The following is a 54,003-nucleotide window of genomic DNA, read 5'->3' on the forward strand; positions in this document are numbered from 1 at the left end:
AGCTCAAGGCTGGCACTTCCCCCTTCCAAAAGGCATGGATTGACGACAACAACCCTGGCTTTTCTATCCCTTTAAACCCTACCACTGGTAAAAACTATCGTGGTCTCAATGCACTCTGGCTGGGGATGCAGCCATTTTCCGACCCTCGCTGGTTAACTCTCCGTCAGGCAAATATCAACAAATGGCAGGTTCAGAAGGGTGCGAAGGCTACCCTCATTAATTTTGTCCAGCACACGGATAAAAAAGCGGTACTAGATGAAAACGGTAAAGCCATTCGGGATGAGAATGGCAAAGTCCGGTACACGGAAACTCAACTGGAAAAACCGATCATCACCAATGCCTGGGTATTCAACGCAGAGCAAATTAGCGGTATCCCTGAGCTGGCTCTGGTAAATGCTGAAAAACTAGCCGCACAAAAATGGTCTCCAATCGAGCGGGCCGAAGCCATTTTAAATGCAACCAATCCCAGTTTCAAACATGGGGGCAATTATGCCTTTTACAATTATGTAACAGATCAAATCACCCTGCCTCATCGGCATCAATTTCCAAGCGCAACAGAATACTACGCAACAGCCCTGCACGAGCTAGGCCACTGGACTGGCCACAAATCCCGGCTCGATCGCGATATGATGAATGGTTTTGGCACGCCTGATTATGCCAGAGAGGAGCTTCGTGCCGAAATCGCATCGCTCATGGTTGGCTCTGAAATAGGTACCGGCCATTATTTTGAACAACATGCCGTCTATGTTGAAGACTGGATCAAAGTACTACAGGATGATCCATTCGAACTCCAAAAAGCAGCCGCAGATGCGCAAAAGATCTATGATTTCATATTGGATATCGAGCTCAAACTAAACCTAAAGCAGGAGGTAGAACGAAAGCCGGAATCTAAGTTCTTAATGAAAGGTGACGAGATCGTTCATAACGACACCACCTACAAGGTTACCGAAGTGCTGAAGGGCAAGCAGGTAAAAATTGAGGATATAGACTCTGGTGAACAGCTTAAGCTTTCTCATAGTGACGGACTTTACAAATCTCTCCTTGTTGCTAAAAACTATCCCATGCTAAATCCTGAAGTCAAAATGGATAATACCCGGGAATTGATACTCAATAACGAATCATCAGAAACCGCAATGAAAAGGAAGCGATAAACCTTTCCTTACTAAATACACCATGAACAGAAAGATTTTTAAAGAAGAAGAACTGCCAATTAAGGCGTTAGAAACCATAGGCCTGGCACAGAACGGACAATTATTGATGAGCGATGAAAACAAACTCGCACTCCTTTTTGGGCGACGCACTTCCTTGATCAGGCTCCAGAATCTTGAAGATAAAAACTTAAAAATTGGCGAGTTGGAGGCCAAAATTTCAGTCGAAAGGAATAGCAAAGGCGAGATTGAACTGAAGGCCCACCCCATCTATCATCAGCCTGTATTTCCTGTCGACTTAACTGATATTGAAGCAGAGCAACTAGAACAGGGCGAAACCGTCGCCATCTATAAAAAACTGAAGGACAAAGACGAAATCAAACGCGAATACCTGTTTGAGTACGATTCTGAAACCCGTGAATACATCAAAACAGACACAGAGAGAATCGAAGAACCACTGTTGGTTAACAGCGAAATCCTTACTGAAAGCCAGCGTGAAGCATTCCGCAAAGGCAAGGAGGTACAGCTTTCTGATGGCACCACATTTCGCTATTCCGGCATTGATACTGCACCATTTCGGGCAAATCGTATTGCACTGGCAGTCTCACTCCTGCTTGATGGCGGCTTATCCTATGTCATATACAAAGGAATTAAATCGCTAACCGGCAAGGAACACACTTCAGAAGCTCATGAACTAAGTAAGGGATTTCAGGAAAGTGTGGAGGATTTAAAAAAAGCGGCTGAATACTTCCGCTCCAGGATGAAACAGGAACCCGCTAATGAAGCAAAAGAAATTGACCTCGGCATCCACAACAACAGGCCTTTCAGATCCAGATGATGCCGCACACCCCTTAAGAATTCCTGCATTAAAGCAGGAATTCTCCACTAGCCGCTAGACTATTTGTAACGCTTCGCTTCAGCTTTTCTCCTTCTGTTATCCAAATTCCAGATAAACCAAACCCATACGCCAAAGCCAAGCAAATAACCCGACCAGATGTTAGCCGAATTCAAAGCTCCCATAAATGCCCCTGCCGAAATAAAACAGGTAAACACCAGATACGCAAATGTCCTCATCACAATAAAATTTAAGTAAAGATGTGATCAGGCCTGTGGAATATGGCTTCTTCGGTTCACATTAAACCCCGTTGATTGTACAATCAAATATACGAACTTGTTAATTATTCATCAACGCTTTCCCCCACGCAATCATCTTCCTTGCAGGATAACGGACCTGATTTCTCTTCCAAATACCCGCAATGCCGGGTATCTTTTCCGTTCACCAGGCGGTTCGCCTTCAGCTTATCACTGAACTGAAATCAATCTATCCGCTTGATGGCGGACATCATTCTTTTAGATCAAGGAAAAACACTTCAAACCCTTTAAAAACTCACCTAAAAGCGTTGTTTTTAACAGAAAAGCTGAGTTTATACTCAGTTATTGCAGAAACTAAAAAAGATTTTTTCTATGTTTATCGCCTGCTAAATACATTTAGAGGCAGATTTATATTAGTTAACTTTCAAAAAAAATGGAAAAATTTTCAAAACTTAAAGAATTGGTAGCTTCAGTTGAAACTGATGTAGAGAAATTTTATAATGCTGGTAACAGTGCAGCAGGGACAAGAGTCCGTAAAGCAATGCAGGATTTAAAAGTATTGGCACAGGAAATCCGTGCTGAAGTTACTGAGAAAAAAAACGCTAAGTAATTCTTTATTCAAAAAAATAATAAAGCCCGGTAGCCTAGAAGCCGGGCATTGTTATTTTTTTACCTACAATACCAGGAAGCGCTCCTCAGCTTCCGCCTCGATATGTGCTCTCGTTATATAAAGAGCCCTACTTTCATTCCTCATATTGAAGTTATGCAGATGCGGAGAAAGATTCAAATGGGTGATAACTACGTCTGGGTCATGCGGTAAACTGGCAGTTTGCCTTTAAAAAACCTAGATATTTCTATTTTACCTGACAGTTGAGACAGTACCCTGTTTACTACTTATTTAAAATCTTTTTGGTTACAAATTCGGTAAAAAAGAAATCCCTGTACATATTCCCAATTGGTATTTCATTTTTTCCAATATATACGGTATTGTTATCCACAGAGTCTATTCTATTTACATTGATGATGTAAGATTTACTGACTCTGACAAAAAAACTTTTCGGAAGCAAATCATGAATAGTTTTAATATTCATCAGTGTAATCACTTTTTGATTTACTATGTAAATAACCACATAATCCTTTAACCCCTCAATATAAAGTATATCAGTAAAATGTACTTTAAACATTCTGCGGTCTGCTCTTACGAAAATATAATCATCGGTTATGTTTTCTATATTACTGTTTATATTATCAGTGTGGAACAATTTGAAATACGTCTGTGCTTTTTCAACTGCTTTTTGAAAACGTTCTAATTTTACAGGTTTAATCAAATAGTCGATAGCGTCGACTTCATAACTCTCAGAAGCAAATTCATGAAAAGCAGTAGTAAATACCACTAAAGTTTTTTTAGGAATAGTTCTGGCAAATTCAATTCCATTCACTCCTGGCATTTGAATGTCAAGAAATATTAAATCAACGGCATTTTTTGCCAGAAACGCTCTTGTCGCATCTGCTCCGTTAAATGAAGCTATGGATTCTAAATTTTCCGTCTCATTAACCAGTTTCTGGATTGCTTTTCTTGCTAGTGGCTCATCATCTACTATTATGCAGTTCATTTTATAATTTTAAAGTTAAGGTAGCGCAGTACGTTTCCGAATTGTCTTCTATTTTCAAAACGTGTGAAGAAGGGAACAGGAGTTCTAATCTTCTTTTAATATTGGCCAGACCTAATCCTCCGGATTTATTAACGGCTTTTACAGCTGGTTTTGAGTTTACGCATTTGAAAAAAAGCTCAGTATGACGAACATCGAAAAACAAATTTACGTAGGATAATTTCGCTGAGTCATTATTGTGTTTTACAGCATTTTCGACAAATGAAACAAATAATAAGGGAGGAACCTGAACACCGCTCAATTCCCCTTCTTTGGATATTAAAAAACTAAAATTATCCCGTCTAACTTTTTCAAGGTTTAAAAAATCTTCTAAAAAATGGATTTCTGAAGTTAATAAAACTTTATCTCTCGAGCTGTCATAAAGCTGATAACGAAGTAGGTCACTTAGCTTCATCAAAACCTGAGAAGCTTTTTTAGGATCATCTTCAATTAAAACATTGGCATTATTGAGCATGTTAAAAAGGAAATGCGGATTGATCTGATTCTTGAGCTGTTCCAGTTCGGCATTAGTTTTTGCCAGGTCCAGATCATGAATCAGTTGAGCATCAGATATCCACTGCTGGAATAATTTAACTGCGGCCGATGCAATAATAAGCACCATGATCATAAAGGAAAAGGTAAAAAAATTAATACTGTCATCCTGGTAAGGCAGTAAATCAGGTTTAAAATAACTAGAAAAACCTTCATGAATGTAAAACGAAAGAATCATGCCTGAAAGCACAAAAAGACCATAACTCAGGTATTTTTTTTTAAACAAAAATCTAGGTACAAAAAAATACATATTGCTGTAGGCCAATAAAATTATCTGAAAAAAAATGACCGATCGATTATAGGTTTCGAAAGGTTCTACATAGTCCGGCGGACTGTAGTACAAAACAACAATACAAAATGCAATTAGTAACAAATGACGGTGAAATCGGTATTTCCCTGAAATGATCAACTCAAGCATGCAATTGGCATCGATAGTTTTGCCGGGTAAAATTTTATTCATAAGCCTATTTTTGATTTCGAGCAAATGTAGCAATATGCAAGAAGTATAAATTTTTACTATACCAAAGCACATGAATTATATACCAAAATAAGATTTAAACATAGTAAACCTTTTCTGGGAGTTTAAATAATACGCTCCTAGCCCAAAAAGTATATTTCAATGAGGATTCTTTTGTCTTGAAAATCCCGCTTCTTTCGCTGAAATCTTAGTCCGCAATTTATTTTACTGCTAGATGTAACAGTTGCTTTAGTATATAAAGTAAGTCATTTGGTATATATAAAATATGCGGATTCCACAAAAATATACTTTAGCCGAAAATTGCAACACTTAATTCAAAACTTCAATAATGAAAATCAGAATCCAATTCTTTCTCTTATTCTTTTTTGCCTTTGTATTTCATACCTATTCGCAGGAAAAAGTTACCCTTAGCGGTACAGTATCCAATAAGTCCAATACCGAAACACTCATTGGCGTAAACATTTACATTCCAGAAGTGAAGATAGGCATTACCACGAATTCGTACGGATATTATACCACAACAGTGCCAAAAGGGACTTACACCATTATCATAAGCTATGTGGGTTTTGATAATATAGAAGAAACCATCACGCTGATCGAAAACACCAAAAAGAACTTCGGGATGACAGAAAACAGTAAAACATTGGGTGAAGTTGTGATTAAAACCAATACCGCAAAAGAAAACATCCGGAAACCCGAAATGAGTACCAATAAACTGTCAATTGCCACGATAAAAAAGATGCCGGCTGTTATGGGTGAAGTGGATGTCTTAAAATCGATCTTACAACTTCCCGGGGTTACTAACGCACAGGAAGGCGCGTCGGGATTTAATGTCAGGGGAGGTTCTGTTGATGGAAATCTCGTACTGCTTGATGAAGCCGTTGTTTACAATACCTCTCATTTATTCGGATTCTTTTCTGTTTTTAACGCTGATGTAATCAAGGATTTAAAACTTTACAAAGGAGGGATTCCCGCCAATTTTGGTGGACGTATCTCATCAGTACTGGATATTTATCAAAAAGAAGGAAACAACAAGGAGTATCATGTTAACGGGGGGATCGGATTAGTCTCAAGCCGGTTGCTTGTTGAAGGTCCTATCGTTAAAGATAAAAGTTCTTTCGTGGTTGCAGGTAGAGGTTCTTACGCGCATCTTTTTTTGAAAATGGCGAATGAACCAAATTCAGCCTATTTCTATGACTTGAACACCAAGTTCAATTACAAATTCAACGATAAAAACAATGTTTTTGTATCGGGATACTTTGGCAACGACAACCTGAATTTTAACAACAGTTTTATAAACACCTATGGTAATAAACTTTTTAACCTCAGGTGGAACCATATCTTCTCAGACAAGGTTTTCTCCAATGCATCTGCCATTTACAGTGATTATGACTACCGTATTAAAGTAAAATCCGCCGGTCTTGACTGGAAAGCAGAGGTTAAAAATTACAATCTTAAATATGATTTTAAACATTATGTTTCAAATCACCTGACTTTAAATTATGGTGTAAATTCAATTTACTACAATTTTAATCCCGGAACGATCAGGCCGTTTAATGCGAGTTCAGCTGTCAATCCGGACCAGTTGGCCAAAAAATATGCCTTTGAAAATGCCATCTATATCAGTGCCGAACAAAACCTTTCCGAAAAATTATCACTGAATTATGGACTTCGCTACAGTAATTTTCAAAGATTAGGTGCGCAGCAAGTGTACACCTATGCCAATAATCAGCCAGTTGTTTACAATAAGGTGCTTCATATTTATGAAGAGGCTGAGCCAACAGGAACAATAAACTATCTGAAAAACAAAAAGATAGCCAGTTTTGGCAACCTGGAACCAAGACTTGCCGTAGCTTATTCGTTAAACAATGACCAGTCCATTAAGGCCAGTTACAATAGAATGAGCCAATATGTTCATCTGATTTCCAATACTGCTTCTGCAAGCCCGCTTGATATATGGGCGCCTTCTGACCAATACCTTAAACCGGAAATTTTAGATCAGGTAGCACTGGGGTACTTTCACAATTTTAAAGGCGGTAAATATTCTTTGGAAACTGAAACATTCTATAAAAAAGTGAAAAACAAGGCAGATTACATTGACGGCGCAGATTTATTGGGAATCGATGCTGTAGAAAGTGTGCTTTTAAACGGAGAAGGAAGGGCTTATGGTTTGGAAATGATGTTGAAAAAAAATACAGGAAAGCTGACGGGCTGGGTATCTTATACGCTTTCTAAAGCACAACAAAGGACACCAGGCAGAAATGCAGATGAACCGGGCATAAACAACGGAGAATGGTACAGGGCAAATTATGACAAATTGCATAATTTATCTGTTACGGGCGCTTATGCTGTAAGTCCGAAATGGTCATTTGGGGCTATTTTAACTTTCCAGAGCGGAAAAGCAGCGACATTTCCTAATGGAAAATACCTGTACCAGGGCGTTAATGTTGCGAGTTACGGAGTAAGAAATGAAAATTCTTTAGCCGCATACCACCGTATAGATGTATCTGCAACTTATACGCCTAAACCCAACAAGAAAAAAGGATGGCAGGGTGAATGGAATTTCAGCATCTACAATCTTTACAACAGAAACAATGCAGCATCGTACGCTTTTAGGCAGAATGAAGATACGGGAACAAGTGAAACAAGAAGAGTATCCATTTTTGGCATTGTCCCCAGTGTAACCTACAACGTAAAATTTTAAAAGCAACTCACTTATTTATAAAAAGATAAAAATGAAACTACTACAAAAAATTATAATTCTATCTGTTGCACTGTTTGTGACAGGATGCGAGAAAGCTGTTAATGTACCTCTTAAGACAGCATCGCCAAGATTGGTTATAGATGCGTCTATAGATTGGGTTAAAAATACAACGGGCAATGAACAAAAGATTGTATTGTCGACAACAACAGGTTATTACGGTTCCGAATTCCCAAGCGTTTCGGGAGCAGTAGTTACGGTAACAAATGCATCAAATACGGTCTTTAATTTTGTAGAAACTCCCGGAACTGGGCAATATGTTTGTCACAATTTCCTTCCCGTTATCGGCCAGGCTTATAATCTAAAAATTATATTAAACGGCGAAACCTATACCGCATCAGAAACATTTACCCCGGTTCCAAAAATTGAAGATCATATTGATCAGAACGACAAAGGAGGTGAAGTCGGTGATGAAATTGAAGTAACATTTTACTACAAGGATGATGCAAGTCAGGCAAATTCTTATCTAAACAGTATCAGGCAGCCGTATTCGCCGTTCCCTGAGCTTGAAGTTGAAGATGATGAACACACTAATGGTAATTTAATGCAGGAGTCGTATTCGCATGAAAAGTTAAAAGCTGGGGACCTGGTAGACTTTAAACTGTACGGGATTTCAAAAAGCTATTACAATTACATGTTCAAATTAATATTGGCTACTGGCAATGATGGCAACCCTTTTCCGACAACACCAAGTGCAGTCCGCGGTAATATTATTAATCAGACCAATAGCGATAATTACGCTTTTGGCTATTTCAGACTTGCAGAAGTAGACACAAAAAACTATAAGGTTAGGTAATTAACCTTTGCGCATTTAGTAAAAACCGGAATTATTATCTCCATGAAAAGTCCGGTTATTCAATAATCTTGGAGCAATTGAAGCGCTGCCATAAGGTATATAGAATCAACATACTTCGTGTGTAATTGAATAATATATAAATAAATGAATAATATAATAATTGTGCTTTTTCTATTTTTATCCGTTTTAAAAGTTAACGGACAAAGCGTTTCAATTGACTCAACAAAAAAAATTACAAACACCCAATCCAAATACAAATCGCTCATCATTCCGACTGTTTTAATCGGATATGGGATTGCTGGTCTTACAAGCCCCGCTTTAAAAGATATTAACATCAGTGTTAAAAATGAATTTAGGGAGCATGATGACAAGAAAGTAAACTGGGATGATTATGCTCAATACAGTCCGTTTTTATCAGTATATGCCTTAAATGCAATGGGCGTACATGGAAAAAATAATTTTAAAGACAGAACCATTGTTTTGGCAACGGCATATCTCATTATGGGCGGCTCTGTAAACATCATAAAAAAAACTTCAAAAGTTAAAAGACCAGATGGCTCAGATACCAACTCGTTTCCTTCGGGACATACCGCTACGGCTTTTATGGGTGCCGAGTTTTTATATCAGGAGTATAAAGATGTATCGGATTGGTATGGTATTACAGGCTATGCGGTTGCTGCCGGCACAGGTTTTTTTAGGATGTCCAACGAAAAGCATTGGCTTACCGATGTTGCCACAGGTGCAGGAATCGGAATTTTAAGCACCAAAATCGCATATTGGGTGCATCCGTTAATTAAGAAAACGATTTTCAAAGACAAAGATAAAGTAAATGGAACTGTGATGCCTTTTTATAATGGAAGACAATACGGGTTGGGATTGTCAATGACATTCTGAAAATGTGCACATAATCTTTTACTTTCCATAATTACCGTGATGCAAAACTTTGCAGGTCAATTTCAAAACGACAGCAATTCGGTTCCTTCTGATAATGAGCTGGCAAGTCTGCGGTGTCAGTCAATTTAACTATTCCTAAAAAATTAAATCCCGCCGAGGCATAATGCGCTATAAGTTTTGTGTTGTTACCCAGTGTGTCTAAACGTACAAATCTTTTGCCCAGTTGTCTTGCATACTCCTTGGACCATTCTACGATTTTCTCTATGTATCTGTTCCCGCGTAATGTCGGGTGTGTGCAGATCCGGTGGATGTAAATCGAATCATTCCTGTCTTTTTCTCCCCAGATCTCCTTGTCTTCAAAGGTAACGGCCCAGTTGCAGGCAATTAAATTGTGCTGGAGGATTTTCCATTGCCGGTTTTCTGTGATTTCATTTTTAATGAATGTGTTTTCAAAAACTGGCCAGACTACCATTTCTCTCTGAATTTGCAAACTCCTTGCCGCTTCATAAAGCGATTGTATTTCAGCTAAGTCAGTTAATAAACAATTCTTAATCTCCATATCTTATATTTTTTCAGAGACAATATCTGTATAAATGGAGGATTCATAAAATCCGAATCTTGCTAAATGTGATTTGACTGCGGGCTGGGGTACAGGAAACTTTCCGAATAATCAGGGGAATCTTAGGAATAAGAAGCGAATAGAAGAACAATCGACATTTAATGTGGCGAAAAAAATTGCGAGGTTAAGTTACATTTCAATACCGATCAGGGAACTCATTCAATATCAATAATAGATCATCCTTTGGCGGGAATTGTATAGGAGAATACCGCCCCGTGTGGCGTTGCATTCTTAGCCCAGATCCGCCCACCGAGCTTTTGAATAAAATCCTTACACATGGAAAGCGCTATTCCTGCGCCGTGCTGTGTAGAAGAACCGAAATTGCTGGATATTGAAAATAGTTTGCTGATGGTTTGTTCATCCATCCCCTGACCCTGATCTGCAACAGATACAATCACGGAATTGTTTTCCAGTGTACACGTAATCACAATTTCGCCATCCTCCGGGGAAAATTTAATGGCATTGGACAGTAAATTCCGGTTAACAAATTGCAGCATTTCTTTATCTGATATTGCAGTTACGTGCTTTGGAATTTGATTAAACACTATTATTTTTTTTGCTTTTAGTTGTTCCGAAACGATATCTGCTGATTCGCAGAACAGTTCATGGAGCACGAGTGTTTCTGCTTTATACTGGTAACCAGACAACTGCTGCTTGATCCATTGCAAGATGGTGTCAAATGATTCCAGCATGCCTCTGGCTTGCCTTTCTATATCGCCATAAAACTGTTCCATTTCTGTTTTTGTAAATTCAGGATTGTCTTTCATTAAGCCTGCAATGCCTATTGTAGAGACAAGTGGGGTTCTGAAATCGTGAGCTAAAATAGAAAAGAGTTTATTTTTGAATTCATCAGCTTGCTGCAAGGTTTTATTTTGCTCCAGAATTTTTAGGTTAAGCTGCTGCAGCTCATACTCGTGTTTACGCGAAATCTGGTATAAGCGGTAAATGAAAAGCAGTAAGAATAAACCGGCTACACAAACCGAAACCAGCAACCATATTTTGGTCTTGCTATTTTTGTTGATCACACTTAAAACAGCATTATCACCTTGGATCGTGTTGTACTTAATGTAATCTCCAACAAATTTTTTCAGCTTCTGGTTCTCTTCCGCCATCGCCCCTTCAAGTAACTTGTGAACATTGATGATTTGATCTTTATTACCCTGTAATGTAGTATGGGTTAGAATATTCGTCAGTATAGGGATTAATTCCAGGACATAGTCCTTTTCTTTGGCCAACTGATAGCTACGCCAGGCATAATGCAAAGCGCTATCGGGCTGGTTTGCATAATAGTTGCTATAAGCGCTAAGTATGTAAATTTCCTGATCATCAAGCTCATATTTTTGTGCTTCGGCCAAAGCACCGCCAAGCAGCTTCAGTGCTTCTGCAGAACGGCCTTTTTTTACTAAAAAATCGAATTCTAACTCCTTTACAGCAATTAGCACCCGGTGATCTTTGTACATGGATGCAATTTCCCGGGTTTTGTTAATGTAATACTGGGCACTGTCATTTGAAAGGGACGGATTACTCATGCAATAATTTGCGTACACCAGGCTCATGATGCTATCTCTTCTTCCCGTTCTAATAACCTGTCGAAAAAGATCAAGGCCTTTTGTAGAATCACCAAGACTCAAATATACATTCCCCATATTCATTATGACCTGACTCATATTTGCGGTATCCCTTTGAATCTTGTAGTGAGATAAAGCCTGAGTGTATAGTTGAAGCGACTCTTGATACATTCCCCTAATATAAAGTACAGAAGCGATTACATTATCCGCATCTGCCTTTCCCTTAGGATATTGCAATCTGGTAGCCATAGCTTTAGACATCATACCATAATAAAGGCTACTATCAACATTCTTCATGTGATAAAGCATCCCCAGACGATTTATGGAATTGACATAACTAATGCTGTCTTTAATGAAGGGCAGCTTTTGCTTCTCTGCTCCTATTAGATTAGACTGTCCCTGCACGGTGCCATAACAAAATAGCAGAATCAGTAAAAGATTGTGTATTAGTTTTGATGGGCGCATAATTTCTGTACAAATAGCTTAAACTAATTTATTACTAATTTCGACAAATACAGCCAAATATAAATCCTGGAATCTGTTCATTTTATTTATTTACAGGTATGTTGTCTTTCTATTTAGGTTTAAGCAATAATTTTCGCTCATAAAATATTCCAGTTAAAAACCGGATAAAATGGTTACAGAATTTGCACACGCTTATTTAGAGTGGCCGATACGTATCAGATACCGGAATCATGGTATGGCTGATAATCAGAGTGCCATCTGGAGATAATATTTTCCCGGTTTTAAATTCCGAAACTCGAAGGTACCGTCCTTATCTGAAGCCTTCGTAAGTATACGGTAAGAGTAGGCTTCAGAAGACATCATCGCCAGTGTGTTCCCCCTTTTATTTTTCATCTGCAAGTCATACCATTCATCAAAATACGGTGCACAGGGGAAGAGCGTTACAACAATACCCAAATAGGTATTATCCGGGTTCTTAGACTTCTTTGTGATGATACCATGTAGCGTTGCTGTGCCATTATTTAGCATACTACCTGCTTCGTGTTTGTTAAACGAAGCGCCCGGGAAAACTGGAACTGGCTGCTGCTCCTGGGCTTGCAGTTTAATTTTACAGGAAAATATGCACAAAATCAAAAACAAAACAGGTTTGCTTCTCATGACATTCATGTTTAGTACAAAAATAACAATTCCTATACTTTAAACCACTACTGGAAAACCAGTATTTTTAAAGGATTTGGGCAGAAAATTTGGAATAAAATTACGGTGCAATTAGGCAGGGAAAAGTTAAACGGGGACAATCAGCAACCAGCGGGGAAATTATAATAAACCACTGCGAGATTTGACGGCCTTTAAGCAGGGGCAAGTAAATCCAGAACGGCACATACCTTGCTTGTCATGGATCCCGCATGGAAAAACAAGAGAGGCAAAGTGGCATTTATGTTAAAGCGGATACTGATCCTAACAAGGGTTATACCCGTTCGGAACGCGCGCGGTAGCCGGCATTTACTTTTATCTCGGATTCAGGAAATCCCGCCGGTATTGAGAAAGTTTGACCCTTGTGGCAATAGCATGCAGGTGCTTCAAAAAACTTAAACCATTTTATTTCGGAGGTGTTAGCTATAGACACAAAAACTTATTGAAAATGGAAAACAACGCAGTAAACACAGAAATTTTAAATGATTTGATAGAAATCAACAATGATAGGGTAAAAGGTTATGAAAAGGCAATTTCAGAATTAACCGAAAACGACAGTGATTTACATTCCTTATTCTTGGAAATGATCAGGCAAAGTAACCAACACAGGTCAACATTAACACAAGAAATCCAGGTATTGGGAGCCAATGCGGATACGGGGACCACTACATCCGGAAAAATATACCGTGCCTGGATGGATATAAAAGCAGTCTTTACAGGACATGACCGGGAAACCGTTTTAAATAATTGTGAATTTGGCGAGGATGCTGCTCAAAATGCTTATAAGATGGCTTTGGAGACTGAGGGACTTTCAGCAAACTTGAGAAGTATCATTTCAGCGCAAAAAACAGACTTAAAGGCCTCCCACGATAGGATTAGAGCGCTACGGGATAGCGTATCTTCTTAATCTCGCTGATGTACGGCAAATAAAACCATGATCCCGGAAAACAAGTGCTTCTGCCGAATGAGTTCCGGGATCATGTTCGCTTTGATCAAAGACCAAAGTTAATGAGTTAGCAAATTACTTACTGAAAATAAAGTTCCTCAACTCTTTAGTTGAGCTACATTCAATAGCTAGACCAACTGAAAGATCAACCAGCAACTTCAATTTCATGAAAGTGCTGAGTTCGATCGCAAACCACGCCCGCTATTCCAGAGATAACAGATATCGATGCAGACAAAAGGCTAAAAATTCTACCGTCTGACAAACGATTTCCTCTGGGCTGCCCCGAAAAACTGTCCGTTCGCTAAAAAGCAATTCCTGAGCACTGATTGCATGGAGAAACATCGTGCCCACTGGTTTCTCTACAGTTTCACTGCCACCTGGCGCAGTGAGACCAGTGCAACCAATATGAATGTCGGCCGGCATCAGTTTTTGCAGACCGGAGGTGATCAGGCAGGTCACGATTTCCGATTCCGGAGTAAACGCCTTCAGGTGTGCCTGAGGCACACCCAACAGGGTGTATTTTAAATCTGCATCATAACAGACCACACCACCTTTCAGAAATTTTCCAGCGTCAGGAACCAGGCCAAATTCAGCAGACAAACGCCCGGCAGTTGCACTTTCGGCAAAAGCAATGGTCAGCTTATGTTTAATCAGCAACTCACCACAAAGCAGCAAAAGGTAATCATCAATCTCTTTTTTCATCGGTAAAGCGTTAAATTAACAACTAGTTTTATTATCCGGCTTCCATTTCCGGAGCATCAGCAGGTTTGGATTCCGGGGATCCTGTCACCTCAACCAATAAGGGGGAACCATTGGAAAGGAATATGACAACAAAGAATCCCCACTACCCGTTGTTTCATTAGCAACGGCTTAACCTTCCGTTCACAGGTTACTTTCTGTTCCTAACGAACATTCTTCATGGGGCAAATGTTTAAAAAAATTACGTGAGACCACAAATTTTAAGCATCTTGAAGGCTTGTCTGAGCTAAAGATGCAAGGAGCGCCCTGTGTTTTTTACCCCATTTGCTCAGCAGGGACCAAATGGGAATTAAATCTTTCGCTACTGCCGTCAGTTCATAGTCCACCCTGAGAGATTTTCCGATCACATCACTTTCCACTGACGAAATTCCTTATTAGTGTCAATACCTCATCAAAATGAGTGTCCAGCACATCATGCCCCCCATCCAGAACATGGATTTGTGCTTCAGGCAAGTCACGCTTATAGTACTGGACTTCTTTTACCGAAAAAATATTTCATGTTTCCCCCAAATGATAAGCGCTGGTGGTTTGTGATTGTAGAAATACTCCTGATAAACAGGAAACATTTCCAAGTGAGTTTTAAAATCACAATTTAGTTCAAACTGCCTTTCGATGTTACCCGGCCTTTTTAGAAATTCCCAGTCTAGCATCCACAGTTCCGGACTTACCCTGGATAATACCTCTTTGGGAAGTCCACCGAAGTATTGATTTTTTATACCCTCTTCGCTTAAAAATGTAATCAGTTTTTTCTTTTTTTCTGTTGTTGGATTGTACCAATAGTCAATGTATTCATCCCATTCCGGTCCCATACCTTCACGATGTGCATTGCCACTCTGAACAATTATACCGGCAATCTTTTCAGGGTGGTTTATGCATAATTTAAGTCCGATCGGCGCACCATAATCATGGAGATAAATAAAGAACTTGTTTAGATTTATTGCTTCGGCGAATTTGTTTATCAAAGCTGATATACCACTAAATGTATAATCAAAATTATCTGGTACGGGAAATTCACTAAAGCCAAATCCTGGATAATCCGGAGCCACAAGATGATACTGATCGGACATCGCAATCATCAAATTCTTGAAAGCTATCGATGAGGTAGGAAATCCATGTAAAAGCAGTAGCGAGGGATTCTCTTTATCTCCAGCCTCTCTGTAGAAGAGATCAATTCCACCAACTTTGATTGTTCTGTTGTAGATTTGCCTTGACATATTATTTAATTTGCCTAAAATTAGTGCAGTTTGAATCTAACAAGCCCTGGTACTACTCCAAAAACAATTCTTTTATTGAAATTGTTCTCAAATGTTTTTTTGTGTATATAGCCAATGGCTTAGGCTTGTCTTTATAATCTGCAAAATTGCCTGCATAGGTTTTCAAAGTCAATGTATTCACACTGGAAGGACGTAATTTGGCGTTAAACACCAAGGAACTGGCAAGGTTACTAATTATTAATCTGTCCAATTGTTCATTTTGATAAAAATAGTTCTTCCCTTGCTATCTTTTCGTATTCGCTTGTCCTATAAATCTGGTTATTGATAACTGGGGTGTCTTCCCTAAAAATTGGGTACAGTTAAGACAGCAATGGAAATATTCACGTGCGCTCAATGCAATATTGGAACCCATTGCTGTTATTTTATTGCTGCGCGCGCGCTTTGTCTTTGATCATGGGAAGGAACAGCTAAGTAATTCAGCGAACGGACTTATAATTCACATTGGCACCTTGTTTTGTCAAGACAATTTGCCAAAGCTGGTTTTTCCCACTCCTGAAGGAAGCTGCAGAAACATTAAGGTAGTATTCCCACATGCGATAAAAATTTTCATCGTATTGATCTTTTAATGCCGGCCAGGCAAGTTTGAATTTCCTGAGCCATTCCATTAAGGTCTGGTCATAATAATGGCCAAAGTTATGCCAGTCAAGTAGAACAAAGTGTTTTTCAATGGCCTTGCACATTTGTTTGAGAGAGGGAATCACCCCATTGGGAAATATGTAACGGTCAATCCAGGGATCAGTTATGTCTTTTTGCTCATTACTGCCAATCGAATGCAAAAGAAATAGACCCTCATCTTTTAAACTGCGACACACCGTGTTCATAAACACCTCATAATTTTTAGGGCCGACGTGCTCGAACATCCCTATAGAAACAATACGGTCAAATCTCTCATTAATGTCCCGGTAATCCTGCGTCCTAATTTCTACAGGTAAATTTTCGCAGCGCTTAGCTGCCATCTCAGCCTGATTTACAGATATGGTAATTCCGGTTACATGTACACCATAGTGTTGTGCTGCATATTGTTCGAAGCCTCCCCAGCCACATCCAACATCCAACACCTTAAGGCCCGGTACAAGCTTTAATTTACGGCAAATCAGCTCAAGTTTCCGCTCCTGGGCATCGTCAAGATTTGCGGCGTTTTCCCAATAGGCACAGGAATACATCATATATTTATCTAGCATTTGCTCAAAAAGCGCATTGCTTAAGTTATAATGTTTTTCCGCTACTTTAAGTGATCTTTCACCAGATTGACGGTTCATTAACTTTGCAGATAGCAAGAGGTACAATAAATTTAGGTTACTCTTAACTTTCTGTTCCAGATTGGAATGCAAAATGCGATATAAAAAATCATCAAGCATGGAACAATCCCACCAGCCTTTCATATAGGATTCTCCCAAACCCATTGAACCCCTATGCATTACAGTATCATAAAACCTGCTATCCTTAATTTGAATGTCGGTTGGGGCATCGCCATTGATCTTAATGCCCGCAACGGCAAGCATCTTTTCAATAATTAGCCTGGTATTCATAATTACATGCATTATAAAGTAACAACAACCTGTAAACAATCTTTCTGATATAAGGAGAACAGGCAGCATGATAACAATTACGAAAGGCGTTCGGTTTTGGAAACGCTGTAGACATTTTTTTCTTTGGATTGTTTTTATGCAATGACTTCTGTTTTTTTCTTAACGACTGCCATGTCCTGATAAAATGACAGATCAGAATTTTAAAGGCATAAAAAAGGAAATAACCAATTATGGTTTCTTTAAGCTGGGGAACTGGGAACCCACTAGAACATTTAGAGGTTATTTTATCAATCATCCAAGAGATTTATGAGAATAAAAAAGAAAAATAGAATTTCCGCCCGCTATTAAGAATAATTACCCATTCTGAGGATTACATAGAATATCTAAAAGTGTTTTGTAAGATCGTAGAGCCTATAATTGAGTATCTGCATTCGAAAAAATACATCGATTTTTAAAAGTACAGTCTGCCAAGTCTTATTTTTCAACCTCCGTAAGCCACGGTAGTTTGAATTAAAAACTTAGCGGAACAGAAATATTTTTTGTATAATTTATATCGTAATTTAATAAATCAATGGGAATATTCAATATAGAATGATCCCCAGCCAAACTGCACAAAAAAGTCCGCTTTCAAATCGTGTGCATTTCATCTGTTGTACTAATTGAAAGAATTATTCGCAATTTTTAGTCTATACGCGAGAATTTTTTTTAAGCATCGGAAATATGCAGCATTCCAAGAGCAACGCAAAAAGCGAAACTACCCAGCGACAACCAGCCTAACCGAAATTTGCCCATTATCGCAAAACCTATCGTTGAACCAAACAGCAGAAAAAACCATCTCATGGCATAGTTTCTGCCTTCATTTTCACTTTTCAGTATTTTTTCAATCTCTAACTGGAATATTCCATAGAGATCATCTTGCTTTTCAGGCTTTGATTAAGTAACATTCGTATCGGCGTTAGCAGAATCACTTATTTAGACAGCCAAAAGCATAGGGTTGGAGTATGCAACTCAATGACACAATTGCTAAGAATTGTTCTTTAGCCCATACATTTTCAAACTCTTTTTCAGAACAATTCTCGCTCCATGGATTCTGGTTTTGACGGTACCAATAGGGATATTCAGTTCCTTGGCGATCTCATGGTATTTATATCCTTCAAAATACCTGATGAAGGGATAAGAATAATCATATGGAAGCATCCTAAGCGCTTTGTGAATGTCATCGTGAAAGCATTTATTAACACCCAAATTTCCAGAAGAATTCAATTGATAATCAGCTGCCAGCGCTGTACTTTCCTCCATGTAAATTTGATGTCTCGCCTTTCTTCTGTAGTTATTAATAAAAGTATTTTTAAGGATCATATACAGCCAGGCTTTTAAGTTAGTTCCCTCCTCAAACTTATGTGCATAACGAACCGCCTTAAGGAAAGTATCCTGTACCAGATCATCTGCATCTTCCTTATTTTTAGTAAAAGACATTGCAAAAAATCGTAAACTGCTTTTCAGTTTTCCGAATTCTGACTGTAAATTGATCATATCTGCTTTCATAGTATATCGGGTTAAGTGGCTAAAAAGCAACAACCAAATAGCATACCCAAGACTCCTTCTGTTCCTTTTCATATGGCAAAAACGGTAAATTTACCCTGATTTCGGGTGTTATGCTCGCTCTCAACACGTAGATGACGCAGTACAACCAGTATTTCTACCTGTAAGAAAAAAAAGGTACGTGTATATTAAATAATTCAAGGTAAAGGAGTCAGTTCCTGCTCTGATTAGGGATTTAATGCTTATTTTTACATTACGGCGCTGAATCATATAAACTATGACCAAGCGTTACCCGTAAGTATAAAATAATGTCTACCGAAACAATAAAGAAGATGCTAAAAGTTATACTGGCAGAGGACCATAACATCGTTAGAAATGGCATTCGGATGTTATTGGAAAATGAGCCTGACTTTGAGGTAATTGGGGAGGCGACTAACGGCAAAGAGGTATTGGAACTGCTAGAAGGCAATGTAGAAGCTGGGCTTATTCTTGCAGATATCAATATGCCCGTTATGGATGGAATGTCCATGCTGAAGGCCATAAGAACAAACTATCCAGATGTAAAAGTAATTTTCTTGTCCATGCTGGATAATGAGAAATACATTAGCCAGGCTTTTAGGGAGGGCGCTTCGGGCTATGTTTTTAAAAACGTAAGTTCCGATGAACTGATCTTCTCCCTGAAGCAGGTACATAGTGGTAGCCGCTATTTGTGCACTGAACTTGCACTAAACCTGTTGGATAGATCCTTGCAGGAAAATCCTGTATTTACCACAGCACCGGAAAGCAAAATTGAGTTTTCGCAACGGGAAGTTGAAGTACTTCAACTGATCGCTGAAGGATTAACCAATACAGAAATAGCCGAAAAGATCTTCATCAGTAAGCGAACAGTGGAAGGTCATCGTCAAAGCATACTGGAAAAAACAGGTTCAAAAAATACAGCCACATTGATCAGGTTTGCGGTATTGAACGGATTTATCTCTTAACTGTCCCTTGAACCGGATTTAAATCAATAGGCAATGTGATCTGTATTCTGGTGCCGGATTCATCCGATTTGATTTCTGTTTTTCCGTTTAACAGCCTTACATTTGCCTGTATTGTTGATAATCCAATCCCCTTATTTTTGACTTCCGCCCAGCTAAAACCACTCCCATTATCCTCTACCTGTATTTGAGTGACATTGCGTTCAATCACGATTTGGACCACGGCTTGACTGGCATGGGCATGCTTAATGATATTGACCATAAGTTCCTGCACGATTCTATAGATAGAAAGCTGGATGTATTTGTCCAGCGCAAGTGGGTCACCAGTGAAGTGACAGTTAAAGGAAACCTCCCCCCTCAGCTGCCAACAAACATCTTCAAGAGCGGCCTTAAGTCCAAAATCTTCCAGGGCAGGCGGCATAAGTTCATGAGAGACCCGTCTGCTTTCTTTAATACATTTAGTCAGCAGGTCCTGGGCCTCATTTAATATTTTCTGTTGTTCGTTGCCTGCATTAGAAAGACTTGGTTTCAGGCGGTCAAGGGTAAGTTTAATTCCATAAAGAATCTGCCCAATACCATTGTGAAGGGTTTCAGCAATCCGTTTTCTCTCCTCTTCCTGTACCTTAAGTGTTGCCCGAATGATCTCCTGTCGCTGCTTCTTTTTAGCCTCATTGTGTTCCAGCCAAAGCTGATGATTTTTCTCCTGAAGTTCTTTCCTTTCGGTAATGTCCTCTGAAACACCAACAATATGACTGGGCTTCCCGGCATGATCATACTTATAAATGCTTCTTCTGGTCCGGATCCAATGGACATGACCAGCTGCGTCAATCAACCTGTAGGTCAGCTCACTTACCTTACTGTTTTTTGCGTTTCTCAGTTCAGCAAGGTTGTTAAAGAAATTATTGCGGTCTTCTGGATGGATAAATTCACCATAAAAGGAAATGTCCAAATGCCTGATCTCCTGTGGCGACTTGTTCAGTAAAGTAGCAATTTTATAATTGGAATAAATCTGCCTCCGGTTGATCAGATCAATAGCATAAACCATATCCGGTGCCGAATCTGCGATGCTATTGATTAATGCAGCATTCTCTCTGATCGCCTTTTCAGCATGCTTTCGCGCACTGATATCCATGTTGGTTGCGACAAGGCCATCTCCCATCTTTACAAAATTACAGTAGAACCATTTGTGAATACCATTGTAGGCAAAAGCATATTCCTTTCCGTCAGGTTCTGCCGTTTCCATTACCCTTAACATGATGTCGAATAATCCCGCGGCACGTAGACCAGGATATTCCTCCAAATAGCGTTTCCCTACAAGGTCGTTTCGATTAGTTTCCTTTTCCAGTTCTTTACTTACCATTTTTATGAGAAAATCATTGATCACACCGTCCTGGCCACGGACAGCCTCCAAAACAGACATGCCTACCAGAGTGCTGTCGAAAACCGACTGCAGCATATCCAAGCTGGTTTTTGACTCCAACTCAACCTGCTTATGTTCGGTAATGTCGTCGGTGATGGCCACCAACAGGTTATTCAACCTGACAGCTTTAATTCTGAACCAATGTTGCATTTCCTCTCCAGCATAGCAGGTTTCAAATTCCGCCGGACGTCCACTTATGGCAACTTTTTTGAACTCATCAAATATCCCGGTGCTCAGGGTATGTGGAAACACATTGCTATAAAGTTTACCCACCACCTCACTACTGGATAAGCCTGTTGTTTCTAAAGTAAATTTATTGAACATCAGAATCTCAAAATCTGCTACTTCAGATTGCTGGTTATAAATAATATTAAATACAGAAATAGAGTTGGGTGCTGCATCAAAAATGGACTCCAGCAAATCCTTGCTTTCTTTTAATTTCAGTTCGGCATTCTTCTCCTGTGTGACATCCTGCCAGATGTGAAAAGCGTAGGTCGGCTCACCTTCCTGATTACGACGGAAAATAGTCCCTCTTAAACGCAGCCAAATGTATCCCCCGTTTTTGTGCTTCGCCCTGTATTCGATCTGCTCAGTTTCACCATCCTTCAGCAAATTCACCCGCTTATAATAATCCAGCAGTGACTGCAGATCCTCAGCATGGATTAAATGGTCTGCCCCCCCGTCTGAGGACATGGAGATCATTTCTTCCCGGGTATATCCTACCAGCATCAGCGGATCCCTGTTGATGTACTCCAATTTTCTGGAAGGAAGTCGCACTACAGAGACTACGTCTGGCAGCGTGTCCATAATCGACTGAATGAAATGGGTTTGTGCTTCCAATTCCAGCTCTGTCTTTTTCAGTGGGGTAATATCACGTTCAATGGAAAGAATGCTTTCTATGCACTGCTCGGCGTCAAATTCAGGCACCATCTTGGAAAAATAGAAAAGCTCCCCAAAAGGTCCGGGGTAACTGTAGTAATGCTCCTGCGCCTTACCTGTGTTAAAAACTTGTTTCATCTTTTCCATCCAGGGTAGCGCCACTTCAGGTGATTGGCCGATCTGGATCAGGGTCTTCCCTACTAACTGGTCTAATGTCCTGCCCGTCTTCTGGGTATATACCTGATTAGCATATAAGAGCTGCAAATCCCTGTTCCACCGGCTAATGGCATCAGGGGTATTTTCTACAAGTGTTTGATATTGATGTCCATTTGTCTTAAGTTCAGTAATTTCAGAGAACATCACAATTGCTCCGCCGTTTTCAGCTCGCAGAGCAGTCATGCTGATCCATGTGCCGCTAACTGTAGAAATATATTGACAGGAAACTTTTGTTTGCTCCGACAGCGCAGCATTAATAGAAGCATAGCAATGTGTCGGGATAGATTCCATAAATATCTCCCCCACATTCCGACCCAAGATATTTTCTTTTTTCAGCTGCGAAAAATGCTCTGCCTCTCGATTCAGGTAGACAAACCTACCCTCTTTATCCAGCAAGTAACAAGCAATGGGTATTGAATTGAGCAGATATTCTGAAAGATGTTCATAAGAATTTATTTCCATAAAAAGAGGGCCGGTTTAGAATGCCTTATATTTCTTATTGCTGTTATCTAATCACTAAAACATTCATTTCTTACCAATATTATTTGCTTTTATATTTAGATGATGACCGCTGCAAAAAGGAAAAAATAACTAGAACCAAACGAATCAGTCATCAGCAACATATGGCCGTAAAGTGTTTAAGTTTTCAATTGCATTCCCTATGGTATTGTTAAAATAAGTATAAACTTGCTTTCCTTCAGTCATCCAGTTCCGAATAGAAGAAGTATACTCATAAAGAAATCCATCCTCATAGCTACCCAGGTAGTCTCCGCCAGGACCATGGAACCTGACGTAAACACAATCGCGATCGGAGTTGAGCATATAGCCGCCCTCATGAAGTTTATCATGCAAAACCACCCCCATCTGGTAATTCTCCAACATGCGATAAATATCCTGCTGGTACCAGCTTTGATGTCGAAATTCTAAAGCTACCTTCCAGCTACTCTGCGGATCACACTTGTGAATACAATCCAACAAGCTCAACAGTTTTCTGACAAGAGCTACTCTAAGACTTGCGGGAAATTGCACCAAAAGGCATCCCTTTTATCCCTCACCATCAATTTCTTATTGAATAACTGAAAGCAGCCTGATCTGGTTGACAATTGGCTCGGCAACCCGTTACTCATTTCCTATTATGTTCCACTGCGGATCAGCCGCAGCAATACCGCAATGACTGCAATGACCAGCAGTGCATGAATAATTCCTCCAGTATAAAAACCACCCAGAAAACTTATTGCCCAGATGATGACTAGAATGACCGCAATAACATACAGTAGATTTCCCATAATATTCTGCTTTAAATTTAAATACTAATCTTATAACCGCCTGAAATGCTTTTTGTTTTAGCTATTTTCCATGTTAGTCCCTTCCAGATAGCTATAAGAATAAGATAGCAAATGAACCAAAAACATTTTAAACAGTACTTGCAAAGTCGATTCAACAGATCTTTCTGTGAAAGCCAAATCAATTTATTTTCCAGAGTTTATTCAACTTACCAAGGGAGTTGCCCTTAATAATAAAAGCAAACACCACTAAAAAGAAACGTGTTAAGAAAACTCAGTATTTCCTGCACGGACTGCGAATTCCAGAAACCCACATGGTCTAGGTTACAGAACTCTCATTCATCTCTCCACTTAAGCCTAGCGTTTTAAGTAGCTTTTAAGCTGACTTTTAATTCATCGTCTCTTTGGTTATATCGAAGTAGCTAAAGGAGAAGTCTTTAAGATGATATGGACTGCTGGCTGAATTTCCTCACAAGTTTCCCTTGGATATAAAACAAACTTTCTTTCAGACTGGCATCACAATATAGATATCCTTTAGAGACTTCCTGGCATCAGTCGCCATCACTAGCGCACTAATGATCTGGCCTGTTACTGTGCTTTCGGTAAAAGCCGTCCTAATTTAAACGAGATAAAACAAAACCCTATCCTTCGACAGGGTTTTACTCAATTGTTTTAAGCGACTTAAACCGTCATATTTGCCTCAGTCATTGCGATATCTGTCAGCAGGCTATCTGTTTCCTTTTCTTCTGCCAGCGTTTCAGCCAACAAGGCTTCGGCATCCTCATGTTCCATAAGTCGAGCATAGGTAACAAGGCAGCCATAACTGGCAATTTCGTAATGTTCAACTTTCTGCGCTGCCGCAATCAATGCAGCATCCAGCGCCGGAGAGTCTTCAAAACTTTCTAAAATTTCATCTGCCTCTTCCAGCAGTCCTTCCATTGCTTTACATTTTTTAGCTCTGACGGCTAATCCTACGGATTCAAAAACCTGTTTTAATCGGTCAATCTGCCCTTCGGTTTGTTTATAGTGCGTCTGAAAAGCATTCCTCAGTGACTCACCGAAAGCCCCGTTTGCTAGTTTTTTCAAACCTTTTAACAATTGTTTCTCCGCGCCTAGTATGTCTCTCAATTCATCTACAAATAGTTCATGAAGATGAGCATTAGGCATTTGTGCTTGATTTGTAGTTGCCATAATTTTTCATTTTTAGTTTAAGAAATTTGTGTTGGAGTAACAATCCGGGATTTTTTTGGTTTTCTCCTGTTTACAGGAATCCAAAATACCTCATTGCAGAAATACACATATCACCCTATTTATCAGCATATTACAAAACAAACCAGCGACAAGCAAACTACATTTCGGGTATTTGCCGCAACAGAAACGTATTTTTCCATTTCCGCTATCTGTCGGTAAAGTGTCAGAACACATTAAAATCTTCAATGTGGCCAAGCCGATTTTAGAAAAAGGGGGTTATCTATGCGGTTATTTTATATTCGAAGTCGAAGATTGAGCGTAATACTCCAACTAACCCATCGATCAGATGTGGACAATGGCCAATATCCAGGACAAGGGTTGGTACCCACTCTCACTTACCTCCCCTGCCCTGCTTAAAACCAGCTGCAGAAATAAAAACTTCCCGAATAAAAGGTTTTACGATTAGGAATGTAGTCATTTGGTAAAATCAGCATTCCGATAAGTCTTGCATTTTTCAGCTGATGATCTCATTTAAGTAAATGTTTATTTATGCCAGATCTAAGTTACTTTTGAAAAGCTGCTTTTACTTTGTCAATAAGACCCGTTTTCCTGCGCCGTTGTTTTTCCGTGCCAATTAAAAATCCGTAAGGCTGTAAATCAGGGATATGATCACAAACGATCTTTACCATTCCTAGTAAAGGGATCGCCAGAACCATTCCAGCAATCCCCCATATCATTTCACCCAAAACAATAACCAGTATGGTAAATAGGGGATTAATGTTAACCTGCTCTCCGACAATAAGCGGTTCAAGTACATAAGTCTGGATGAATTGGACTAGCGCGTACGTGACAAGGACGCCAACAATCATTTTAGCATCTCCGCCTCGAGACAGCACTGACAGCAAGGTCAACGAAGTCCCGGTGAGGTTTCCCACAAAAGGGATAATCTCCAAAATACCACATAACACAGCAAAAAACAATGCACCTTCCACCCCAATAAGGCTAAAGCCTATCCCATACATTATCCATAAAGTCCCAATCATGGCTGCAAGTCCGCTTAAATATTGCTGGGCAACCTGACCTGCTTTATGTACTACTTCATCTGTTTTATCCCGTTGGCCTGCAGGCACGAGTTTAAGTGCAAATTTTTTAAGGTGTGAACGATAAAGCAGAAAAAGAAACATATAAACCAATACCAGCACGATATTCGCCAAGACATCCATGACTTTACCGGCAAAGCCGGCTAATAAATTTCCGGCACCATTGCCAGCTCCCTGTTCGGTTTTTTTAATCAGCTCCTGCTGCTGCTTCGGATCCAAACCAATCTTCTCGCTAATCCAATGCTGAAAGGCGGAGAAAAGATCAATGACACGCTGTTTCATTTCATCTACATTTTCCATTAGGCCATTGAGCTGCCAGGAGAGTGAAAATAGGACGAGTGAAATGACCAGTACAAAACTGAGTATACAAATCAGGGACGCGGCTCCCCGTCCCATCCCTTTATGCTCCAGCCAATTACAAAATCTGATAAACAACATGGAAAATACCGATGCAAGTGTGACCGGAATGAGGAATGGTCCAGCAAAATACAATCCTGAAAAGGTCAGAATAAAAAACAAAAGCACATAAATACTGTGTTGAAGTTTTGCCATACTTCTGACAACAAATCTTCAGCAAGAACTGTTTGTTCTGGTGCAGAAAAACCCTATCGTCATATGGGGTTAGCGGCACAAAGTCCGGCAACATTTCGCAAGAGGCCGGTAATACCCCCAATAGTATGATTCAATCTTATTGTCACTCAACGCCGTTGTCTGGTTGACACACGTTTGAGATTCTGACCCACAAAAATGTCGATTGTTATTTAAACAGGTATTTAACGCTGAAACATTTCATCATACAAAGGGTTATATAGCACATAATCATCTGTAATGGAATTGTTAATATAAAATTCATCGCTATGAAAAATCTCATCATTTGCCTAATCTTTATGATGGCAGCAGCAGGCTCGGCCGCCGCTCAGAATCCAAGCCAAAACCAGTCTTCAGGAATCACCCCAGAACAGTTCATCAACCAGGCTGCACTCAGCAGCATGAAAGAAATAGCAGCCGGAAAAATAGCTATGCAAAAAGCCGAGAACGCAAAACTTAAGGACTATGGAGCGATGATGACCCAGGATCATGACAAAGCCAATGTCGAATTAACGGCGATCGCCAAATCTAAAAATGTAAATTTGCCAAGCCAAACTGACACGACTACTGTTTCATCGGGATCTGGCAACGTTGGTAACAGGCCTGCCTTAGATGGTACTCAAACAGGTATAACCAGTGCCAACGGTACTACTATAAATCCAAACACGACCAACAGTACAACGGGTTCAGCAAGAGTTACAACCGGTATCACGGAAACGGACAGCATATCTGCTGCTGCCGCAACAGCCACAGGTATTAATAAGTCCAACGGAACGACCGGTGCAGCGAAGCACACGCAGAAGCAAAAAAAAGGAGGGCACCATGCTGGTGCTACGCCAGCTGATAGCAATGATGGTACATATGCATTGAAAACGATCACCGAAACAGATGTCAGTTCGGCACTTAGGCAGCTGTATACCTTAGATGGCGCGGCGTTCGATACCGCTTATATCCAAATGATGGTCTCCGACCATAGAAATGCAATCGCTTTATTTACACAGGGAGCCGAGTCTTCTGATCCGGATATCAAAGCCTTTGCCAGTAAACAACTGCCCACCTTACGCAACCATTTACAGCAAATTCAAAAAATCTCCGACATGGCAAAAAGTCCGCATTAACTAATATGTCATTAAAACGCTGAGACGGGCATTAAATGTATCATGGCATTTCACCATTAGCTGTAATATTCAATTTGACAGCCGATCATAAGTCCGATGCTACTGGAATTGCTTTTTACGCTTTCGAAAGGCACCAAGAGTTCCCTAGAGCTTATGGTATGGCCTTCTCCCAGCCAGGCAACCTGTTTCCAGGGACTGTCAACATCAGACTGGCCATCACCAGTTCCATTCAGTGGAATACGGAGCCGACCGACATTTAATCTACCATCATGAGTGGGAAAGAACCACTTTTCACGAAATACAAAGGACAGATTCGACCAAAAAAGTGGCAAAAACACAAATCTTATCATTTCAACTTCTTGCCCTCATTAATCACAGCCTGATTAACCTCCCTAATTCTTTCAACATCCATTTTCTCAAAGGCACGGTCATAGGTCAAAACACCATTGACTTCATGCTCCACATCTGTCGTTTGTGTATAGACGGCAACACTCAGGCCTTTATACTTCATGAGCTGCTCAACCTGATCTAACAAGAGAATGTAGCGGTCTGTAAGTGCAGTTTTGGTAGGCTCATAACCATACGCATTATTTTCCACAGGCCACATATGTCCCCTCACAAACAGACCTACGCCTCCAAATTCGCCCAGTGATGCGGCTCGTTTGTCATCAGGCACAGAAGCATCGTTAGGTCCGATGTAAATATGGGTATCTACAAAATCTCCATTCCCAGGATCTCCGGCTGCTTTCTGGTACCCGGGATTGTTGTTGAAGCCAGAGTTGCCATTTACAAGTCTTGACGGATCATATTTTTTTACCCAATCAGTAATTTCTTTTACATCAAATGCACCCCAGTTTTCATTAAATGGAACCCAGGTAATGATAGAGGGGGAGTTGTAATGATCGTCCATTATGGCTTTGAGTTCCTTACGGAAAACTGTTCGTGTTCTGGCTGTATCTTCATGTTGGTACCAAATGGCCGGCATATCCTGCCAAACCAATAAGCCAAGTTTGTCTGCCCAGTAATAAAATCGCTTTGGCTCAGTTTTCATATGCTTCCTAATCAAATTGAATCCTGCCCTCTTGGTAAATTCCACATCATATTTCAGCGCATCTTCTGTTGGTGCAGTCAGAATTCCGTCCGGCCAATATCCCTGATCAAGGAGGCCGACCTGCATAACGAATTTGCCATTCAATAACGGCCTAATGACACCATTCACTTTACCAAGTTTCACATCACGCATTCCGAAATAGCTGGTTACCTCATCGGTAACTTTACCATTTTTACTTCGTAACGTCAACTTCAGATCATATAAAAAGGGCTCATCTGGAGACCACAGTTTTGGATTTTTAATTGGAATGTAAAACGCAGTTCCAGCTTCGGATTTAATCTCGGAAACCATCTTTTTCCCCTCAAGTACCACCGCAGAAACTTGACCAACGTCTGCATTCACCTCTACCTTCAGGCGACTATTGGCTAAATCAGGCAGTAGGCGGATGTTCTTGATGTAATTTTCATTTACCGGCTCAAGCCAAACCGTTTGCCAGATTCCCGATGAAAAAGTATAATCGCCACGAGGACCATTCTTACCTGATGGCGCCCGGCCATCGTTTGGATCATAGGAGGCAACAATAATTATGTTGGCGCCCTTTTTCAAAAAAGGGGTGATGTTTAGGCTGAAAGCATCGTACCCACCGGCATGTGATCCGGCTTTTTGTCCATTGACAAAAACAGTTGCGTCGTGATCGACAGCATCAAAATGGATAATGATTTGTTTATCTTTCCAGGAGTCTGGGATTTCCAGGCTCCTGCGGTACCACATATTTATTTCCTGTTTTCTTTCAATTCCGGACAGTACAGACTCCGGACAGTAAGGAACAAGTATCTGCTCACTTTTGTCACCGAAGTTTATGGGTTTTGATGGATTGAGGGCATTCATAACATCTTTACCCCCAATATAGTCCCATTTTCCATTCAAACACAGCCAATTCTTACGTTCAAGCTGAGGCCTGGGGTAGTCCGGGAATGGAATTTTTGATTCTATAGCCACCTTCGTCCACGCTGTGGGTAATTTAGCAACCTGACCCGCTGATTTCTCAACTGAAACAAAAATCACTAACAAAAGGACGGCAAAAAAGAGAATTTTGATGTTTTTTTTCATCATTAAGAACATTAGTCTTTAATTAGGAGTAAATTCTTTTATAAATATACAAATATGCTTAAAAAATCTTATGGCTCACTGTAGTTTTAATGATCATTAAGAGAAGATTCTGATCATTTCCAATATAGCACCGAAAAAGTAAAGAACCTAAGGACACAAAATAGAGTTACGATATCGCCAATTTTAAACAGGGTCTTGCCTTCAGGGTAATGCTTTCCTTTCATAAATTCGGTCAGCAGCTTATGCACTTTTGGTTTCTGCCCGCACATGCCGTAGTTGCTGCTTATTTCTAATATCTGGCTTACTTTCACGATGTTTCCATGGAGTATTGCCCCAATAAGAAACCGCAGCCAGAGAGACAAAGAACTTCAGGATAAAGAGCGCCAGAATCCCCCCGGCATTTCAGAACGTCAGCTTAAGATCGCGGCTAACATCATTGCAAAAACAGCACAAACAAAACTGCGATAAATGCCATGAAAGGTTGTTTAAATTGGTTTAATTTCTCACCAGTACCGTCTAAAAAATGACATTAAATATGATTCTCATTGTTTTTTGGGGAAATCTCAGATTTATTTACGTCCTCCTCATATTTAGTTAAATCCTTTTTGTTCCGGTTGATCAGGAAAATGACTAACAATACGACCAGTAGCACAACCAAACCTTCAATAAAATAATTAGTTTCCATATGAGCTATCGATTAGTTGGACAACGCTTTATCTGAAAGCGTCCTAACTGAAAAACAATGCAGGTTTGGATTGGTTCAGGAAAACTGAACAAAAAACCCTTCTCATTATGGAGTTTCATTCAACAGATGCAAAAAAATGCAGCATCGATGTTTTATCCAGCCTACCCAAAAGGCCAGCTCAGAAAATAAATCGGTGATAAACGCATTAGAATATTTGGTAATCCTTGAGCTATGGAACAACTGCCACACAACTTAAAAATGGAATTCAGCCTTCCAAATGATGAAAACAGCCTCATATTTATCAAATATTTTGAGGATTATACTCACCAGGAAATCGCATCTTCATTGAATCTCCCCATAAATATCGTAAAAGAGCGGCTGCGAAAAAGCAGGCGGCGACTAAGGATCAACTATAGGCTTTTTACCAGGTGGTTTAATGCCTCTTTAAAGTGCGGCAACATTCACTCACCCGGAGCGCAAATTTCAAGCCCAGAAAGCGGGCTGTGAGCTACACCCTTTTCCTGTATGAGTACTTTGTATTTACTGCCCATCTCTATCAGCAGCGTATGGCCGATATGTGCAGCCTTTTGAGCTGCCAGGACAACATCCTGTTCTCCTGAAAGAATGTTCAGGAGCTGCTCCCGGAATCCCAGGGAAGTTAAGAAGTATCTCTGATCGGTAAAACCTGCCTCCCTCAATCCATTTTTTTCTCCCCAATGGCGCAGTGCAGAGAAATTCACAAAAGAGCTCATGTCCTGCTCACCGATATGTTCATAAAAAGAATCATTTACTGAATGCTTGTAGTAGCATAACAACGTTCCCTTTTCCTTCCCTGGGATGCACATATCTGCAATGCTATAACCATAATCTATGGTGATCACATACCCGCTCTTTAAGGCGGAAGCCACCTCACTGATCCAATCGAGTGCCTGCAGATTGATCTCGGTACCGAACCCTTTGGGAAGATCTATACCCAATTCGCTAAGGTAGGCTTTGAGTGTTTTTCCAGCGGGACGCAGCAACTCACAAAAACCATTTTGATAGTCGACGAATACCTCCATCAATTCCTTTTCCATCACCACCCGGTGTACCGTAAAATTATCTATCAGCTCGTTGGACAGCACACAACCATTTATCGCTGGGATCTCTGAGATCGAATCATACCATTCCACTTTATCGTCAACAGGTTTCTGGCCAGCTTGCGCATCCGCGGACTTTTTTCTATGATGCAATAACGCAGCTCAGCAAACATCCTGGTATTGGTTTGAAGGCAAGTCATGATGTCCCTGCATAAATGACCTGTACCTGCACCATATTCCAAAATAGTAAATGGAAGACAGCCCATTTGCACCCACATCTGTTCAAGCTGCTTTGCCAGAAGTGCGCCAAAAACCGGTGAAAGTGTCGCACTCGTATAAAAATCTCCTTCTGTACCTATTGAATTGCATCTTGTGGTATAATAACCATTCCATGGGTCATACAGGCAGCACTCCATAAATTCGTTGAATGGGATGGGTCCAGTTTCACGGATCCGCTGAGCGATGAGATCTGACAACTCCATATCACAATTGACTAACCCAGTCCCATGCCGTCTGGGGCGGAAACCGTTTCCCCTGAACCCAACCTGGATACAAATTTATGAAAGGTGCTCATTTCCCCATTTGCCTTTTTTTCTTGATATAAAAAGTCAAGTCTTTCCTGGTCAAAATCATTAAAAAAATCTTCCCAGCTGATTTCTTCCAGATCATCACTTTTACTGAATTCCGGAAAATGAATTCTTAGTATACCTTCATCACCGTTTACTGTTGTGCCAATCACCCGGGCAGGGACACCATTTCGCGCTTCCGCCCATTCTCTAATGGTTTGATGATTATGCGTCTGATTTGAAGTGCTCATATTTTTTTGATTTAACTTTGGTTTTAGTGTTCTTCATGGTTCTATGGTCAGTTTAAGAACACGCTAAATGCATATTGAATTTTTAAGCTTCAATATGCACGGCATTTTTTGAACAATCCCTATTTATAAAGGTTTGTCAAATTTTTAAAAATTGAATTTATGACAAACCATTTAAACACCTGACTGTTAACCTCTAAAAACAGCAATCTGGTTTCCTAATTCTTAAAGTCTTAGTCATGGAAAATAAAAGAAAAAGAATAACAGGCAGTGAGATCGATAAGGTCATTGCAAAGGCAGGTAGTCCGAATCCCCAGAAATCTAAGACCGGGGAGCTGTTACCCGAGAAGGAACAGGCAAATGCAGATCTGCATAATCAGGCAGAACAAGCAACCAAATATATTAACAAACCGCACATGCTGTTTAAGTAGCTATTTGATTTGAAACTTAAAATTGAAGCCAATGGGATACCATGAATGGAAATCATGCATTGAGGCTTGTTTGGAATGTGCCTCAACCTGCAACTACTGCGCCAGCTCCTGCACCCGGGAACCGGATGTGGAAATGATGGCGGAATGCATCAGACTGGATATGGAATGCGCAGCGGTATGTTACGCTGCTGCACAACTGATGAGTCTGGGTATTGACAGCGCAAAACAACTTTGTAAACTCTGTGCGGAGATTTGTAATGACTGTGGAACAGAATGTGGTAAACACCATAGCGAACATTGTCAAAAATGTGCTGAAGCCTGTTTACATTGTGCGCAGGAATGCCTTAAAATAGCCTCCTAGCATACGTCACTATTACTTAAAGCTCACAATTTTCAGTTCTGAGACCACGCAGCCATTATGAAAGAGCACTGGATTTTAACTGGGTTACTTTCTCTGATGGGGATCGGGGGGATTACACCTCACCACGCAACCACCGGACATGGAACCGCGTGGCTTGGGTCTGACACCACCGGGAACAAATCCTATTCGGGATTAATCTTTGAACAAACACATATCATTCCATCCTCCTGGGGAATAAAATCGGTATTGTTCAATTCAACAGGCACAAAACTGTATGCGCTTAACCTGGAAAACATGTACATCAGTGAATTTAGCCAGGCAAGTAAAAAGCAAATCAGGGTATTCAATTTCAGCCCCACAAAAGCCAGGGGATTGGACTATCGTTCCCACCAAAAGATCCCTTCTTTTGCCGAAAAACCGGTAGAGGCCTGCTTTAGTCATCACGATAAGATCTTGTGGGTTTCCCTACACAATAGCGAAGGCATTATCCCACTGCCCTTAGATTCGGCATGGAGGGGCCAATCGGCGGCCAGTTCAGTTCGGAATAAGGTGGTTTACCTCTCCCATCAGGGTACTCAGGTCAAAGACACCCTGCTGGTTCCCTTGATCCAAACCGGAAAAACACCGAAAGTAATTGCAAAAACAGCGGACAACAGGTATTTATTGGTCAGCAACTGGACCTCCAAAACCGTCAGCATCTTAAAGATAAACGATACACTTGCTCCTTATGGAAAAAAAATAGCTACCATATCCACTTCAGCGATCCCCAGGGGAATTGCCGTTGACGATAAAAACAGCAGCACCTATGTGGGTATAATGGGCGGAAATTCCATCATCCGGATCAATAATAAAACCTGGAAGGTTGAAAAGCGATTTACAGTACCTCAAAACCCACGGCACCTGGTCACGGATAACTTGGGGCGTTTATTTATTTCTTTCAATGCTGTTTCTGAAATTGCCTGTATGGCGACCAGCACAGGCAGGGTCTTATTTACCGCCAAAACGCATGCGCAGCCCAGAACGATTGCTTTATCAGAAAACCAGAAATTCCTTTTTGTGACTTGCTACCTGGGGAATAAAATTGATGTTTTTAAGATCAACCCGGGGAGTTTCAGGAGAATCTTTTCCATCGATTGTCCGGGAAAACCTGTTGGAATCGCCCTTTATGAGAATAAAGATACTATCGAAGCCTGGGTTGGTAATTACCTGGTGGGCCATTTGAATGTATTTACCTTTAAAAAGATCAAATGAATGTCATTGCCTTCAATGTACACAGGGGTAGAGAAAACACCTACTGTAGGTGCCCAATCCCTCTTTGTCATTAAATATCTTATGACAAACCATTTGGCAAATAGCTTGTTACTCTTTAGCTATAAGCTCCTAAATACTAAAAGACCCTAAGGGACCAGTGTTTACTGGCTTATAGGCAAATGGAAAAAATTTAATATTAAGACTATGGCAAAGTATTCAGAAAAAGCCTCAGAGAAAGTGGAAAAAACCATGCATGAAATGAAAGAAGGGAAACTCAAATCCGGTAGCGGAAAAAAGGTTACCTCTAAAAAACAGGCAGTTGCAATTGGTCTGTCAGAAGCCCGTAAAGCAGGTGCGAAAGTACCGAAGAAAAAGTCCTGACCGGGGTATTCAGTCCATCATCTGACAGCAGCGGCAACAGCACTTCAGCACTAAGCGGATCGCCATAAACCTATTGCATGATGGGACCATTATTTATACTGCAGCGCTCCTTTTCCTCTTTTTTACAGGCTTACCTCCGGTCAAAAAGAAATTCGACAAAATCGTTCCACATACAGCGACGGCACCATGAAAAACAAAGACAAATTCATACGAGACAGTGACATAGATAAAGCGCTTGCAAAAGCAGCGAGTTCCAATCCAAAAAAGCTGAAAACCGACGAACCTCTTTCAGAAAAAGACGAAGTCAAACAGGCCGAAGAAGAACTGCGGCAAAGGTTAAATAAAAATAAGAAAGAACGTTAAGCATTCCCGCCTTTTTAAAGAGGAAGGTTTAGCTGACAGGCCAATCATCCCATAAAGACAGATATTATGAAAAATCGAAACACCCCCAAACCTGGCTCAGCGGCGTATAATACGGAAAAGCCGCAACACTTAAATGTTCCGGAATACCACAGCAGTAGCGATAGAAGAATGAGTTATGAATTGCCTGCAACTGAAAACCTGAATGATCAGGCAGACCTACATGAAACCAAAGTTTCAAGTCCGGCCTCACCAAAACCTAACCTGGGCAATCCCCGAAATAAAGACGAAGACGATCGTGAAAAACTCATCACCCCATAGGGAGTACCATCAATCGCCCTACCAGTCACCTATGGCACATGCAAAACATACCGGGCAAGGTAATCCCATCATCAGGCACAAATTTACGGCCGATCCGACCGTACTGGTCCACAATGATACGCTGTACCTGTACACTGGCCACGACACTCCTCCTGCAGGAGTAGAAGATTATGTCATGAACGATTGGCTGTGCTTTTCATCTGGAGACCTGGTGAATTGGAAGGAACACCCATCTCCATTAAAAGCAGCAGATTTTAGCTGGGCTAAGGGCGATGCCTATGCCTCAAAAGTCATTGAGAGGGACAATAAATTCTATTGGTATGCCGCGGTTTCCCATCGCAGCATTCCGGGTATGGCCATTGGAGTAGCTGTTGCGGATCAACCCACAGGACCGTTCAGCGACGCCAAAGGATTTGCATTAATATCGCATGATATGATCCCCCCAACTGCTAATCAAAAAGCAAACCTGGATCCTACAGCGATCATTGATGAAAATGGGCAAGCCTATCTTATCTGGGGGAACCAAACCTGCTATATGGCCAAATTAAAAAACAACATGATTGCAATTGACGGCCCGATTAACATCATTTCCCTTCCTGCATTCAGCGAAGGTGCCCATATCCATAAAAATGGCGACTGGTATTATCTTTCTTACGGCTATGGCATGCCCGAGAAAATAGGATATGCCATGAGCCGTAACGCCAACGGCCCATGGACTTTTACAGGCATCTTAAATCAAGTACCCAAGAATTGTGAAACCAACCGCCCGGCAATCATTGATTTTAAAGGAACTTCATATCTCTTCTATCACAATGGGGCTTTAAAAGGAGGCGGAAGTCACCGTCGCTCCATCTGTATAGATTATCTTAGATATAACCAGAATGGCACCATAATTCCGGTCATCATGACGACACAGGGTGTGGAAAAGGCAACGTCCTAAGTCAGAACAGCTTATTCTTCCTTTGGTAAGCTATCGGCCACCATCTTACCGTCCCTGATGCTTTTGGAAAGGAATTTTGCCCCTTCCAGGTTTCTTCTCCACACCAGTAGAAATTTCGCAGCTAGGGAAACCACTGTAGTATCAGGAGACATAGTCCCTTTCTCGAGCATAACAATCATTTGATTATGATGATCTATTGTGGCAGCAAGATATTTTTTGTCAAATTCGGCTCCTTTTGATTTTTCTAGCTTAGCCTGAATTTGGTTAGGCTCAACGCTGGTGGAATCAGCCAAAATCATTTTCTTCGCTTCAGCAAGTGGCTTAAGATCCGAATTTGCAAGAATACAAGCATCCATAACTTTTATGGCATAATCCCTTATTCTTGAATTTTTGGTTTTTTCTTTCGCCAGTTTTGACAAATTTATTTCCTTACCGCTACCTACCGACATTTGCTGAATAAACTGCTCCGTATTAAGTGAGTCTGACAGCGAGCTAAAGACCCCGTAAGCAAACTTTGGTTCAACCATAGTGCTTTTGGCCGCACCGCACATGGCAATGGCACAAATCACAATGGAGGCCACCGCATAGTCTTTGAAATTTTCCATAACATACAGATTAAAACATAAAACCTATTCAATGTAAACAAGCGTTACACTAGATATGATATGGCGCTGTTTTAATAACAATTGTCAGAAAATGTAGTTTTAAAGAATTTACCAAACCCTAGCCTTTTTTATTTGTTTTCTTTAAAGCTGGCACAAACCGTTCCAGGGATGCCCCCGGCCCAGCTGTCTCTGGAGCATCAACAGGTGTCAATTTGCTCGGGGATGTTCAAATTGTTTAACTATCACTGCAACGTTCTCTCTTAACGTTCTCTCTTAACGTTTTCAACGCTTTCCTTTAGTTAATTTGAAAAAGTGAAAACCCTATGAAAAACAACGAGAAATTACAAGAAAAAGCCAACCTAATCCGTAAATGGTGCCTACGCACGACCACAGCAGCCGGCTCCGGACACCCTACCTCCTGCCTATCGGCAGCCGATCTCACGGCCGTACTTTTTGATAAATATTTCAGCTATGATCTCAAGAATCCGCTGAATTTATATAATGACCGTTTTGTCCTTTCCAAGGGACATGCCGCACCCCTGCTATACACCTTATTCGGCATGGCCGGTGCCTATCCCTTGGCAGAAACACTCAGGTTACGAAAATTCGACAGCCGGTTTGAAGGACACCCCACTCCAAGATTTGTATATTCAGAAGCAGCTACGGGCTCATTAGGTCAAGGTCTTTCGGTTGCAGCAGGACTTGCACTACTGGCAAAAAGAGCGCAACTGGATTACAAAACCTATGTTCTTCTAGGTGACGGAGAACTCGCAGAAGGACAAGTCTGGGAAGCCGCCAACTTTGCCTCCTATCATCAGCTGGACAACCTGATTGTCCTGGCAGATATCAACCGACTGGCCCAAAGCGGAGAAACCATGTTTGGCTGGGATCTTGAAAAATATGCAGAACGGTTCCGTGCATTCGGATTTGAAGTCATTCAAATCGACGGTCACAACCTTGATGAAGTGGATCAGGCATTCAGCCAAGGCATTGACCATCATAACGGGAAACCCCTGGCCATCATTGCCCAGACCATTAAAGGCAAAGGCGTCTCCTTTGTGGAAGACAGAGAAGGCTGGCATGGAAAAGCCCTGGATAAAGAACAGTTACAAAAAGCACTGGAAGAATTAGGAGAGACCGATGAGCAGCTTCGCTTTATTCTCAAGCAACCCGACACCACCTGGCTACCGGGGCAGGCTACCTTTCCAATCGCCATCAACCCCTCTTTGAACAAGGACCAGGAGTATGCGACCAGGGAAGTCTTTGGTGAGGTGATCACTGAACTGGGAAAAGAAAATAACGACATCTATGTACTGGATGCTGATGTGAAGAACTCCACTTTTACCGCAGATTTTTTAACCCTATTTCCATCGCGATTTGTCGAATGCTATATTGCCGAACAAAATATGGTATCCGTGGCCGCAGGCCTATCCAGGTTAGGTAAAATACCCGTAGTAGCGACTTTTGGTGCATTCCTGACCAGGGCGGCCGACCAGATCCGCATGGCCAGGGTATCCGAGGCAAATATCAAATTTGTGGGCTCACATGTCGGTGTTTCCATTGGTGAAGATGGACCTTCTCAAATGGGACTGGAAGACATCGCCTTATTCGGAACCCTACCCCATACCGTGATCTTCCAGCCGGCAGATGCAGTCGCAACCTGGAAACTAACCGACCTGATGATCAAACATCAAGGTATGGTCTACTTAAGAACACTACGTCCTAAAACACCCCTGATCTATGAAAATCAGGAAGAGTTTAAGATCGGGGGATCAAAACTATTGCGACAGTCAGATCAGGACCAGCTGACCATTGTCGCCACCGGCATTACGGTATTTGAGGCACTCAAAGCAGCAGACCAACTAAAAGAAGAAGGAATAGCTGTCCGGGTATTGGATTGTTATAGCATTAGTCCTATTGACCAAGACGCGCTCATCAACTGCATCAGTGCAACCAGGCATCCTATCTTAATCACAGTGGAAGATCATTTTACCCATGGAGGAATGGGGGATTTTGCCATGTCTGCAGTGACTGCATCGGAAAGAACTGTACAGGTAAAAAAAATGGCGGTAACCCAGGTTTCTCATTCGGGGAAGATGGAGGAATTACTTGAAGAGGCGTGTATCAGCGCGTCCGCCATCATCAGTCAGGTGCATGCCCTGATTCCATCGCAGGTACTTCATCAATCAACAGATGGCAGTAAAAACCATCACCAACATAAAAATTAAGCCATGGAGACAAATAAAATAAAACAATTGCAGGAATTCGGTCAGCGCATTTGGCTGGATTTCCTTGACCGCAACCTCATTCGTTCCGGTCAGCTAAAAAAATTGATAGAAGAAGATGGCGTACGAGGCATGACCTCTAACCCGGCCATTTTTGAAAAAGCCATCAGCAGCAGCAATGATTATGACCAACAAATCGGACAACTTGCTGCCATCCATCAGGACAATGAAGCCATCTTTTATCAACTTGCCATTACCGATATTCAAAATGCAGCAGACCTGTTTAATCCAATTTTTGCCCGGGATGAAGATGGTTACGTCAGCCTGGAAGTCTCTCCCCACCTGGCACATGACACCAACGGAACAATCAAACAGGCTGTGGAATTATGGAGAAAGGTTGATCGGAAAAATGTAATGATTAAAATTCCGGCCACAACGGCGGGGTTATCTGCCATCAGAAGAACGATCAGTGAAGGACTGAACATCAACATTACACTGCTCTTTGGCCTCGACCGGTATGAAGAGGTTACTGAAGCCTATCTCTCCGGACTGGAGGACCGGGTAGCTGTGGGATTACCAATAGATCATATTGCTTCTGTCGCGAGCTTTTTTTTGAGCCGGATTGATGTACTTATTGACCCCATACTGGAAGAAAAAGGCGAGCCTCAGATGAAAGGAGAAGTCGCGATTGCCTGTGCCAAACAGGCCTATCAGATTTATAAACGTGTGTTCAGCAGCGACCGCTTCATGAAACTTCAGGCAATGGGTGCCATGCCACAGCGTGTCTTATGGGCGAGCACAGGAACCAAAGATCCTTCTTTCCCTGACACCAAATATGTAGAAGCACTGATAGGACCGGAAACCATCAATACGATTCCAATGGAAACTCTTAAGGCCTACCGCGACCATGGACATCCGGCCAGTCGTCTGGAACATGATCTGGATAAAGCAGACCAAACCCTGCAGCAATTAAAACTGATAGGGATTAATCTTCAAAACATTGCCAGTCAGTTAGAAGATGAAGGCATAGAAAAATTCAATAAACCCTACGATCAGCTATTGAAAGCCATTGAAGATAAAAAGGGACCTGTTATTGCTTAACCGGCAGCTATATTGTGCAACGATAGGCCAAAAGTTGCACAATACAATTTTAAACAGCAGTTGTCTATAAATTGCAGGGCTTCCTCCAGCAAAGATACTATAAAACGCACTTACCCCGGCTGATCCAGCTCAGGCACCCCCATTTGGTGATCCATACTTAATGGCCCCGGGCCGAAATACGTGATCAGCAGCGCTCCTCCCAGTAAAGACAGGTTTTTCATAAACATGCCCAGCTGCATTTGTTTCACCTGCAGGTCAGACGCTGCCCAGAAATTATGCATCATCAATGTCACCGGCACCAAAAAAACAACAATGATCCAGGCGCCCAGTTTGGCTTTGTATCCCAACAAAATACTGATCCCGCCTATAAGGGCTAAAATACCTGAAAACGGAACCAGTAAAGAAGGTAACGGCACCCCCTGGGCCATAGCAAACTGAATACTTTGATTCGAAAAATGGCCTGGACCGGAAATTAAAAAAATCAGGGAGAATAAAATTCTTCCCAGCAACACAATTGCTTTCATAGCGATTTCTTTTAGTTAGCAACCAGAGTTTATATGTCTTCTTTAAAAAGCAGTAAAGGCAAATGAGTGTGGTAGGCCAGCTTTTTGGTCATGCTGCGATGAAAAATACTTTCAAAGAAACCATATTGTTTAGGAACCGTAATCACCAGTTCGGCACTTTGCTCAGCAGCAAACTCCATAATCCCTTTGGCCATATCTTCATGATCCCTGTAGTGGTATTCCGGATGCTGGCCATCCCAAAGTTGGTGAAGCTGTTTCATTTCCTTAATGGCATCTGGATTAAAATGGTGACGATCATGGCCTACATTTAAAATGACCAACCGTGCGCCCAAGGTATTGATAAACCGCTTAATGGCCAGTACCGGGGTAGATTCCGACACACGCTTCAAATCACAGGCAAAAACAACCGTTTTTATGGGTTGAAAGGAAGCAACGGGTGGTACAATGAGTAAGGGCACCGGGCTATCCTTCGCCAGACTGATCGTATTACTACCGATTAATGCCCTTTCAAGGCCACTTTTTCCGGAAATACCCATCACTACAAGACCGATATATTCCTGTCCGGAGAGGCTGATCACCGCATTCAGCAAATTCCTTTCATCACAGCGAACATCCATTTCAGCATTTGCAGGAAGTCCTTCCTGAAGTTTATTCTTCAGTTCAGTGATGTTCTTTAAACTCAGCTCCGGAGATTCAGTAAAACCTCCTGTATAAGGGGCAAATGCAGTAGCCGGCACGGCAACGGACTCGTAAGAGTGATAGAGCGTTATTTTTTCAGCCTCCAGCTGATGGGCCAGCCCAGTGGCATACCTGGCGGCATTTGCAGCTTCCTCGGAAAAGTCAGTCAGCACCAGTATTCTATTTACTGCATATATTTTATCCAGGTGGGCTTCTATGGCGCGTTCGAGTGCCTGGAATTCCCGCTCAGAAAAATTACGCTGACCAGGGTGGACCACCCTCCATTCCCCGTCTACCGACCGGTTTAACAGCACCGGATCAGACTCATTCGTTACCATTTCAACTTTGAATTTCTGGTGATGTTCATATTCGGTCACCATAGCACTCAGGTCCAGGTTTCTCGCCCGGAATTGTACAGAAAATGTTTCCATGATTTTCTCCTTTCTTTACGGAATGCGTTGCAGGAGGTTAACCAGATATCTTAAAAACAATCCACAATCGAGTTAGTTCAAAAAAAATAAACAAAGATGGAAACCCAATTGTTTTATGGTCTCAGTAGAGGTATTAATGCTAAACTATAGGCTCATGGAAAAGAAAAGAAAAGGATTCAAAGCAATGATCACACAGAATCCGCACTGGTTTCCGGTTCAGCGGAACAAAAGATAAAGATGGTTTCCGATCAGCAACAAAGAGACAAGGAGCTCAATTACCTGAACAAACCGCATATGCTATTTAAATAACTCAAATAGCATCCAACCCTAACATATCTGAAGGTAGCGCTTTTTACATGGATTAATCAACTTTTTAATCTGTATGTTATGGAAAATTTTAAAAATTATGCGATGGCAACAATAGCCACCTGCAGCATCGCAGTAAGCGGGCTCAGCCAGACCCCGACACAAAACAATACCCCGGTGGTCCCATTCCGGTGGCAGGCAGACACATTGAGCACCGAGCAGTTCATCAGGCAACTCTCCACTGCCAGCGCCAAGGAGATCAACCTTTCAAAACTTGCCAAAAAGAAATCCAAAAATTCAAAAGTAAGGGAATATGCCGTAAAGGCAATGGATGCCAGCATCCTGGTCTACACAGACCTCAAACCATTTGCGCAAGCCAGGAACATTACACTTGCCGATTCCACAACATTTGTTCCTGACCAGCTCATGTCCGCTTTAAAAAAAGCCGGCAATGGCGATTTTGACAGGCAATACCTATCCATTACCATTGAAGACCACAACCAGGCCATTTCCCTGTTGGAAAAAGGCGCCATGTTTGGCGATACGGCTATTGTAAGTTTCTCTAATAAACAACTCACCGTATTGAGAAGAAACCTGGAAGAAGCAAAATTCCTTTCCAAGCAAGTCAGCGGCAAAAAAATGACAGCCGACAAACTACGGAATGAAGAGATGAATTAGATCAACAAATTCTTTATCTGTTAACGCTTAGGTTAAAACAAAAACAACAATTATTTGGAGGACTAAAAATGACCTTAGTAAAATTTAATGAAAGAAACGGCAGGGATCTGGTGAGCCCTGGTTTCAATGACATCTTCGAATCTATCTTTAACGATTCTTTTATCTCCGACCGGATGATCTCCAGGGTGCCGGCTGTCAACATTTGCGAATCTGACGGCCATTACCATATCGAACTCGGTGCGCCGGGTCTGAAAAAAGAAGATTTTAAGATCGACCTCGATCGAAACATGCTGAACATCTCGGTAGAGAAAAAATCTGAGGAGACAGAAAGCAACAAGAAGTACAACCGCCGGGAATACAGTTATACTTCTTTTGTACGTTCCTTTGCTTTACCTGATTCTGCGGATGACGGAAATATTGAGGCGGAATATACAGATGGTGTATTGAAGATCAATGTAGCTAAAAAGGAAGAATCCAAAATGACCAGTAGGCACATCGACATTAAATAAATTCCCATCCTAAACTAAAGGGGAACTTATGGAGGTTCCCCTTTTTCAAAACAAACGAATAACAGTCCTAATCCCAATCAAATGGAAGCGCTTAGCATTAAAAATAAGGGGCAGGCACGGATTTTTAAGCACCCCTTTTTAGAAGCAATCAGTAAAACCCGTCCCTGGGTAATTTATACCTTATACATTCCAATGGTTATATGCTTAGTATATTATGCACATTACGCCTATCAGTACGCGATAGGATTGATGGCCTTAGTTTTTCTAGCCGGGATGTTTAACTGGACGCTATTTGAATACCTGACACACCGTTTTCTATTTCATTTTAAAGCCAGAACTCCTATAGCCAAGCGCCTGGTCTATATTTTTCATGAAAACCACCATGAGTTCCCAAGAGATATAAACAGGTTATTTATGCCACCTGTACCGAGCTTAATTCTTTCTGCTACTGTATTTCTTTCTTTTTATGGAATTTCGTCATTGATTTTAGGTACCCCCGGTTACGGAATCGCATTTTTCGCAGGTTTTATTTTCGGCTACCTGCTCTATGTTTCGCTGCATTTTGCCATACATGCCTATCCGCCACCTAAATACCTAAAGGTACTGTGGAGAAACCACTACCTGCACCATTACAAATATCCCGATCACTTCTACGGGGTCAGTTCACCCCTGTGGGACACCTTATTTGGCACAAAATCTTTAAAGAAAAAAAATAAAACTAAGCCACAGCCCTTATAAACGCATTTATTGCCTGTCGGCTGGTTTTTGCTGCTCGGGAATATGCCTTCTGAGGATAGTATACAGCAAGTCCAGGTCAAAAGGTTTCCGGATATAACCATCAAACCCATTAGCCCCATACAAGCGGTCAATATTATAATTACAGCTCATGGCAATTATCGGAAGGTGCGGGTAACGCTGCTTGATCTGAAAACAGGTTTGTTTGCAGGCCTCACCATCCAGCTTATAATCCAGCATGACCACGTGGGGCCTGTGCTGATCTACCAGAGAAAGGAAATCCCCTTTGATATCTGAAACCGGCAGCACCTGAAAGCCTTCCATTATTAAAGCCTGGGTAAGCACATCCAAAATAGCCGCATCGGTATCCTGTACAATAATGGTTTCCATAAGCCTATTCTTTCTTGTTTAACAAAACAAGATTTTCATAAACAACAAAAAACATATGAAATTGGTTTTGCCAGGGTTTGAACAATTAAAGAACCTTTTTTAATTCCAGCTGTTTTTCCAGTAACTCTTAAAGACAAAAATATGGATACTAAGGAGAGCATAAACCTGGAACGCCAAACAGAAGGTAAAATTAACAGCCTGGCAGGCAATTATCACCAGCGGCAAGCCGATGGCTCAGAACAGACCATTTTAATAGATCCTGCCATTACCGCAGAAACTGATGAACTGGATCCCATCTTCCACCAGCAAGATTCTCCTGTTGATCCCGAGCAGGAAGATGACGACTTTGATAAACAGGAATGAAGATGATTTGAATTAAAGAAATAACACATAGAACAATTTAGAATAGAAGTAGCCCATAATAGCTGAGGACGATTTTATAACATCACATCACTGGGAAACTCCCGTTACCAGATTTATGTAGAAGAAGATGCCATTGGAACCATCCAGCTCGATGAAAAAGATCATGCCCGCTGCGAAAGCCAGGGTTGCGAGCTGGATATGCCAATGCTAAATTTCATCCGCAAAGCCATCCATGCTCATAAGCAGGCAAAGGATAATTAGACCATGATCTCCATTCCATCGGTTAAATATCCCGGTTTCAACCGGTCCAGCCTGTCCAACATTTCCTGGTCAAAGTGCGTCAGCAATATGCGTTTACAAGAGAACTCAGGCAGTTTTTTCTCCAGTTCCAGGTAATTCATATGCCCTGTAACCTTGGTGCTAAAAAAATTACACTCACAAATAAAAAGATCTGCCCCATCACTTAAAGGCATCAGTGTATCTGTCCAGGAAGTATCACCAGAATAAGCAATGACCTTACCTTCAATTTCAATCCGGACTCCATGAGGTAAAGCCTTTTCAGCATGGATGACTTCAAATGCCTCTACACTAAAATGTTCCACCAATGATACTTTGCCAGCACAGTATTCCAGGAATTCTACATTAAGTTTCTCCAGCACGGACGTACCAGGATAAAGCAAGTCCAGCAAAGTAGAAATCCGCTGCTCCCCGCCTGGTGGGGAGATGATTTGTATCTTTTTTGCCCGACCATAAATGGCAGCATCCAATAGCAAAAAAGGAATGCCACCGTAATGATCCCCATGAAAATGGCTGATCACAATAGCATCGATATCATTGGTATTGATCCCGTGGTGCTTTAAACCCGGCAGACTACTCGCTCCGCAATCGATCAAAAAATTACCCGCAGAACCCTGTATATGAAAACAGGTATTCAGCCTTCCCCCACTACCAAAGGCATCACCGCAGCCGACCACTTTCAACTTCAGCTCAGTCATCTCCAAAAACTTAAAAGCCCACCTTCAGATTTTCCATTCAGCGGATCATTTTCAGGCAAAGAAACCCCATCCACTTTATCTCTGACACCCTCCGGACGATCCTCATCCAAACGGATCAGGTCAGGCTCTACCCCATCCGGATAGGCCCCAACCACGGCAAAATCATTACTATGGCTGATAGACTTGTGCCCGGTTCCTGCAGGAAGTACCACAACATCTCCCAGGCCAACCTTAATCTGCTGCCCATGTTCGCCTCCCAGCTGTAGCAGGGCGCTACCGGCATACACACCTAGAACTTCATGCGTATTGCTGTGGTAATGATGGTAATCATACACCCGCCAGCGAAATGCATTTGTCCATTTGTTTTCCGCAAAATGACCTTCCAGCCAGTCCGCCCCCGTATCAGGATCCAGGCTAAATACCCCCCGGAAGATCACTACAGGAAGTTTGCTATTGGGAATAACCCCATCATCCGTAAAATGATAAATTTCTGGTGATTGTTTCATGATAAAATCCGTAATCGCCCAAGTATAACAATCCAAGGCAGCAGAGTGTTTATTCAAAGGGATTATTTCCCCAATAACTTAGACATAACTGGCAGCAGAATTAACAAAAACTTTAAAACCCAGATTTGCTTCCAAACTTTAGACTCAAAAATTGTATAGAAAGATGGAAACAGTAAAAACAAGTCAAGCAAATAATTCTGTCTCAAATCACCAAGTATTCCGGGCACTGATCATCAGCAACTGCAGAAATTAAACCGACGATCCCCTGCTGGCCAGTGCAGTTAATTTATTGAAATGCTGATTCTCAATCAGCCATCCAATTCAAGTAGCCAAAGCATCATGCTTATAAAAAAACAATGCCCCTCAATTATCAAATTCTTCTGCCCAATGTAAAGAATCACAATAGCTAAAACATTCTGTATTGGTCATTGTACTAATATACAGAGAACTAAAGTTTAACATTAAAACAGTAATCATGGGACAATTAAGCAATCGAACCATTGCCGTTTTATCAGAAAGCGGTTTTGAAGAAACAGAATTGACCAGCCCGGTGCAAAGGCTAAAAGAGGAAGGTGCCACCGTTCATATCATTTCATCTAAAGCAGGAAAGATACAAGCCATGAAAGGTGATCATCAGTGGACAATTGAAGTTGACGTGGATAAGACCATTAGTGAAGCTAATGCCGAGGATTACCAGGGCTTAGTCATCCCTGGCGGAGTTTTGAATCCGGATGCATTAAGAAAGAATGAGGACGCCATTACCTTTGTGAAAGCATTTTTTGAGGCAGGAAAACCAGTAGCAGCGATCTGTCACGGACCACAGGTTTTGATCACAGCTGAAGTAGTAGAAGGTAGGGAACTGACCTCGACAAAAACCATAAAAATTGACCTGCTCAACGCCGGAGCAGAATGGTATGACCAGGAAGTTGTGGTTGACCAGGGCTTGGTTACCAGCCGTAGCCCGGATGACCTGCCTGCCTTCAATGACAAGATGGTCGAAGAATTTACAGAGGGTGTCCATGAAGGGCAACACAGCTAAAAAGTAGATCCAAAAGCGGCTGCTCCTAATGGGCAGTCGCATTTTTTATCAAGTCATTTTTTCAGCGGTCCAAGATGCCTGTATGTGTCGATAAACCATCCCGCGGGCATGATCTTGGAGTCCACAAAAGTAAGTTCTCTTGTGCATCAATGCTGTCCAACAGTAAGAATTGCAGGAAAGGTTCTTTGATCAGCCTTATATGAATAAGGCCTGCTAATCTTTCTTTTTTGGAACTTTAGCACCAGCTTTTCGTGCTTCGGACAAACCGATCGCAACAGCTTGCTTTTTGGAAGTTACCTTTTTGCCACTTCCGGATTTGAGTTTACCTTCTTTCATCTCATGCATCGTTTTTTCTACTTTTTCTGATGCTTTTTCTGAATACTTTGCCATAACATTAAATTTAGGGTTATCAATTACTCCTACGTTTTTAGATTTCACACTTATTTGCGGATTTACTAATGGATTTGGAAACTATCCTTTGCTTTCCCCAATCCCAGTCTTCTCTAAAGTCCTCATCAGCATGGAAATAGTAGACCGGGCTTCCTTTGTCACCAAGCTTCTCCATTTTAATCCGTTTATTTATTTTACCCGTAGTTTTCATCACTTATAAAATTTGGTGGTCCCTGATTGATTTTCCATAATAATGATGAAGCTTTTCTCTATACGCGGTCTGCAAAGGAACTTCAGCATTATATTCAGGGCTATGTTTTACCGCATCAACCGGAAGATCCACGTAAACAGCAGTATCCTCCCATTTTACCTGTTTGATCCATTCAGGAGAAAGGATCACCTTTTTCCCCGGAAACCAGTTACCGGTATCCACAATCAGGTAATCAATTCCCCAGGTATCTGTATTCAGGATGAAATCCTCCACTTCGCCTATTTTACCATCCCTGGCGTGAATATGGTATCCGCGGATTTCTTCGGTACTGCGCAGATGCGGATCTCCCTCATAATTTTCCAGATGCTGTTCAGCAATAGCATCTTCAAAAGGGATTCTTGAATCCACCATCCCTGACATTCCCATTCCCCCATAAAACCCCGTTCCCGTTGCGCCATAATAAGGCCAGGCATAGTGATTGTATAATTCAATCTCATGTTGGCGGGACACCGTTTTCTCGGTATCAATATCAGGACTGTCCTGCACCTGCTGTTTATTCAGGTTTACTGAAAATACCTTGTTTTCCCAATCCGGCCGCTGCAAAGCAAGCGGGGAAAGCAGCACTTTACGACCCGATAACCAACCTCCGGTTTTCACCACTAAATAACGTATGATCCAAGTCTGGTCATCAAAATAAAAGTCTTTTACTTTTCCGATTTCTCCGTCAGTTGCACCAATTGTGAAGTCTGACAGACTTTTTACATTGTGTTGCATAAACATCCATTTAAGTAGTTAGCTTTAAACAACATAGGTCTTACAAAAGTTTTCAGATTTCCTTTATTCTCCTTCCATTCGCCTGCGCCGCCGCTCTTCTTCCTGTTTTACTTCATCCTTTTCAGTCAGTGGCTCATCTGTATGAACTTTCTCTTGTTTAGGCAGGTTTACACTACCCGCTTTGGCCAGTGCTTTATCCATATCCTGACCGGTTTTCTTTTTCATAATGATATTTATTTTTAAAGTCTGCTAAGCAACGAGGTATTGAATATGTCGATTCATTACAGGCATCATAACATATCCTGCTCATCTTATTATGCTATAAACTATAAACCCGAAGCAGATTCCATAATCTTTTTCATGATATCAACTACAGTTCAGCTTGTTGACAAATAACTGAACTGATCAGGATTACCCCTTTAACGGTTTACCAAACAGACTCCGTAGTTCATCCTTAGCCTTTTCCAATACCTTTTTCTGATCCTCATGCAGATTCTTTCCCGCACGATTGATATAGAAAGTCAACATCGACATGGCAGAACGATATGGACCTGATTTCTTGCGGTCACTGTCCTCGGCAGACTTCTTCAGTGAATGGGCAATCTTCTTTAGATCATCAGATTCAAATATATCCCCCTCTAGATCCAGCGCATCACTATGCTGAGTTACCTCAGCCGACCATTTCTCTTCAGATTTAGTTTTTTTTTCGGGTTTAACTGTCTGTTTTTTTTCATAGCCATAATTTGAATTCATGAAAGTTGTGCAACACAAAAGTCCGTTCTTTAAATCGTAATCCGTCCTCCGGTAACGGGTATTGTAGCCCCTGCTATATAGCTCGCATCCTGGGAAGCTAAGAACACATATGCGGGTGCCACTTCAGCAGGTTGCCCCGGCCTTTTCATAGGCGTATTCTTACCAAATTCTTCATGCTCCGGCATAGTGGAAGGTATTAGCGGCGTCCAGATTGGACCTGGCGCCACTGCATTTACCCGAATGCCTTTGCCGTCCATCAACAAGATTTGGCTCAGATTAGCCGTAAAATTCTGAATAGCACCTTTTGTGGCCGCATAGGGAAGCAGCTGCTCACTTGGTGAATAAGCATTTACTGAAGTCGTATTGATAATGCTACTGCCAGGTTTAAGATGAGGTTCGGCTGCTTTACACAAAAAGAACATTGCTGTGATATTGGTGCGAAATGTACGGTCCCATTCTTCAGATGGAATATCTGCCATTGTTTTTCTTGCCATCTGGAATGCAGCATTATTGACCAGGATATCCAATCCACCCAACTCTTTTATAGCCGTATCAATAATGCGTTTGCAATGGGCTTCATCCTGTATGTCGCCCTTCATTAAAATTGCCTTTTTGCCGGCTGCTTCCACCAGTCCGGCGGTAACATTAGCATCCCCATCTTCTGAATCATCAAGATAACTGATCAAAACATCCGCCCCTTCCCTGGCAAAAGCAATTGCCACCGCACGACCTATGCCAGAATCACCACCGGTTATTACGGCCTTCTTTCCCTCCAGCTTACCGCTGCCCTTATAGGATTCTTCTCCATGATCTGCTTGGGGACGAAGCCGGGACTCGGTTCCCGGAGCTGGTTGATCTTGTTTTGGAAAAGGAGGTTTAGGATATTTTTCTGCCGGGTTCTCTAAGGAGTTCTGTTGATTTTCCATAGTAATTGTTTAAATTGAAGTCCTGTTCTATTTTTGATATTCACGCCCACTACATCTCCAGGGAAGACCCAATGGGCTCACTATAAAACATCCAAGTGGAATTCCGGTTTATTATTTTTTAAAATTCTCCGGCTAATCCCTTGGCCGTTTAAACCAGAAAAACAGCTGGACCGCCACTACAATAATAAAAAATGCCCATAATCAATAACATCCTCATATAACTGCTGCTCACTGATAAAATATCCTTTCCGGCGCCAATAGTTTTGACTTTGATCTCCACGCCACTTTTACACTAAAATTAACCCATATTTCCCGCTCCCTTACGGTTTGATTTAAAACATAAATGTCCCCGGTTTGTTTTTTAAGGAGAAAACAGGTTTTCACTAAAACTTATTATTATGGAAAGCAGACAAGATCATCAGAAAAAAGAGCATGTGCCAAAAAAAACTGTTTATAAAGAAACACCTGAGCGCATCAATGAAAAGAAACCAGATAGTGGAGAAACCTCCTCGGTAGCCGATCTGGGAAGAACAGATTTGATCTCAAGACCGGAAAGAAAAAATAAACCATTGGGATCAAGTCATGAGCCGGGAACAACCCCAGGCACCGATATATAACAAAAAGGCGCTGATAATTTTCAGCGCCTTAAGTATTCAAAAATTCAAAGCAAAAACCTGTGCCATGGAAAAGCAAGAAACACCAAAGCCCGGTTCTAAGGATTATGATATCAGCAAAACTAAAGAATTAACCAGGCCTAAATATCATAGCGGTATCGATCGCAGAACCAGTCATCAGCTGCCAGCAACTGAAAACCTGAATGACCAGCCGCAAAACAAACCGGAAGAAAAAATAAAAGTGTACGGCCTCCCAAAAACCGATTTAGGCAATAAACGTAATCCGGATAAGAAACAATGGGAAAAGATCATTACACCTTGATATAGCAACCTGAATGATCCTAGCCGCGTTGAATATGAATTTTAAAACTAGACACGATGAAAACACTAATCAAAACGCTGCTACTGACCCTTGGTACCAGCATCTCCGTTGGCGGATTCGCCCAAGACAAAAAGAAAGACACCATAAAGATCAATCCAGACCCGGAGATTAAAAAAGCCGCGAAAAAAGTGGGCAATAAAACCGCAGAAATCGCGGTTAAAGGCGCATCAGCAATAGTAGACAAAACCTATAAAGGTAAAGCTGGCCCCAAGGGAGAAACCATTTACATCGATAACAAATCCAGGTATTATTATGTAGATGCCAAAGGCGCAAAGGTATATCTACCCAAGTCCAAACTTAAAAATAAACCAGAAAAGCCTTAAGTCATGGCTTTAAAGTTTATCCAGTTTATTGCATTGTTACTTTTATTACTGGCCACCGGATTATTCTGGGGCACCTGGTTTGCCCTAAGCCAAAGCATTGAAAACTTCAGCGCAGCAGAATTTATCCATATCGGCAAAACCATCATCGCCAATGTCGCTTTTCCCATGCGCATCATCCTGCCCTTGTGCATTCTTTCCATTATATTAACGGCATGGCTATACCCGGTAAAAAGATCCGCAGGATTTTATTTTATATTAGCATCCCTTGTGCTGATTATCCTTAGCCTTTTCATTACGGTCTTTATAGAAGTCCCGATCGATAACCAGATCAACCTATGGACTGTACAAAATCTCCCTGCGGACTGGGAAATCTTGCGCGGCAAATGGCAATATTACCATGGTCTGAGAACCCTCACCTCTATAGGCAGCTTTAGCTGCTTTGTGATCATGACCGTGTTTTGCAAGCACAAAAAAGTAAGGAATTTAACTAATTAAACACCAGGTTACGGAAGCGTATTTTTCGCAGGTTTTATTTTCGGCTACCTGCTCTATGTTTCGCTGCATTTTACCATACAGCCTATCCACCACCTAAATGCCTAAAGGTACTGTGGAGAAACCACGACCTGCATCATTACAAATATCCGGATCACTTCTACGGGTTAGTTCACCCCTGTGGGACATGTTGTTTGGCACAAAATCTTTAAAGGAAAAAAATTGAGACATTACCAATACAAGTTCCAATTGCACTTCCGGATTTGAATTTCCCCCTTTTCTTTCATGCATCGTTTTTTATAAGTTCTGCAATCCTTTCTGAATCCTTTACATACTCATAAATTTTAGCTTAGGTCCATCATTAAATTTCAAGCTTATTAACTGGCCTGGAACTAGCTCTAGAAGCGATCATTTTTGACTTTCCCCAATCCCAATCTTCTCTAAAATCTTCATCCGCATGAAAATAATATCCAGGATCTCCTTTTAAGCCAAGCTTTTTGGCTTTATTCCTTTTGTTTATCCTACCTGCAGTTTTCATCTCCTATATATTTTATCTGTCGTTATTTTAACAAGTCCAGTAATAAAAGGTTTGTCAAAAAACAATTGCAAACCATTAAAACTGCCTGCATTTACTTCCGGGAAGCAAATACAACTATAGCAATTCAGGAAATTAGCTGTGGTTGATGACTGAAAAAACGGGTGATTAGGAAAGCCATTTCCTCCTGATACGACTCAGACTTTCCGGTTTCATACCAAGAAAGGAAGCAATATAAGTAATGGGAACATTGTGTAAAATTCCGGGATAGTTCTCTATCAGCTTTCGGTAGCGCTGTTCAGCTGAAAGGGTTGCCAGTTCCATAGAGCGGGTTTCGTTATAGGCAATGGATTGCTGAAAAACGCCAATACTAAAGTCTTTCATTGCGGGGCTTTTTGAAGTTAAGCTTCCCAGGTCTGCCTTTGTAATCCGCAACAATTCACATTCCGTAATACATTCTACATTGTCATTGGATTTAGCCTCATTCACAAAAGAGAAGTAGGAGGTAAAAAAACCCGGAGGGCAATTGATGTGCGTGGTAATCTCATCACCGGTTTCATTGTAATAAAATAGGCGCAAGTAACCGGAAACAATGTAGTAAAGGTATTTTGGCACTTTTCCTTCTTCTTCAATAATGCGATTTTTTGGGAAAAGTACCGGCTCAAAATATTGGACAATCAGGTCCATATCCGTTGTTGACAGCGTATGACCTGATTGGATAAAGTCAATTAATTTCTGTTGCAGCATACCTCTAAAAGTCCTCCAAATTTACAATAACTATTTTAATAAAGCTTTATGCGCCATTAAGTATGCCAGGGCATCAGTTACTGCCTTTTCCGGCTTTTTGGGATTAAAGCCCAATTCCTTTCTGGCTTTGCTGATGTCGAAATTCTGTTGCAAACCTGAAAACATAGCGATGTCCTTTCTTGTCAGTACGGGTGCCTTTTTGCTTATTTTGGCTAAACACTCCATTATCCCTGCAATAGCAAACAACATAAGTTTTGGAACAGCACCAGGAATTTTAAGTTTTAATTCCGGATATAGCTCATTGGCAAGCCTAGTCGTGTCGGTGATCGTCATACATTGTTCATTGGCCAGTATGTAACGTTCCCCACTCCTTCCTTTTTCTGCAGCGAGCCAACAGCCCTCTGCCACATCTTTTACATCAATCCAGTTCAACGTTATTTTGGTATC

General features: G+C 41.3%; 65 protein-coding genes and 1 pseudogene (2 of these 66 cut by a window edge). 29 read left to right on the forward strand and 37 right to left on the reverse strand.

The features are described 5' to 3' along the window. Window positions 1–1,151, forward strand: partial view of an ArdC family protein gene (locus HQN86_RS12730; protein ID WP_172661332.1) — the 3' portion only. It extends 52 nt beyond the left edge of the window; 1,151 of the gene's 1,203 nt are visible here — the last part of the coding sequence; its start codon lies beyond the left edge, outside the window; its stop codon occupies window positions 1,149–1,151. A 22-nt stretch (window positions 1,152–1,173) separates the two neighbouring features. Further along, window positions 1,174–1,986 (forward strand): DUF4099 domain-containing protein, encoded by an 813-nt coding sequence (locus HQN86_RS12735; protein ID WP_172661333.1) that lies wholly within the window; start codon window positions 1,174–1,176, stop codon window positions 1,984–1,986. A 59-nt stretch (window positions 1,987–2,045) separates the two neighbouring features. Here HQN86_RS12735 and HQN86_RS12740 read toward each other — a convergent pair whose 3' ends face one another. Beyond that, window positions 2,046–2,222 carry a hypothetical protein gene (locus HQN86_RS12740; protein WP_172661334.1) on the reverse strand — a complete coding sequence of 59 codons (177 nt, stop codon included), beginning with the start codon at window positions 2,220–2,222 and terminating at the stop codon, window positions 2,046–2,048. A gap of 451 nt (window positions 2,223–2,673) precedes the next feature. Between HQN86_RS12740 and HQN86_RS12745 the strand changes: the two genes are divergently transcribed. Further along, window positions 2,674–2,850 (forward strand): histone H1, encoded by a 177-nt coding sequence (locus HQN86_RS12745; RefSeq protein WP_172661335.1) that lies wholly within the window; start codon window positions 2,674–2,676, stop codon window positions 2,848–2,850. A gap of 280 nt (window positions 2,851–3,130) precedes the next feature. Here the strand turns inward: HQN86_RS12745 and HQN86_RS12750 are convergent, their stop codons facing one another. Both HQN86_RS12750 and HQN86_RS12755 read right to left on the reverse strand, forming a co-directional pair. Then, on the reverse strand, window positions 3,131–3,853 hold the full coding sequence (locus HQN86_RS12750) for a LytR/AlgR family response regulator transcription factor (protein ID WP_172661336.1): 723 nt from the start codon (window positions 3,851–3,853) through the stop codon (window positions 3,131–3,133). A 1-nt stretch (window position 3,854) separates the two neighbouring features. After that, window positions 3,855–4,901 carry a sensor histidine kinase gene (locus HQN86_RS12755; protein ID WP_172661337.1) on the reverse strand — a complete coding sequence of 349 codons (1,047 nt, stop codon included), beginning with the start codon at window positions 4,899–4,901 and terminating at the stop codon, window positions 3,855–3,857. A 346-nt stretch (window positions 4,902–5,247) separates the two neighbouring features. Between HQN86_RS12755 and HQN86_RS12760 the strand changes: the two genes are divergently transcribed. The 3 genes from HQN86_RS12760 to HQN86_RS12770 all read left to right on the forward strand — a co-directional run bounded on the left by HQN86_RS12760 (window position 5,248) and on the right by HQN86_RS12770 (window position 9,370). Then, complete coding sequence (locus tag HQN86_RS12760; protein WP_172661338.1) at window positions 5,248–7,623, forward strand: TonB-dependent receptor; 2,376 nt, start codon at window positions 5,248–5,250, stop codon at window positions 7,621–7,623. A gap of 31 nt (window positions 7,624–7,654) precedes the next feature. Continuing rightward, entirely contained in the window at window positions 7,655–8,476 is an 822-nt protein-coding gene (locus HQN86_RS12765; RefSeq protein WP_172661339.1) for a DUF4249 family protein, read from the forward strand. Between the two features lie 144 nt (window positions 8,477–8,620). After that, entirely contained in the window at window positions 8,621–9,370 is a 750-nt protein-coding gene (locus tag HQN86_RS12770; RefSeq protein WP_172661340.1) for a phosphatase PAP2 family protein, read from the forward strand. A gap of 31 nt (window positions 9,371–9,401) precedes the next feature. Here the strand turns inward: HQN86_RS12770 and HQN86_RS12775 are convergent, their stop codons facing one another. The 3 genes from HQN86_RS12775 to HQN86_RS12785 form a co-directional block, all read right to left on the reverse strand. After that, entirely contained in the window at window positions 9,402–9,929 is a 528-nt protein-coding gene (locus HQN86_RS12775) for a GNAT family N-acetyltransferase (protein ID WP_172661341.1), read from the reverse strand. A gap of 236 nt (window positions 9,930–10,165) precedes the next feature. Further along, the gene (locus tag HQN86_RS12780; RefSeq protein WP_172661342.1) at window positions 10,166–12,022 is read right to left on the reverse strand and encodes a tetratricopeptide repeat-containing sensor histidine kinase; all 1,857 of its coding nucleotides are present in this window, start codon (window positions 12,020–12,022) and stop codon (window positions 10,166–10,168) included. A gap of 246 nt (window positions 12,023–12,268) precedes the next feature. Further along, on the reverse strand, window positions 12,269–12,679 hold the full coding sequence (locus HQN86_RS12785; RefSeq protein ID WP_172661343.1) for a prealbumin-like fold domain-containing protein: 411 nt from the start codon (window positions 12,677–12,679) through the stop codon (window positions 12,269–12,271). A gap of 484 nt (window positions 12,680–13,163) precedes the next feature. Here HQN86_RS12785 and HQN86_RS12790 point away from each other — a divergent pair, with 484 nt between their 5' ends. Continuing rightward, window positions 13,164–13,622 (forward strand): ferritin-like domain-containing protein, encoded by a 459-nt coding sequence (locus HQN86_RS12790; protein WP_172661344.1) that lies wholly within the window; start codon window positions 13,164–13,166, stop codon window positions 13,620–13,622. A gap of 240 nt (window positions 13,623–13,862) precedes the next feature. Here HQN86_RS12790 and HQN86_RS12795 read toward each other — a convergent pair whose 3' ends face one another. The 5 genes from HQN86_RS12795 to HQN86_RS12810 form a co-directional block, all read right to left on the reverse strand. Further along, window positions 13,863–14,363 carry a CinA family protein gene (locus HQN86_RS12795; RefSeq protein ID WP_172661345.1) on the reverse strand — a complete coding sequence of 167 codons (501 nt, stop codon included), beginning with the start codon at window positions 14,361–14,363 and terminating at the stop codon, window positions 13,863–13,865. A 536-nt stretch (window positions 14,364–14,899) separates the two neighbouring features. After that, window positions 14,900–15,634: an alpha/beta fold hydrolase gene (locus tag HQN86_RS12800; RefSeq protein ID WP_172661346.1), complete on the reverse strand. Its 735-nt coding sequence runs from the start codon at window positions 15,632–15,634 to the stop codon at window positions 14,900–14,902. A gap of 52 nt (window positions 15,635–15,686) precedes the next feature. Continuing rightward, window positions 15,687–15,884 (reverse strand): hypothetical protein, encoded by a 198-nt coding sequence (locus HQN86_RS26720; RefSeq protein ID WP_216854395.1) that lies wholly within the window; start codon window positions 15,882–15,884, stop codon window positions 15,687–15,689. Window positions 15,885–16,110: 226 nt separating this feature from the next. Beyond that, a complete protein-coding gene (gene cfa / locus HQN86_RS12805; RefSeq protein WP_172661347.1) occupies window positions 16,111–17,223 on the reverse strand; it encodes a cyclopropane fatty acyl phospholipid synthase in 1,113 nt (370 codons plus the stop codon). Between the two features lie 1,023 nt (window positions 17,224–18,246). Further along, window positions 18,247–18,768: an RNA polymerase sigma factor gene (locus HQN86_RS12810; protein WP_246269591.1), complete on the reverse strand. Its 522-nt coding sequence runs from the start codon at window positions 18,766–18,768 to the stop codon at window positions 18,247–18,249. Between the two features lie 329 nt (window positions 18,769–19,097). Between HQN86_RS12810 and HQN86_RS12815 the strand changes: the two genes are divergently transcribed. Then, the gene (locus HQN86_RS12815) at window positions 19,098–19,748 is read left to right on the forward strand and encodes a response regulator transcription factor (protein WP_172661348.1); all 651 of its coding nucleotides are present in this window, start codon (window positions 19,098–19,100) and stop codon (window positions 19,746–19,748) included. Here HQN86_RS12815 and HQN86_RS12820 read toward each other — a convergent pair. The 5 genes from HQN86_RS12820 to HQN86_RS12840 form a co-directional block, all read right to left on the reverse strand. Further along, window positions 19,738–22,722: a PAS domain-containing sensor histidine kinase gene (locus HQN86_RS12820; protein WP_172661349.1), complete on the reverse strand. Its 2,985-nt coding sequence runs from the start codon at window positions 22,720–22,722 to the stop codon at window positions 19,738–19,740. The two genes, HQN86_RS12815 and HQN86_RS12820, sit on opposite strands and share 11 nt — an antisense overlap. Before the next feature lie 144 nt (window positions 22,723–22,866). Next, on the reverse strand, window positions 22,867–23,289 hold the full coding sequence (locus tag HQN86_RS12825) for a DUF72 domain-containing protein (RefSeq protein ID WP_317171715.1): 423 nt from the start codon (window positions 23,287–23,289) through the stop codon (window positions 22,867–22,869). 104 nt (window positions 23,290–23,393) lie between these two features. Beyond that, a complete protein-coding gene (locus HQN86_RS12830; protein ID WP_172661351.1) occupies window positions 23,394–23,546 on the reverse strand; it encodes a lmo0937 family membrane protein in 153 nt (50 codons plus the stop codon). Between the two features lie 678 nt (window positions 23,547–24,224). Continuing rightward, complete coding sequence (locus HQN86_RS12835) at window positions 24,225–24,734, reverse strand: DUF892 family protein (RefSeq protein WP_246269593.1); 510 nt, start codon at window positions 24,732–24,734, stop codon at window positions 24,225–24,227. A 563-nt stretch (window positions 24,735–25,297) separates the two neighbouring features. Beyond that, on the reverse strand, window positions 25,298–26,386 hold the full coding sequence (locus tag HQN86_RS12840) for an AI-2E family transporter (RefSeq protein WP_172661352.1): 1,089 nt from the start codon (window positions 26,384–26,386) through the stop codon (window positions 25,298–25,300). A 305-nt stretch (window positions 26,387–26,691) separates the two neighbouring features. Here HQN86_RS12840 and HQN86_RS12845 point away from each other — a divergent pair, with 305 nt between their 5' ends. Next, window positions 26,692–27,540, forward strand: coding sequence for a DUF4142 domain-containing protein (locus HQN86_RS12845; RefSeq protein WP_172661353.1), 849 nt, complete (start codon window positions 26,692–26,694; stop codon window positions 27,538–27,540). A gap of 56 nt (window positions 27,541–27,596) precedes the next feature. Here the strand turns inward: HQN86_RS12845 and HQN86_RS12850 are convergent, their stop codons facing one another. Continuing rightward, the gene (locus HQN86_RS12850) at window positions 27,597–27,890 is read right to left on the reverse strand and encodes a hypothetical protein (protein ID WP_172661354.1); all 294 of its coding nucleotides are present in this window, start codon (window positions 27,888–27,890) and stop codon (window positions 27,597–27,599) included. Further along, window positions 27,887–29,704, reverse strand: coding sequence for a glycoside hydrolase family 2 protein (locus HQN86_RS12855; RefSeq protein ID WP_246269595.1), 1,818 nt, complete (start codon window positions 29,702–29,704; stop codon window positions 27,887–27,889). Before HQN86_RS12855 ends, HQN86_RS12850 begins: the two co-directional genes overlap by 4 nt. Before the next feature lie 309 nt (window positions 29,705–30,013). Here HQN86_RS12855 and HQN86_RS12860 point away from each other — a divergent pair, with 309 nt between their 5' ends. Then, window positions 30,014–30,169, forward strand: coding sequence for a hypothetical protein (locus HQN86_RS12860; RefSeq protein WP_172661355.1), 156 nt, complete (start codon window positions 30,014–30,016; stop codon window positions 30,167–30,169). Window positions 30,170–30,230: 61 nt separating this feature from the next. Here HQN86_RS12860 and HQN86_RS12865 read toward each other — a convergent pair whose 3' ends face one another. Continuing rightward, window positions 30,231–30,386, reverse strand: coding sequence for a hypothetical protein (locus HQN86_RS12865; protein WP_172661356.1), 156 nt, complete (start codon window positions 30,384–30,386; stop codon window positions 30,231–30,233). Window positions 30,387–30,644: 258 nt separating this feature from the next. Here HQN86_RS12865 and HQN86_RS27160 point away from each other — a divergent pair, with 258 nt between their 5' ends. Beyond that, window positions 30,645–30,893 carry a sigma factor-like helix-turn-helix DNA-binding protein gene (locus HQN86_RS27160; RefSeq protein WP_394367894.1) on the forward strand — a complete coding sequence of 83 codons (249 nt, stop codon included), beginning with the start codon at window positions 30,645–30,647 and terminating at the stop codon, window positions 30,891–30,893. Here HQN86_RS27160 and HQN86_RS27165 read toward each other — a convergent pair. After that, window positions 30,848–31,947 (reverse strand): annotated as a pseudogene (locus HQN86_RS27165) (class I SAM-dependent methyltransferase). The gene HQN86_RS27160 and the pseudogene HQN86_RS27165 sit on opposite strands and share 46 nt — an antisense overlap. Window positions 31,948–31,958: 11 nt before the next feature. Then, window positions 31,959–32,282 (reverse strand): hypothetical protein, encoded by a 324-nt coding sequence (locus HQN86_RS12880; RefSeq protein ID WP_172661358.1) that lies wholly within the window; start codon window positions 32,280–32,282, stop codon window positions 31,959–31,961. A gap of 236 nt (window positions 32,283–32,518) precedes the next feature. Between HQN86_RS12880 and HQN86_RS12885 the strand changes: the two genes are divergently transcribed. From HQN86_RS12885 to HQN86_RS12915, 7 genes are all read left to right on the forward strand, one after another. Then, window positions 32,519–32,710, forward strand: coding sequence for a hypothetical protein (locus HQN86_RS12885; protein ID WP_172661359.1), 192 nt, complete (start codon window positions 32,519–32,521; stop codon window positions 32,708–32,710). Between the two features lie 31 nt (window positions 32,711–32,741). Further along, a complete protein-coding gene (locus HQN86_RS12890) occupies window positions 32,742–33,071 on the forward strand; it encodes a four-helix bundle copper-binding protein (protein WP_172661360.1) in 330 nt (109 codons plus the stop codon). 57 nt (window positions 33,072–33,128) lie between these two features. After that, window positions 33,129–34,322: a YncE family protein gene (locus HQN86_RS12895; protein ID WP_172661361.1), complete on the forward strand. Its 1,194-nt coding sequence runs from the start codon at window positions 33,129–33,131 to the stop codon at window positions 34,320–34,322. 204 nt (window positions 34,323–34,526) lie between these two features. Then, window positions 34,527–34,703 carry a DUF6496 domain-containing protein gene (locus tag HQN86_RS12900; RefSeq protein ID WP_172661362.1) on the forward strand — a complete coding sequence of 59 codons (177 nt, stop codon included), beginning with the start codon at window positions 34,527–34,529 and terminating at the stop codon, window positions 34,701–34,703. A 186-nt stretch (window positions 34,704–34,889) separates the two neighbouring features. Further along, a complete protein-coding gene (locus tag HQN86_RS12905; RefSeq protein WP_172661363.1) occupies window positions 34,890–35,066 on the forward strand; it encodes a hypothetical protein in 177 nt (58 codons plus the stop codon). 66 nt (window positions 35,067–35,132) lie between these two features. Next, on the forward strand, window positions 35,133–35,384 hold the full coding sequence (locus HQN86_RS12910) for a hypothetical protein (protein WP_172661364.1): 252 nt from the start codon (window positions 35,133–35,135) through the stop codon (window positions 35,382–35,384). Window positions 35,385–35,415: 31 nt separating this feature from the next. After that, on the forward strand, window positions 35,416–36,324 hold the full coding sequence (locus tag HQN86_RS12915; protein WP_172661365.1) for a glycoside hydrolase family 43 protein: 909 nt from the start codon (window positions 35,416–35,418) through the stop codon (window positions 36,322–36,324). 11 nt (window positions 36,325–36,335) lie between these two features. Here HQN86_RS12915 and HQN86_RS12920 read toward each other — a convergent pair whose 3' ends face one another. Continuing rightward, on the reverse strand, window positions 36,336–36,929 hold the full coding sequence (locus HQN86_RS12920; protein WP_172661366.1) for a DUF4142 domain-containing protein: 594 nt from the start codon (window positions 36,927–36,929) through the stop codon (window positions 36,336–36,338). 323 nt (window positions 36,930–37,252) lie between these two features. On the opposite strand from HQN86_RS12920, the gene HQN86_RS12925 reads away from it, so the two are divergent. Next, window positions 37,253–39,157, forward strand: a complete 1,905-nt coding sequence (locus HQN86_RS12925; RefSeq protein ID WP_172661367.1) for a transketolase — start codon at window positions 37,253–37,255, stop codon at window positions 39,155–39,157. Window positions 39,158–39,160: 3 nt separating this feature from the next. Further along, complete coding sequence (gene tal / locus HQN86_RS12930) at window positions 39,161–40,255, forward strand: transaldolase (RefSeq protein WP_172661368.1); 1,095 nt, start codon at window positions 39,161–39,163, stop codon at window positions 40,253–40,255. A gap of 110 nt (window positions 40,256–40,365) precedes the next feature. Here tal and HQN86_RS12935 read toward each other — a convergent pair whose 3' ends face one another. Together HQN86_RS12935 and HQN86_RS12940 are read right to left on the reverse strand one after the other, a co-directional pair. Beyond that, entirely contained in the window at window positions 40,366–40,779 is a 414-nt protein-coding gene (locus HQN86_RS12935) for a DoxX family protein (RefSeq protein WP_172661369.1), read from the reverse strand. A gap of 29 nt (window positions 40,780–40,808) precedes the next feature. Continuing rightward, window positions 40,809–41,888 (reverse strand): universal stress protein, encoded by a 1,080-nt coding sequence (locus HQN86_RS12940; RefSeq protein WP_172661370.1) that lies wholly within the window; start codon window positions 41,886–41,888, stop codon window positions 40,809–40,811. A gap of 387 nt (window positions 41,889–42,275) precedes the next feature. Here HQN86_RS12940 and HQN86_RS12945 point away from each other — a divergent pair, with 387 nt between their 5' ends. From HQN86_RS12945 to HQN86_RS12955, 3 genes are all read left to right on the forward strand, one after another. Then, window positions 42,276–42,872, forward strand: coding sequence for a DUF4142 domain-containing protein (locus HQN86_RS12945; protein WP_172661371.1), 597 nt, complete (start codon window positions 42,276–42,278; stop codon window positions 42,870–42,872). A 68-nt stretch (window positions 42,873–42,940) separates the two neighbouring features. Next, a complete protein-coding gene (locus HQN86_RS12950; protein WP_172661372.1) occupies window positions 42,941–43,381 on the forward strand; it encodes an Hsp20/alpha crystallin family protein in 441 nt (146 codons plus the stop codon). 81 nt (window positions 43,382–43,462) lie between these two features. Beyond that, complete coding sequence (locus HQN86_RS12955) at window positions 43,463–44,119, forward strand: sterol desaturase family protein (RefSeq protein WP_172661373.1); 657 nt, start codon at window positions 43,463–43,465, stop codon at window positions 44,117–44,119. 6 nt (window positions 44,120–44,125) lie between these two features. Here the strand turns inward: HQN86_RS12955 and HQN86_RS12960 are convergent, their stop codons facing one another. After that, window positions 44,126–44,506, reverse strand: a complete 381-nt coding sequence (locus HQN86_RS12960) for a response regulator (protein ID WP_172661374.1) — start codon at window positions 44,504–44,506, stop codon at window positions 44,126–44,128. 141 nt (window positions 44,507–44,647) lie between these two features. On the opposite strand from HQN86_RS12960, the gene HQN86_RS12965 reads away from it, so the two are divergent. Then, a complete protein-coding gene (locus tag HQN86_RS12965) occupies window positions 44,648–44,869 on the forward strand; it encodes a hypothetical protein (protein ID WP_172661375.1) in 222 nt (73 codons plus the stop codon). 257 nt (window positions 44,870–45,126) lie between these two features. Here HQN86_RS12965 and HQN86_RS12970 read toward each other — a convergent pair whose 3' ends face one another. Continuing rightward, entirely contained in the window at window positions 45,127–45,864 is a 738-nt protein-coding gene (locus tag HQN86_RS12970; RefSeq protein ID WP_216854398.1) for an MBL fold metallo-hydrolase, read from the reverse strand. Next, the gene (locus HQN86_RS12975; protein ID WP_172661376.1) at window positions 45,861–46,370 is read right to left on the reverse strand and encodes a hypothetical protein; all 510 of its coding nucleotides are present in this window, start codon (window positions 46,368–46,370) and stop codon (window positions 45,861–45,863) included. Before HQN86_RS12975 ends, HQN86_RS12970 begins: the two co-directional genes overlap by 4 nt. Window positions 46,371–46,845: 475 nt before the next feature. Between HQN86_RS12975 and HQN86_RS12980 the strand changes: the two genes are divergently transcribed. Next, window positions 46,846–47,409 carry a type 1 glutamine amidotransferase domain-containing protein gene (locus HQN86_RS12980; RefSeq protein ID WP_172661377.1) on the forward strand — a complete coding sequence of 188 codons (564 nt, stop codon included), beginning with the start codon at window positions 46,846–46,848 and terminating at the stop codon, window positions 47,407–47,409. A 213-nt stretch (window positions 47,410–47,622) separates the two neighbouring features. On the opposite strand, the gene HQN86_RS12985 is transcribed toward HQN86_RS12980, so the two are convergent. The 6 genes from HQN86_RS12985 to HQN86_RS13010 form a co-directional block, all read right to left on the reverse strand. Continuing rightward, window positions 47,623–47,799 (reverse strand): DUF6496 domain-containing protein, encoded by a 177-nt coding sequence (locus tag HQN86_RS12985; protein ID WP_172661378.1) that lies wholly within the window; start codon window positions 47,797–47,799, stop codon window positions 47,623–47,625. 37 nt (window positions 47,800–47,836) lie between these two features. Continuing rightward, entirely contained in the window at window positions 47,837–48,010 is a 174-nt protein-coding gene (locus HQN86_RS12990; protein ID WP_172661379.1) for a hypothetical protein, read from the reverse strand. Between the two features lie 3 nt (window positions 48,011–48,013). Continuing rightward, a complete protein-coding gene (locus HQN86_RS12995; protein ID WP_172661380.1) occupies window positions 48,014–48,784 on the reverse strand; it encodes a PRC-barrel domain-containing protein in 771 nt (256 codons plus the stop codon). A gap of 63 nt (window positions 48,785–48,847) precedes the next feature. Then, window positions 48,848–49,009, reverse strand: coding sequence for a hypothetical protein (locus tag HQN86_RS13000; RefSeq protein WP_172661381.1), 162 nt, complete (start codon window positions 49,007–49,009; stop codon window positions 48,848–48,850). Window positions 49,010–49,195: 186 nt separating this feature from the next. Next, entirely contained in the window at window positions 49,196–49,537 is a 342-nt protein-coding gene (locus HQN86_RS13005; RefSeq protein WP_172661382.1) for a DUF3175 domain-containing protein, read from the reverse strand. Window positions 49,538–49,566: 29 nt separating this feature from the next. Then, a complete protein-coding gene (locus tag HQN86_RS13010) occupies window positions 49,567–50,463 on the reverse strand; it encodes an SDR family oxidoreductase (RefSeq protein ID WP_172661383.1) in 897 nt (298 codons plus the stop codon). Between the two features lie 398 nt (window positions 50,464–50,861). On the opposite strand from HQN86_RS13010, the gene HQN86_RS13015 reads away from it, so the two are divergent. The 4 genes from HQN86_RS13015 (at window position 50,862) to HQN86_RS13030 (ending at window position 52,277) form a co-directional block, all read left to right on the forward strand. Next, a complete protein-coding gene (locus HQN86_RS13015; protein WP_172661384.1) occupies window positions 50,862–51,080 on the forward strand; it encodes a hypothetical protein in 219 nt (72 codons plus the stop codon). 64 nt (window positions 51,081–51,144) lie between these two features. Next, the gene (locus HQN86_RS13020) at window positions 51,145–51,399 is read left to right on the forward strand and encodes a hypothetical protein (RefSeq protein WP_172661385.1); all 255 of its coding nucleotides are present in this window, start codon (window positions 51,145–51,147) and stop codon (window positions 51,397–51,399) included. 56 nt (window positions 51,400–51,455) lie between these two features. Next, on the forward strand, window positions 51,456–51,782 hold the full coding sequence (locus HQN86_RS13025; protein ID WP_172661386.1) for a hypothetical protein: 327 nt from the start codon (window positions 51,456–51,458) through the stop codon (window positions 51,780–51,782). 3 nt (window positions 51,783–51,785) lie between these two features. Further along, the gene (locus HQN86_RS13030) at window positions 51,786–52,277 is read left to right on the forward strand and encodes a DUF1772 domain-containing protein (RefSeq protein WP_172661387.1); all 492 of its coding nucleotides are present in this window, start codon (window positions 51,786–51,788) and stop codon (window positions 52,275–52,277) included. A 93-nt stretch (window positions 52,278–52,370) separates the two neighbouring features. On the opposite strand, the gene HQN86_RS13035 is transcribed toward HQN86_RS13030, so the two are convergent. From HQN86_RS13035 to HQN86_RS13050, 4 genes are all read right to left on the reverse strand, one after another. Continuing rightward, a complete protein-coding gene (locus HQN86_RS13035; protein ID WP_172661388.1) occupies window positions 52,371–52,565 on the reverse strand; it encodes a hypothetical protein in 195 nt (64 codons plus the stop codon). 70 nt (window positions 52,566–52,635) lie between these two features. Beyond that, window positions 52,636–52,812, reverse strand: coding sequence for a hypothetical protein (locus HQN86_RS13040; protein WP_172661389.1), 177 nt, complete (start codon window positions 52,810–52,812; stop codon window positions 52,636–52,638). 165 nt (window positions 52,813–52,977) lie between these two features. Next, complete coding sequence (locus tag HQN86_RS13045; RefSeq protein WP_172661390.1) at window positions 52,978–53,556, reverse strand: Crp/Fnr family transcriptional regulator; 579 nt, start codon at window positions 53,554–53,556, stop codon at window positions 52,978–52,980. Window positions 53,557–53,586: 30 nt separating this feature from the next. Continuing rightward, window positions 53,587–54,003, reverse strand: the final stretch of a protein-coding gene (locus HQN86_RS13050) for an NAD-dependent epimerase/dehydratase family protein (RefSeq protein WP_246269597.1). Its footprint extends 600 nt past the window's final position; 417 of the gene's 1,017 nt are visible here — the last part of the coding sequence; its start codon lies beyond the right edge, outside the window — the gene reads right to left on this strand; it ends in the stop codon at window positions 53,587–53,589.

Origin of the sequence: Pedobacter panaciterrae, assembly GCF_013204795.1 — a bacterium.
Lineage (GTDB): Bacteria > Bacteroidota > Bacteroidia > Sphingobacteriales > Sphingobacteriaceae > Pedobacter > Pedobacter panaciterrae.

Excerpts from the sequence above, each read along its gene's own strand:
- HQN86_RS12735 (WP_172661333.1), top strand. The coding sequence starts at position 1,174 with ATGAACAGAAAGATTTTTAAAGAAGAAGAACTGCCAATTAAGGCGTTA.
- HQN86_RS12740 (WP_172661334.1), bottom strand. The coding sequence starts at position 2,222 with ATGAGGACATTTGCGTATCTGGTGTTTACCTGTTTTATTTCGGCAGGG.
- HQN86_RS12745 (WP_172661335.1), top strand. The coding sequence starts at position 2,674 with ATGGAAAAATTTTCAAAACTTAAAGAATTGGTAGCTTCAGTTGAAACT.
- HQN86_RS12750 (WP_172661336.1), bottom strand. The coding sequence starts at position 3,853 with ATGAACTGCATAATAGTAGATGATGAGCCACTAGCAAGAAAAGCAATC.
- HQN86_RS12755 (WP_172661337.1), bottom strand. The coding sequence starts at position 4,901 with ATGAATAAAATTTTACCCGGCAAAACTATCGATGCCAATTGCATGCTT.
- HQN86_RS12760 (WP_172661338.1), top strand. The coding sequence starts at position 5,248 with ATGAAAATCAGAATCCAATTCTTTCTCTTATTCTTTTTTGCCTTTGTA.
- HQN86_RS12765 (WP_172661339.1), top strand. The coding sequence starts at position 7,655 with ATGAAACTACTACAAAAAATTATAATTCTATCTGTTGCACTGTTTGTG.
- HQN86_RS12770 (WP_172661340.1), top strand. The coding sequence starts at position 8,621 with ATGAATAATATAATAATTGTGCTTTTTCTATTTTTATCCGTTTTAAAA.
- HQN86_RS12775 (WP_172661341.1), bottom strand. The coding sequence starts at position 9,929 with ATGGAGATTAAGAATTGTTTATTAACTGACTTAGCTGAAATACAATCG.
- HQN86_RS12780 (WP_172661342.1), bottom strand. The coding sequence starts at position 12,022 with ATGCGCCCATCAAAACTAATACACAATCTTTTACTGATTCTGCTATTT.
- HQN86_RS12785 (WP_172661343.1), bottom strand. The coding sequence starts at position 12,679 with ATGAGAAGCAAACCTGTTTTGTTTTTGATTTTGTGCATATTTTCCTGT.
- HQN86_RS12790 (WP_172661344.1), top strand. The coding sequence starts at position 13,164 with ATGGAAAACAACGCAGTAAACACAGAAATTTTAAATGATTTGATAGAA.
- HQN86_RS12795 (WP_172661345.1), bottom strand. The coding sequence starts at position 14,363 with ATGAAAAAAGAGATTGATGATTACCTTTTGCTGCTTTGTGGTGAGTTG.
- HQN86_RS12800 (WP_172661346.1), bottom strand. The coding sequence starts at position 15,634 with ATGTCAAGGCAAATCTACAACAGAACAATCAAAGTTGGTGGAATTGAT.
- cfa (WP_172661347.1), bottom strand. The coding sequence starts at position 17,223 with ATGAATACCAGGCTAATTATTGAAAAGATGCTTGCCGTTGCGGGCATT.
- HQN86_RS12810 (WP_246269591.1), bottom strand. The coding sequence starts at position 18,768 with ATGAAAGCAGATATGATCAATTTACAGTCAGAATTCGGAAAACTGAAA.
- HQN86_RS12815 (WP_172661348.1), top strand. The coding sequence starts at position 19,098 with ATGCTAAAAGTTATACTGGCAGAGGACCATAACATCGTTAGAAATGGC.
- HQN86_RS12820 (WP_172661349.1), bottom strand. The coding sequence starts at position 22,722 with ATGGAAATAAATTCTTATGAACATCTTTCAGAATATCTGCTCAATTCA.
- HQN86_RS12830 (WP_172661351.1), bottom strand. The coding sequence starts at position 23,546 with ATGGGAAATCTACTGTATGTTATTGCGGTCATTCTAGTCATCATCTGG.
- HQN86_RS12835 (WP_246269593.1), bottom strand. The coding sequence starts at position 24,734 with ATGGCAACTACAAATCAAGCACAAATGCCTAATGCTCATCTTCATGAA.
- HQN86_RS12840 (WP_172661352.1), bottom strand. The coding sequence starts at position 26,386 with ATGGCAAAACTTCAACACAGTATTTATGTGCTTTTGTTTTTTATTCTG.
- HQN86_RS12845 (WP_172661353.1), top strand. The coding sequence starts at position 26,692 with ATGAAAAATCTCATCATTTGCCTAATCTTTATGATGGCAGCAGCAGGC.
- HQN86_RS12850 (WP_172661354.1), bottom strand. The coding sequence starts at position 27,890 with ATGATAAGATTTGTGTTTTTGCCACTTTTTTGGTCGAATCTGTCCTTT.
- HQN86_RS12855 (WP_246269595.1), bottom strand. The coding sequence starts at position 29,704 with ATGATGAAAAAAAACATCAAAATTCTCTTTTTTGCCGTCCTTTTGTTA.
- HQN86_RS12860 (WP_172661355.1), top strand. The coding sequence starts at position 30,014 with ATGTTTCCATGGAGTATTGCCCCAATAAGAAACCGCAGCCAGAGAGAC.
- HQN86_RS12865 (WP_172661356.1), bottom strand. The coding sequence starts at position 30,386 with ATGGAAACTAATTATTTTATTGAAGGTTTGGTTGTGCTACTGGTCGTA.
- HQN86_RS27160 (WP_394367894.1), top strand. The coding sequence starts at position 30,645 with ATGGAATTCAGCCTTCCAAATGATGAAAACAGCCTCATATTTATCAAA.
- HQN86_RS12880 (WP_172661358.1), bottom strand. The coding sequence starts at position 32,282 with ATGAGCACTTCAAATCAGACGCATAATCATCAAACCATTAGAGAATGG.
- HQN86_RS12885 (WP_172661359.1), top strand. The coding sequence starts at position 32,519 with ATGGAAAATAAAAGAAAAAGAATAACAGGCAGTGAGATCGATAAGGTC.
- HQN86_RS12890 (WP_172661360.1), top strand. The coding sequence starts at position 32,742 with ATGGGATACCATGAATGGAAATCATGCATTGAGGCTTGTTTGGAATGT.
- HQN86_RS12895 (WP_172661361.1), top strand. The coding sequence starts at position 33,129 with ATGAAAGAGCACTGGATTTTAACTGGGTTACTTTCTCTGATGGGGATC.
- HQN86_RS12900 (WP_172661362.1), top strand. The coding sequence starts at position 34,527 with ATGGCAAAGTATTCAGAAAAAGCCTCAGAGAAAGTGGAAAAAACCATG.
- HQN86_RS12905 (WP_172661363.1), top strand. The coding sequence starts at position 34,890 with ATGAAAAACAAAGACAAATTCATACGAGACAGTGACATAGATAAAGCG.
- HQN86_RS12910 (WP_172661364.1), top strand. The coding sequence starts at position 35,133 with ATGAAAAATCGAAACACCCCCAAACCTGGCTCAGCGGCGTATAATACG.
- HQN86_RS12915 (WP_172661365.1), top strand. The coding sequence starts at position 35,416 with ATGGCACATGCAAAACATACCGGGCAAGGTAATCCCATCATCAGGCAC.
- HQN86_RS12920 (WP_172661366.1), bottom strand. The coding sequence starts at position 36,929 with ATGGAAAATTTCAAAGACTATGCGGTGGCCTCCATTGTGATTTGTGCC.
- HQN86_RS12925 (WP_172661367.1), top strand. The coding sequence starts at position 37,253 with ATGAAAAACAACGAGAAATTACAAGAAAAAGCCAACCTAATCCGTAAA.
- tal (WP_172661368.1), top strand. The coding sequence starts at position 39,161 with ATGGAGACAAATAAAATAAAACAATTGCAGGAATTCGGTCAGCGCATT.
- HQN86_RS12935 (WP_172661369.1), bottom strand. The coding sequence starts at position 40,779 with ATGAAAGCAATTGTGTTGCTGGGAAGAATTTTATTCTCCCTGATTTTT.
- HQN86_RS12940 (WP_172661370.1), bottom strand. The coding sequence starts at position 41,888 with ATGGAAACATTTTCTGTACAATTCCGGGCGAGAAACCTGGACCTGAGT.
- HQN86_RS12945 (WP_172661371.1), top strand. The coding sequence starts at position 42,276 with ATGGAAAATTTTAAAAATTATGCGATGGCAACAATAGCCACCTGCAGC.
- HQN86_RS12950 (WP_172661372.1), top strand. The coding sequence starts at position 42,941 with ATGACCTTAGTAAAATTTAATGAAAGAAACGGCAGGGATCTGGTGAGC.
- HQN86_RS12955 (WP_172661373.1), top strand. The coding sequence starts at position 43,463 with ATGGAAGCGCTTAGCATTAAAAATAAGGGGCAGGCACGGATTTTTAAG.
- HQN86_RS12960 (WP_172661374.1), bottom strand. The coding sequence starts at position 44,506 with ATGGAAACCATTATTGTACAGGATACCGATGCGGCTATTTTGGATGTG.
- HQN86_RS12965 (WP_172661375.1), top strand. The coding sequence starts at position 44,648 with ATGGATACTAAGGAGAGCATAAACCTGGAACGCCAAACAGAAGGTAAA.
- HQN86_RS12970 (WP_216854398.1), bottom strand. The coding sequence starts at position 45,864 with ATGACTGAGCTGAAGTTGAAAGTGGTCGGCTGCGGTGATGCCTTTGGT.
- HQN86_RS12975 (WP_172661376.1), bottom strand. The coding sequence starts at position 46,370 with ATGAAACAATCACCAGAAATTTATCATTTTACGGATGATGGGGTTATT.
- HQN86_RS12980 (WP_172661377.1), top strand. The coding sequence starts at position 46,846 with ATGGGACAATTAAGCAATCGAACCATTGCCGTTTTATCAGAAAGCGGT.
- HQN86_RS12985 (WP_172661378.1), bottom strand. The coding sequence starts at position 47,799 with ATGGCAAAGTATTCAGAAAAAGCATCAGAAAAAGTAGAAAAAACGATG.
- HQN86_RS12990 (WP_172661379.1), bottom strand. The coding sequence starts at position 48,010 with ATGAAAACTACGGGTAAAATAAATAAACGGATTAAAATGGAGAAGCTT.
- HQN86_RS12995 (WP_172661380.1), bottom strand. The coding sequence starts at position 48,784 with ATGCAACACAATGTAAAAAGTCTGTCAGACTTCACAATTGGTGCAACT.
- HQN86_RS13000 (WP_172661381.1), bottom strand. The coding sequence starts at position 49,009 with ATGAAAAAGAAAACCGGTCAGGATATGGATAAAGCACTGGCCAAAGCG.
- HQN86_RS13005 (WP_172661382.1), bottom strand. The coding sequence starts at position 49,537 with ATGAATTCAAATTATGGCTATGAAAAAAAACAGACAGTTAAACCCGAA.
- HQN86_RS13010 (WP_172661383.1), bottom strand. The coding sequence starts at position 50,463 with ATGGAAAATCAACAGAACTCCTTAGAGAACCCGGCAGAAAAATATCCT.
- HQN86_RS13015 (WP_172661384.1), top strand. The coding sequence starts at position 50,862 with ATGGAAAGCAGACAAGATCATCAGAAAAAAGAGCATGTGCCAAAAAAA.
- HQN86_RS13020 (WP_172661385.1), top strand. The coding sequence starts at position 51,145 with ATGGAAAAGCAAGAAACACCAAAGCCCGGTTCTAAGGATTATGATATC.
- HQN86_RS13025 (WP_172661386.1), top strand. The coding sequence starts at position 51,456 with ATGAAAACACTAATCAAAACGCTGCTACTGACCCTTGGTACCAGCATC.
- HQN86_RS13030 (WP_172661387.1), top strand. The coding sequence starts at position 51,786 with ATGGCTTTAAAGTTTATCCAGTTTATTGCATTGTTACTTTTATTACTG.
- HQN86_RS13035 (WP_172661388.1), bottom strand. The coding sequence starts at position 52,565 with ATGCATGAAAGAAAAGGGGGAAATTCAAATCCGGAAGTGCAATTGGAA.
- HQN86_RS13040 (WP_172661389.1), bottom strand. The coding sequence starts at position 52,812 with ATGAAAACTGCAGGTAGGATAAACAAAAGGAATAAAGCCAAAAAGCTT.
- HQN86_RS13045 (WP_172661390.1), bottom strand. The coding sequence starts at position 53,556 with ATGCTGCAACAGAAATTAATTGACTTTATCCAATCAGGTCATACGCTG.